This window comes from Flavobacterium esculini (assembly GCF_048284325.1).
Classification (GTDB): domain Bacteria; phylum Bacteroidota; class Bacteroidia; order Flavobacteriales; family Flavobacteriaceae; genus Flavobacterium.
In genome coordinates, this window is sequence record NZ_JBLVPI010000011.1 from 1 (window position 1) to 57,671 (window position 57,671).

Annotated in this window: 50 protein-coding genes and 1 pseudogene (1 of these 51 running past the window's edge); 38 read left to right on the forward strand and 13 right to left on the reverse strand. The window is 33.0% G+C overall.

The genetic code is table 11. The features are described from left to right. The 3 genes and pseudogenes from ACNQGG_RS10550 to ACNQGG_RS10560 form a co-directional block, all read left to right on the forward strand. A pseudogene (locus ACNQGG_RS10550) lies at nt 1-261 on the forward strand (hypothetical protein); the annotation flags it as partial. A 122-nt stretch (nt 262-383) separates the two neighbouring features. Beyond that, a complete protein-coding gene (locus ACNQGG_RS10555) occupies nt 384-2,345 on the forward strand; it encodes a KUP/HAK/KT family potassium transporter (protein ID WP_417963768.1) in 1,962 nt (653 codons plus the stop codon). Between the two features lie 141 nt (nt 2,346-2,486). Then, nucleotides 2,487-3,743: an RsmB/NOP family class I SAM-dependent RNA methyltransferase gene (locus tag ACNQGG_RS10560; protein WP_417963770.1), complete on the forward strand. Its 1,257-nt coding sequence runs from the start codon at nt 2,487-2,489 to the stop codon at nt 3,741-3,743. A gap of 126 nt (nt 3,744-3,869) precedes the next feature. On the opposite strand, the gene rho is transcribed toward ACNQGG_RS10560, so the two are convergent. Then, entirely contained in the window at nt 3,870-5,690 is a 1,821-nt protein-coding gene (rho, locus tag ACNQGG_RS10565) for a transcription termination factor Rho (protein ID WP_417963772.1), read from the reverse strand. A gap of 181 nt (nt 5,691-5,871) precedes the next feature. On the opposite strand from rho, the gene ACNQGG_RS10570 reads away from it, so the two are divergent. From ACNQGG_RS10570 to ACNQGG_RS10580, 3 genes are all read left to right on the forward strand, one after another. Beyond that, the gene (locus ACNQGG_RS10570) at nt 5,872-6,285 is read left to right on the forward strand and encodes a DUF4293 domain-containing protein (RefSeq protein ID WP_417963774.1); all 414 of its coding nucleotides are present in this window, start codon (nt 5,872-5,874) and stop codon (nt 6,283-6,285) included. Nucleotides 6,286-6,419: 134 nt separating this feature from the next. Then, nucleotides 6,420-7,082, forward strand: coding sequence for a response regulator (locus ACNQGG_RS10575; protein WP_417963776.1), 663 nt, complete (start codon nt 6,420-6,422; stop codon nt 7,080-7,082). A gap of 24 nt (nt 7,083-7,106) precedes the next feature. Continuing rightward, nucleotides 7,107-8,801, forward strand: coding sequence for a tetratricopeptide repeat-containing sensor histidine kinase (locus ACNQGG_RS10580; protein WP_417963778.1), 1,695 nt, complete (start codon nt 7,107-7,109; stop codon nt 8,799-8,801). A 3-nt stretch (nt 8,802-8,804) separates the two neighbouring features. Here the strand turns inward: ACNQGG_RS10580 and ACNQGG_RS10585 are convergent, their stop codons facing one another. Further along, nucleotides 8,805-9,302, reverse strand: coding sequence for a metallophosphoesterase family protein (locus tag ACNQGG_RS10585; RefSeq protein WP_417963780.1), 498 nt, complete (start codon nt 9,300-9,302; stop codon nt 8,805-8,807). A gap of 372 nt (nt 9,303-9,674) precedes the next feature. On the opposite strand from ACNQGG_RS10585, the gene truA reads away from it, so the two are divergent. From truA to ACNQGG_RS10625, 8 genes are all read left to right on the forward strand, one after another. After that, nucleotides 9,675-10,415: a tRNA pseudouridine(38-40) synthase TruA gene (truA, locus tag ACNQGG_RS10590; RefSeq protein WP_417963782.1), complete on the forward strand. Its 741-nt coding sequence runs from the start codon at nt 9,675-9,677 to the stop codon at nt 10,413-10,415. A gap of 107 nt (nt 10,416-10,522) precedes the next feature. After that, a complete protein-coding gene (locus ACNQGG_RS10595; protein ID WP_417963784.1) occupies nt 10,523-12,277 on the forward strand; it encodes an ABC transporter ATP-binding protein in 1,755 nt (584 codons plus the stop codon). A gap of 565 nt (nt 12,278-12,842) precedes the next feature. Beyond that, entirely contained in the window at nt 12,843-14,231 is a 1,389-nt protein-coding gene (gene lpdA, locus ACNQGG_RS10600; protein ID WP_417963786.1) for a dihydrolipoyl dehydrogenase, read from the forward strand. A gap of 367 nt (nt 14,232-14,598) precedes the next feature. Further along, entirely contained in the window at nt 14,599-15,384 is a 786-nt protein-coding gene (locus tag ACNQGG_RS10605; RefSeq protein ID WP_417963788.1) for a hypothetical protein, read from the forward strand. Nucleotides 15,385-15,644: 260 nt separating this feature from the next. Next, a complete protein-coding gene (locus ACNQGG_RS10610) occupies nt 15,645-16,130 on the forward strand; it encodes a hypothetical protein (RefSeq protein WP_417963790.1) in 486 nt (161 codons plus the stop codon). Nucleotides 16,131-16,745: 615 nt separating this feature from the next. Then, a complete protein-coding gene (locus tag ACNQGG_RS10615) occupies nt 16,746-17,165 on the forward strand; it encodes a cupin domain-containing protein (RefSeq protein ID WP_417963792.1) in 420 nt (139 codons plus the stop codon). A gap of 717 nt (nt 17,166-17,882) precedes the next feature. Further along, on the forward strand, nt 17,883-19,271 hold the full coding sequence (locus ACNQGG_RS10620; protein ID WP_417963794.1) for a tetratricopeptide repeat protein: 1,389 nt from the start codon (nt 17,883-17,885) through the stop codon (nt 19,269-19,271). A gap of 952 nt (nt 19,272-20,223) precedes the next feature. Further along, complete coding sequence (locus ACNQGG_RS10625; protein WP_417963796.1) at nt 20,224-20,658, forward strand: DUF1801 domain-containing protein; 435 nt, start codon at nt 20,224-20,226, stop codon at nt 20,656-20,658. A gap of 763 nt (nt 20,659-21,421) precedes the next feature. Here the strand turns inward: ACNQGG_RS10625 and ACNQGG_RS10630 are convergent. Then, nucleotides 21,422-22,039, reverse strand: a complete 618-nt coding sequence (locus ACNQGG_RS10630; protein WP_417963798.1) for a hypothetical protein — start codon at nt 22,037-22,039, stop codon at nt 21,422-21,424. Nucleotides 22,040-22,349: 310 nt separating this feature from the next. Between ACNQGG_RS10630 and ACNQGG_RS10635 the strand changes: the two genes are divergently transcribed. After that, the gene (locus ACNQGG_RS10635; RefSeq protein WP_417963800.1) at nt 22,350-22,796 is read left to right on the forward strand and encodes an endo-arabinase; all 447 of its coding nucleotides are present in this window, start codon (nt 22,350-22,352) and stop codon (nt 22,794-22,796) included. 103 nt (nt 22,797-22,899) lie between these two features. Here ACNQGG_RS10635 and ACNQGG_RS10640 read toward each other — a convergent pair whose 3' ends face one another. From ACNQGG_RS10640 to ACNQGG_RS10665, 6 genes are all read right to left on the reverse strand, one after another. Further along, nucleotides 22,900-23,256, reverse strand: a complete 357-nt coding sequence (locus tag ACNQGG_RS10640; protein WP_417963802.1) for a response regulator transcription factor — start codon at nt 23,254-23,256, stop codon at nt 22,900-22,902. 238 nt (nt 23,257-23,494) lie between these two features. Next, the gene (locus ACNQGG_RS10645; RefSeq protein WP_417963804.1) at nt 23,495-25,846 is read right to left on the reverse strand and encodes a response regulator; all 2,352 of its coding nucleotides are present in this window, start codon (nt 25,844-25,846) and stop codon (nt 23,495-23,497) included. Between the two features lie 6 nt (nt 25,847-25,852). After that, nucleotides 25,853-26,278, reverse strand: a complete 426-nt coding sequence (locus ACNQGG_RS10650) for a response regulator (protein ID WP_417963806.1) — start codon at nt 26,276-26,278, stop codon at nt 25,853-25,855. A 22-nt stretch (nt 26,279-26,300) separates the two neighbouring features. Further along, a complete protein-coding gene (locus ACNQGG_RS10655) occupies nt 26,301-26,711 on the reverse strand; it encodes a response regulator (RefSeq protein WP_417963808.1) in 411 nt (136 codons plus the stop codon). 12 nt (nt 26,712-26,723) lie between these two features. Continuing rightward, the gene (locus ACNQGG_RS10660) at nt 26,724-27,443 is read right to left on the reverse strand and encodes a sensor histidine kinase (RefSeq protein ID WP_417963810.1); all 720 of its coding nucleotides are present in this window, start codon (nt 27,441-27,443) and stop codon (nt 26,724-26,726) included. Between the two features lie 6 nt (nt 27,444-27,449). Then, on the reverse strand, nt 27,450-29,771 hold the full coding sequence (locus ACNQGG_RS10665) for a PAS domain S-box protein (RefSeq protein ID WP_417963812.1): 2,322 nt from the start codon (nt 29,769-29,771) through the stop codon (nt 27,450-27,452). A gap of 560 nt (nt 29,772-30,331) precedes the next feature. Between ACNQGG_RS10665 and ppsA the strand changes: the two genes are divergently transcribed. From ppsA to ACNQGG_RS10765, 20 genes are all read left to right on the forward strand, one after another. Continuing rightward, nucleotides 30,332-32,752 (forward strand): phosphoenolpyruvate synthase, encoded by a 2,421-nt coding sequence (gene ppsA / locus ACNQGG_RS10670; RefSeq protein WP_417963814.1) that lies wholly within the window; start codon nt 30,332-30,334, stop codon nt 32,750-32,752. A 10-nt stretch (nt 32,753-32,762) separates the two neighbouring features. Next, nucleotides 32,763-33,515 (forward strand): SDR family oxidoreductase, encoded by a 753-nt coding sequence (locus tag ACNQGG_RS10675; RefSeq protein ID WP_417963816.1) that lies wholly within the window; start codon nt 32,763-32,765, stop codon nt 33,513-33,515. Nucleotides 33,516-33,539: 24 nt separating this feature from the next. Further along, a complete protein-coding gene (locus ACNQGG_RS10680; RefSeq protein WP_417963817.1) occupies nt 33,540-35,045 on the forward strand; it encodes a trypsin-like peptidase domain-containing protein in 1,506 nt (501 codons plus the stop codon). Between the two features lie 360 nt (nt 35,046-35,405). After that, nucleotides 35,406-35,534 carry a zinc ribbon domain-containing protein gene (locus ACNQGG_RS10685; protein WP_417963976.1) on the forward strand — a complete coding sequence of 43 codons (129 nt, stop codon included), beginning with the start codon at nt 35,406-35,408 and terminating at the stop codon, nt 35,532-35,534. A gap of 356 nt (nt 35,535-35,890) precedes the next feature. After that, on the forward strand, nt 35,891-37,255 hold the full coding sequence (locus ACNQGG_RS10690) for a dihydrolipoamide acetyltransferase family protein (protein ID WP_417963818.1): 1,365 nt from the start codon (nt 35,891-35,893) through the stop codon (nt 37,253-37,255). A gap of 97 nt (nt 37,256-37,352) precedes the next feature. After that, nucleotides 37,353-38,342, forward strand: a complete 990-nt coding sequence (locus ACNQGG_RS10695; protein WP_417963819.1) for an NAD(P)-dependent oxidoreductase — start codon at nt 37,353-37,355, stop codon at nt 38,340-38,342. 106 nt (nt 38,343-38,448) lie between these two features. Next, nucleotides 38,449-39,552, forward strand: coding sequence for a site-2 protease family protein (locus ACNQGG_RS10700; RefSeq protein ID WP_417963821.1), 1,104 nt, complete (start codon nt 38,449-38,451; stop codon nt 39,550-39,552). Then, nucleotides 39,539-40,696: a phospholipase D-like domain-containing protein gene (locus tag ACNQGG_RS10705; RefSeq protein WP_417963823.1), complete on the forward strand. Its 1,158-nt coding sequence runs from the start codon at nt 39,539-39,541 to the stop codon at nt 40,694-40,696. Before ACNQGG_RS10700 ends, ACNQGG_RS10705 begins: the two co-directional genes overlap by 14 nt. A gap of 325 nt (nt 40,697-41,021) precedes the next feature. Then, a complete protein-coding gene (locus tag ACNQGG_RS10710) occupies nt 41,022-41,291 on the forward strand; it encodes a hypothetical protein (protein WP_417963825.1) in 270 nt (89 codons plus the stop codon). 135 nt (nt 41,292-41,426) lie between these two features. Then, a complete protein-coding gene (locus ACNQGG_RS10715; RefSeq protein ID WP_417963827.1) occupies nt 41,427-42,356 on the forward strand; it encodes a DUF2167 domain-containing protein in 930 nt (309 codons plus the stop codon). 279 nt (nt 42,357-42,635) lie between these two features. Then, a complete protein-coding gene (locus tag ACNQGG_RS10720; RefSeq protein ID WP_417963829.1) occupies nt 42,636-43,214 on the forward strand; it encodes a YceI family protein in 579 nt (192 codons plus the stop codon). 255 nt (nt 43,215-43,469) lie between these two features. Further along, on the forward strand, nt 43,470-43,898 hold the full coding sequence (locus tag ACNQGG_RS10725) for a universal stress protein (protein WP_417963831.1): 429 nt from the start codon (nt 43,470-43,472) through the stop codon (nt 43,896-43,898). Nucleotides 43,899-44,007: 109 nt separating this feature from the next. Continuing rightward, complete coding sequence (locus tag ACNQGG_RS10730) at nt 44,008-44,910, forward strand: DnaJ C-terminal domain-containing protein (protein ID WP_417963833.1); 903 nt, start codon at nt 44,008-44,010, stop codon at nt 44,908-44,910. Then, nucleotides 44,907-45,200, forward strand: coding sequence for a chaperone modulator CbpM (locus tag ACNQGG_RS10735; RefSeq protein ID WP_417963835.1), 294 nt, complete (start codon nt 44,907-44,909; stop codon nt 45,198-45,200). The genes ACNQGG_RS10730 and ACNQGG_RS10735 overlap by 4 nt, the downstream gene beginning before the upstream one ends. A 382-nt stretch (nt 45,201-45,582) precedes the next feature. Continuing rightward, on the forward strand, nt 45,583-46,365 hold the full coding sequence (locus ACNQGG_RS10740; protein ID WP_417963837.1) for an MlaE family ABC transporter permease: 783 nt from the start codon (nt 45,583-45,585) through the stop codon (nt 46,363-46,365). Nucleotides 46,366-46,371: 6 nt separating this feature from the next. Beyond that, complete coding sequence (locus tag ACNQGG_RS10745; RefSeq protein ID WP_417963839.1) at nt 46,372-47,124, forward strand: ABC transporter ATP-binding protein; 753 nt, start codon at nt 46,372-46,374, stop codon at nt 47,122-47,124. An 8-nt stretch (nt 47,125-47,132) separates the two neighbouring features. Beyond that, nucleotides 47,133-48,110: an MlaD family protein gene (locus tag ACNQGG_RS10750; RefSeq protein WP_417963841.1), complete on the forward strand. Its 978-nt coding sequence runs from the start codon at nt 47,133-47,135 to the stop codon at nt 48,108-48,110. A gap of 41 nt (nt 48,111-48,151) precedes the next feature. Then, entirely contained in the window at nt 48,152-48,769 is a 618-nt protein-coding gene (locus tag ACNQGG_RS10755) for a glycoside hydrolase family 130 protein (protein ID WP_417963843.1), read from the forward strand. A gap of 65 nt (nt 48,770-48,834) precedes the next feature. Continuing rightward, entirely contained in the window at nt 48,835-49,188 is a 354-nt protein-coding gene (locus tag ACNQGG_RS10760; protein WP_417963978.1) for a glycoside hydrolase family 130 protein, read from the forward strand. Between the two features lie 10 nt (nt 49,189-49,198). Further along, a complete protein-coding gene (locus tag ACNQGG_RS10765; RefSeq protein ID WP_417963845.1) occupies nt 49,199-51,421 on the forward strand; it encodes a glycosyltransferase in 2,223 nt (740 codons plus the stop codon). 253 nt (nt 51,422-51,674) lie between these two features. Here ACNQGG_RS10765 and ACNQGG_RS10770 read toward each other — a convergent pair whose 3' ends face one another. Beyond that, nucleotides 51,675-52,799 (reverse strand): cysteine desulfurase family protein, encoded by a 1,125-nt coding sequence (locus ACNQGG_RS10770; RefSeq protein WP_417963847.1) that lies wholly within the window; start codon nt 52,797-52,799, stop codon nt 51,675-51,677. Nucleotides 52,800-52,817: 18 nt separating this feature from the next. After that, on the reverse strand, nt 52,818-53,738 hold the full coding sequence (locus ACNQGG_RS10775) for an EamA family transporter (RefSeq protein ID WP_417963849.1): 921 nt from the start codon (nt 53,736-53,738) through the stop codon (nt 52,818-52,820). 195 nt (nt 53,739-53,933) lie between these two features. Here ACNQGG_RS10775 and ACNQGG_RS10780 point away from each other — a divergent pair, with 195 nt between their 5' ends. Then, nucleotides 53,934-54,890: a hypothetical protein gene (locus tag ACNQGG_RS10780; RefSeq protein ID WP_417963851.1), complete on the forward strand. Its 957-nt coding sequence runs from the start codon at nt 53,934-53,936 to the stop codon at nt 54,888-54,890. A gap of 128 nt (nt 54,891-55,018) precedes the next feature. On the opposite strand, the gene ACNQGG_RS10785 is transcribed toward ACNQGG_RS10780, so the two are convergent. Next, entirely contained in the window at nt 55,019-55,570 is a 552-nt protein-coding gene (locus ACNQGG_RS10785) for a Smr/MutS family protein (protein ID WP_417963853.1), read from the reverse strand. Then, nucleotides 55,563-55,745 (reverse strand): hypothetical protein, encoded by a 183-nt coding sequence (locus ACNQGG_RS10790; protein ID WP_417963855.1) that lies wholly within the window; start codon nt 55,743-55,745, stop codon nt 55,563-55,565. The genes ACNQGG_RS10785 and ACNQGG_RS10790 overlap by 8 nt, the downstream gene beginning before the upstream one ends. Nucleotides 55,746-55,865: 120 nt before the next feature. On the opposite strand from ACNQGG_RS10790, the gene ACNQGG_RS10795 reads away from it, so the two are divergent. Together ACNQGG_RS10795 and ACNQGG_RS10800 are read left to right on the forward strand one after the other, a co-directional pair. Further along, the gene (locus ACNQGG_RS10795; RefSeq protein ID WP_417963857.1) at nt 55,866-56,126 is read left to right on the forward strand and encodes a DUF2752 domain-containing protein; all 261 of its coding nucleotides are present in this window, start codon (nt 55,866-55,868) and stop codon (nt 56,124-56,126) included. A 220-nt stretch (nt 56,127-56,346) separates the two neighbouring features. Further along, nucleotides 56,347-57,671, forward strand: partial view of an ATP-binding protein gene (locus ACNQGG_RS10800; protein ID WP_417963859.1) — the 5' portion only. 70 nt of this gene lie beyond the right edge of the window; 1,325 of the gene's 1,395 nt are visible here — the first part of the coding sequence; the start codon lies at nt 56,347-56,349; its stop codon lies beyond the right edge, outside the window.

Genomic DNA, 57,671 nt, shown 5'->3' on the forward strand with positions numbered 1-57,671 from the left:
CCACAAAGAGCGCAGCAACAAAGGGATTATTCGCAAAACAGAGGTAATTCAGCTGGAGAAGCTGCTCCACAAAGAGCGCAGCAACAAAGGGATTATTCGCAAAACAGAGGTAATTCAGCTGGGCAAGCAGCTCCACAAAGAGCGCAGCAACAAAGGGATTATTCGCAAAACAGAGGTAATTCAGCTGGCCAAGCAGCTCCACAGAGAGCGGAGCAACAAAGAGGAAATTCTTCATCAAGAAACGATAACAGAAAGTCTTAAAACACACTCTAAAATAAAAAAGCACGGTTATAACAACCGTGCTTTTTTTTATCATTTTATTAAATAAACAGCTCTAATATATTTAAAAAGAGTAAATTTGACGAGTTTTTTAAAAATATTACATGAGCGCATCGCACAAAGACCTGCATACTAAATTAACATTAGGCGGGTTATTAGTTTCATTAGGAATAATTTACGGTGATATTGGAACTTCACCTTTATATGTAATGAAAGCCATACTTGGTGATCATATTATTAATGCAGATGTCGTTTTAGGAGGCATATCCGCTGTATTTTGGACACTTACCCTTCAAACCACTATAAAATATGTGCTGATAACCTTAAGTGCTGATAATCATGGCGAAGGTGGGATTTTTGCTTTATATGCCTTAGTCAAAAAAACAAAAATTCAGTGGTTAATAGTCCCAGCAATTATTGGCGGAAGTGCCTTACTCGCTGATGGAATCATAACCCCACCCATATCTGTATCTTCAGCTGTTGAAGGAATCAGAACCTATTACCCTAATATAAATACTATCCCAATAGTAATAGGAATACTATTTGTGTTGTTTGCAATTCAACAATTTGGAACCAAATTAGTCGGTAAATTTTTTGCACCAATGATGCTTGTTTGGTTTGGTATGCTTGCCGTTTTAGGCTCTATACAAATCGCACAACATACCGAGGTTTTCAAAGCTCTGAATCCATACTATGCCTATCATTTATTATCTATTCATCCTGAAGGTTTTTTTGTTTTAGGTTTTGTATTTCTTTGTACAACTGGTGCTGAAGCATTATATTCAGACATGGGTCACTGTGGCCGAAAAAACATTAGAATTAGCTGGATTTTTGTAAAAATAGCTCTGGTCCTTAATTACTTTGGACAAGCGGCTTATTTGATACATCACGAAGGAGAAACATTACAAAGTCTAGGAGGAAAAAATGGAAATCCATTTTATCTTATAATGCCAGACTGGTTTCAACCTATAGGAATTATTATTGCAACCCTTGCGGCAGTAATTGCTTCACAAGCATTGATTAGCGGTTCATTTACATTAATAAATGAAGCCATGCGATTGAACTTTTGGCCTAAAGTAAAAATAAAATATCCTACTGAATTAAAGGGACAATTATATATTCCATCTATAAACTGGTTGTTGTTTTTTGGATGTGTAGGAATTGTATTACACTTTGAAGAATCGAGTAATATGGAGCATGCTTATGGATTAGCTATTATTTTATGCATGATAATGACGACAGTTTTGCTTAATTTTTATTTGATAATGAAAAGAGTAAAATTATATTTTATAATGCCGTTAATTACCATTTATCTAATTATTGAATTTAGCTTTTTAGCAGCCAATATTACAAAATTTTCAGAAGGTGGCTATGTGACCCTTTTTATAGCAATACTTTTAATATCTGTAATGACTATTTGGTATTTAGCTAAGAAAATCAACAAGAGCTACACCAAAATTGTTAAGATTGAAGATTACAAAAAAGTTCTTGTTGAATTAAGTGCCGATTTATCGATACCAAAATATGCAACCCATTTAGTTTACATGACTAATGCAGGCAGAATTGATGAAATAGAAGAAAAAGTAATGTATTCTATTTTACAAAAAAGACCTAAAAGAGCTGATATTTATTGGTTTGTACACGTAAACATACTAACAGAACCTTATAAAACAGAATATAAAGTAACTGAAATTGTCAAAGATGATTTGTATCGTGTTGACTTTAATCTTGGTTTTAGAGAACCAACAAAAATAAACTTGATGTTTAAAGAAGTAATTAAAGACATGGTACAAAAAGGAGAAGTAGATATTACCAGCAGATATGAATCCTTGAATAAAAATAATATTATAGGTGATTTCAAATTTGTATTATCTGAAAAGTTCCTTTCTAATGACAGTGATTTAATTTGGCATGAAAAAATAATCATGAATTCGTATTTCTTTATTAAAAAATTAAGTTTATCAGAAGAAAGAGCCTTTGGTTTGGATAGTAGCTCCGTTAAAATAGAAAAATTCCCAATGGTGCTTCATGCTCCTGAGAATATTGGTTTAACAAGAGTTAAATAAGAATTTTTAAACCTAATAATTTATAAAAACACTGTAACTAAAACAGTGTTTTTTTATGTCAAAAAATTAAAAAATAACATTCATTATTAAAAATATAACATTCGGTCAATTAGTAGTACCTTTGCACCTCAATTATTTAAAATGAGATTACACAGAAATTTAGTTTATACTACTATCGATGCTTTGAACGCCATATTTAATGAAGGCGAATATGCTGATAAAGTGGTAGCAAGATCCCTAAAAAAAGACAAACGTTGGGGAAGCTCTGACAGAAAGTTTGTTGCCGAAACCATCTACGAAATCGTACGTTGGAAAAGATTATACGCAGAAATAGCCGAAGTAAAAGAACCATTTGACAGAGATAATCTTTGGAGAATGTTCTCTGTATGGGCGGTTTTAAGAGGCTATCCTATTCCTGATTGGCGCCAGCTGGAAGGAACTCCGGAACGAAAAATAAAAGGACGTTTTGACGAACTTTCAAAAGTAAGAGCCTTAAAAGAATCTATTCCGGACTGGATGGATGAATTAGGCGTTAATGAATTAGGTGAAAAAGTTTGGGCAACTGAAATTACAGCTCAAAACCAACCTGCTAAAGTAATTCTACGAGTAAACACACTTAAGACAACCAGAGAAGCGCTACGTGCTATTTTAATGGATTTAAACATTGAGACAGAAACGTTGAAAAATCAACCTGATGCTTTAGTCCTAAAAGAAAGAGCTAATGTTTTCTTAACAGATGCATTCAAACAAGGTTTCTTTGAAGTTCAGGATGCCAACTCCCAATTAGTGGCTGCTTTCCTTGATGTAAAACCAGGAATGCGTGTCGTTGACACTTGTGCTGGCGCTGGTGGAAAAACATTACACATTGCTTCTTTAATGGAAAACAAAGGACAGTTGATCGCTATGGATTTGTATGAAAGCAAATTGAAGCAATTAAAAATCAGAGCCAAAAGAGACGGAGCCTTCAATATTGAATACCGCATCATTGACTCTACAAAAATCATCAAAAAATTACACGAAAAAGCAGACCGTGTTTTAATTGACGCACCATGTAGCGGTTTAGGAGTACTGAAAAGAAATCCGGATGCTAAATGGAAATTAAAACCGGAATTTATTGATAACATCCGTAAAGTACAATCAGAAGTTTTAGAAAGTTATTCTAAAATTGTAAAACCTGGTGGAAAATTAGTTTACGCTACTTGTTCTATATTACCATCCGAAAATCAAGAGCAAATTGCTCGTTTCTTAACTACTGACATTGGTAAACAATTCAACTTTATTAAAGACCAAAAAATCTTGGCTTCAGAGTCAGGTTTTGACGGATTCTATATGGCTTTGTTAGAACGTAAAGAAAACTCCGAACAGAAAGAAAAAAGAGTACAAAAAGAAATAGAATAGATTTTAGTCTCTATAATTCACAAAAAAGTCCTCGAAAATCGAGGACTTTTTTTATATCATTATTTTTTCAGCTCAATCTTTTTTCCAATTTTAAACCTTAAACTAAAAAAACTCTACAATTTTTAATTAATCATTCATTGAGATTAAAAACTCTTCATTATTCTTCGTTTTCTTGAAACGATCATTAATGAAATCCATCGCTTCCACTGGATTCATATCCGAAAGGTATTTTCTCATAATCCACATTCTTTGCAATGTTTTTTGATCCAATAACATATCGTCACGTCTTGTACTTGAAGAAGTCAAATCGATAGCCGGGAAAATACGTTTGTTAGCAATTTTTCTATCTAATTGCAATTCCATATTACCAGTTCCTTTAAATTCTTCGAAAATAACTTCGTCCATTTTCGAACCAGTTTCAGTCAATGCAGTAGCGATAATACTTAATGAACCACCATTTTCTACATTACGGGCAGCTCCAAAGAAACGTTTTGGTTTTTGCAATGCATTTGCATCCACACCACCACTTAATACTTTACCTGAAGCAGGCTGAACTGTATTATATGCTCTGGCTAAACGCGTAATGGAATCCAATAGAATCACTACATCGTGACCACATTCTACCAATCGTTTAGCTTTTTCAAGAACGATATTGGCAATTTTCACATGCTCTTGTGGTTCTCTGTCAAAAGTAGAAGCGATTACCTCCCCACGCACACTACGCTGCATATCGGTAACCTCTTCCGGACGTTCATCAATCAATAAAACGATTAAATACACTTCAGGATGATTTGCCGCTATTGCATTGGCAATTTCTTTAAGCAACATCGTTTTACCCGTTTTGGGTTGCGCAACAATCATTCCACGTTGTCCTTTTCCTATCGGTGAAAACAAATCGATAATTCGTGTTGAAATAGTGCTTTGCTTTTCGGCTAATTTAAATTTTTCTGAAGGAAAAACAGGCGTTAAATGTTCGAATGAAACTCTATCACGAACTACTTGAGGATCGTGTCCGTTTATTTTTAAAACGCGTACTAATGGGAAAAATTTCTCTCCTTCTTTTGGTGGACGAACGACCCCTTTTACAGTATCCCCGGTTTTAAGACCGAATAATCTGATTTGAGAAGTTGATAAATAAATATCATCTGGCGAAGCTAAATAATTATAATCTGAAGAACGCAAGAAACCATATCCATCCGGCATCATTTCTAGAACACCTTCACTTTCAATAATTCCATCAAATTCAAAATCGGAAGCAGCGAAATTACTTTTTTTATTTTTAAAATTTGGATTTGGATTCCCGTTTCCATTACCGTTTCCATTACCGTTTCCATTACCGTTTTGATTTGGGTTTTGATTTGGATTCTGATTTGGATTCTGCTTATGTAATTGATTTGGATTTATCTTTTTTACCGGTGCAGCAGGAACTTCTATTTTATCTTCAGTATCTACATCTGTAACCTCTACATTCTCTTTGGTTGCTTCTTTTATTTCTTCCTTATCCTTTTTTAAAGCAATTTTCTTTTCGTAGGCTGTTTTATTAAATTTAATAATTTTGCCTACTTTTTTTCCCCCGTCTTCCTGTTGTTTGGCAATTGGAGCAACATCCTCTTTTCTTGGTACTGGTTCAACTGAAGGAAGATTTTCTTCAACTGGAGTACTTATTTCTGTTGCAGTTTCTTCCTCAAAAAGAGTATTTTTAACCGCTTTTTGTATCGCTACTTTTTTAACAGGAACAATTCGCGCTCTTTTTGGTTTATCGTCTTCAACATTACTTTCCTTTTTAGTGTCTAATGATGAATCAACATTAGAAGCCACTTGATACTCTAAAATCTGACTTATTAAAGTATCTTTTTTTACACCGTTAAACTTTATGGTTTTAGCTGATTTAGCTATTTCTTGAAGCTCAGATAGCTTCATTTCTTTTAATGCAGAAATATCAAACATGAATGTTCTATGAGTTTAATTATTTTGGAAAATTGTAAAGATAGGTAGTAAACTTTTTTATTTTGAATCAACCGCAGTATGAAGTGCTTACGGTATTATGATGCAATAATACGAATAAAATTTTATCATACAATAGCATTTTTAAAAAAGAAAATATATTTTTGTAGAACAAATTCAAACCATGATACAAAGAATTCAAACCATTTATTTATTTCTTGCTTTTGCAGTGACAGGAATTTTACCATTTTTCATTCCATTATGGACAATGAACAATGGTACCGATTATTTGTTCATGCATGATCAAGTCTATGTAATTTTATTTGGTTTAAGCACAACGCTCACTTTATTGAGTATTGTATCGTATAAAAAAAGACAAAATCAATTTGTTATTGGCAGATTGAACATAATATTAAATTTAATTTTATTAGGATTGTTTGTATATCGTTCACTAAACTTATCTGGAGAAACACTAGCTGTTTCAGAGAAAGGTATTGGGATGTTTCTACCTGTAGTTGCTATCGTATTATTAGTCTTAGCTAATAAGGCCATCAAAAAGGATGAAGATCTTGTAAAATCTGTGGATAGATTGAGGTAAACCTATAAACTTAATTTATTAGTGCGAAGAAAACCCGAATGTAACAGTTCGGGTTTTTTTGTTCTTATAAATACTAAAAATCTTACTAAATAATCCATTATATTTTTATAAATTTGAAACGTAGTAATTTCATTATGAAAACAAAAATTAGAATTCATTTAGCAGACGACCATCAAATACTTATTGACGGAATCAGTACTTTATTGCAAACCATCCCTAATTATGAAGTAGTGGGATTTTCTCTAAATGGAACCACTATTTATGATGACGTTACAAAAAACAAATCTGACATTCTTGTTTTAGACATAAATATGCCAGAAAAAGATGGAATTGAGGTTATTAAAGAGTTTGCTGAAAAAGGTTTTCCTTGTAAAGTCATTATTCTTTCCAGTTATGACGATCTAAAACTGATAAAAGAAATCATGAAGCTAGGTGCGAGCGGTTATTTAACCAAACAATGTGCCGGTGAAAATATTGTTGAAGCTATTGAAGCAATTTCGAGAGGAGAAGAATATTTTTGCCAACCGGTTCGAGAAAAAATATTTAATTCTTTAACAAAGAGCAATCCAAAACTAAACAAAAACGAGTTGAATACTAATTCTCTTTTAACAGGACGTGAATTGGAAATTATCACTTTGATTTCACTGGAATATAGTGGTAAGGAAATTAGCGAGCAATTGTTTATCAGCGTCAATACCGTTGAAACACATCGTAAAAACATTATGAAAAAACTGGACGCAAAAAACACAATCAGCTTAGTCAAATATGCACTTAAAAACAATTTGATAAAATCATAAACTAAGCAGTTAAAGTACTTTTTTATGTCTCTATTTCGAATTAATATAGTGCTTTTTTTGCTGCTGGCTTTTTTTAGCGCTCCTTCTTTTGCACAAGAAAAAACACTTTCCAAAAAAGAAATTACCCTATTATCAAAAGAAGCTAATAAATGCATGAAAAAGGGGGATTTTGAAAAATCTCTGGTTAAAGCTCGAATCGCTTTACATTATGCCATCGCGATAAAAGATGACAATCTTATAGCCTCTACTTACAATACGATTGCTGCAAATTTTGATGAATTAGCTGAATTTGACAAGGCCTTTTTCTACTACAACAAAGGCTTACTTTATGCAAAAAAAACTAATAATAATCAATTAAAAAATTGGCTCTATAACAATTTAGGAAACATCTATTGTTTCGATAAAAAACAGTATCAGAAAGGAATCGTTTGTTATAAAAAATCATTAGAATACAGTAAAAAAACAAATGATTTCAGCCAAATTGTCTTTACAAAACTCAATATAACTTGGGCTTATTTTGACATTGGCAATTTTAACGAGGGCTATCCCTATTTAGAATACATCAATAAACACCATAGAAAACACGGTGATGAATCTACATTAGTGGCATTAAATATGCTTAACGGCATGTATTATAGCTATAAAAACGACACTAAAAAAGCCAACTTATTTTTTCAAAATGCCATAAAACTTGGAAATGCGGGAGATGAAAAGTCAGATTTATCCTTTTCACACCAAGAATATTCTAAATATTTATTAAAAAATGGTCAATTTCAAAAAGCGTACGAAAACCTTGCACTTTACAACACCATTACAGCTGAACTTCATACCGAAGAAAAACTCAAAAAAATCAATGTTGCAGGGATTAATCTTGAAATAGACGAGTACAAAAGAGAGATTGACAAAATAGAAACCAAATATAAAACGAAACAGGAATTACTACTGGAAACACAATCTAAAAATAAAAAAATAAGCATTATCGTGATTTCATTATTACTTCTAATCATTATTCTTTTTTATATTTTATTCCAAAATACAAAACTAAAACAGAACAATAAACTGAAAGATTTACAAAGTAAAATCCAGGAAAACATAATCAACGCATCCATAAACGGGCAGGAATTAGAAAGGAAAAAAATCGCTTCCTTTTTACACGATAACATCAGCGCTTTGCTGTCATCGGCAGGATTGCATTTAAATGTTTTTACTTCGCAAAATCAATCTCCTCCTCAAGAGATACTAAAGACTAAAGCTATTTTAGTGGAAGCGCATGATAAAGTTCGTGATTTGTCACATGAATTGATGCCTACACTTTTAGCTCGTTTTGGTTTATTTTATGCACTGGAAGACTTATGTGAAAAAAACTCAAACTCTGTAATTGAATTTAAATATTCTAGTCAGGTAGCCACAAGAACGCGTTATAATGAGGAATTTGAAATGAAAATTTATTTCATTGTCAGTGAATTATTGAATAATATAACCAAACACAGTAAGGCAAGCACGGCAAAAATTACTATTCAGGAAAACAATAAATCACTCCAAATCCATGTATACGACAATGGAAAAGGGTTTAATACCGCACATTTTCATAGCTTAGAAGGTTTTGGACTCAATCAGATTCAGGCGAGAATAAACAATTTAAAAGGTAGCATTTCTATCGATTCCAAACAAAATCATGGAACATCAATTTATATTGTTGTTCCAGTTGTAGAAAAATAATTGTTATCCTTTTTTTTCCATTTCAATAATTTCCAATTCCTTGATTTTATCGCCATCAATCACAAAACGCAACATCGTGCGCACCTGATGAAAACCACTTTTTCCAGCCGCCCCAGGATTCATATGCAAAAGATTATGCTTTTTATCAAATATTACTTTTAGAATGTGGGAATGCCCGCAAATAAATAATTTTGGAGGATTTACATCCATCTCCGCTTTAATATTGGGATTATATTTCCCCGGATAACCGCCAATATGGGTAATCCAAACATCTACTCCCTCACACATAAAACGGTTGTGCAACGGGAATTCCAATCGGGCTTTGGCATCATCAATATTGCCATAAACACAACGCAAAGGTTTTAGTTTTTTTATGGTATCGGTCACGGTCAAATCCCCAATATCACCCGCATGCCAGACTTCATCCGCCTGAGCGACGTATTTTAAAATGGTATCGTCAATGTGGCTGTGCGTATCAGAAAAGAGTAATATTTTTTTCAAAACAGGTTTATTAGGAGCTATTTCCAGCTATTTGCTTGTATCTTTATATCCCCGAAAAGGGGAATAAAAAGGATACCGCTTCTATCTGGGCTAGGATTTTGTGGTAAAATTAGACAATCAAATTCCAAATAAAAAATCCATTTAAAACTTAACAAACTTTTGCGCCAAAGGGAATAAAAATCATACTTTTTATTTAGAATCTGCGTAAATCTCTTAGATCCGCGTGCAAATATTGGCACGCGGATCTAAGAGATTTTATAAAATTTGATCTATTTAAATAAATTATTTTTTTAAGCGTTTGCCCTATTTACGCCATAGCGACTTCGTGACACAAAAATTAATAAGTATCTTTGTCACTTCAAAAAAAATCACTTGAGGTATTTCATAAAATTAGCATACAACGGAACCTATTATCACGGCTGGCAATACCAACCAAATGCTGCATCAGTTCAGGAAACGATGAACAAAGCGTTTTCGGTGCTATTGAATACCGAGATTAATCTTATGGGAGCCGGACGCACGGATACTGGCGTTCACGCTAAAGAAATGTACGCCCATTTTGATTTTGAAAAACCATTTGATATTCAAAATTTAGTTCACAAACTCAACTCCTACTTGCCCAAAGACATTGTCATTTATACTATTATTCCCGTTCACGACGAAGCACACACACGTTTTGACGCGACTAAAAGAACGTATGAATACCATATCAATACCTTTAAAGATGTTTTTTCGCAAGAGCAAAGTTGGTATTTCCATCAAAAATTAGATGTGGATTTAATGAACGAAGCGGCCAAATTATTGTTTAATTTTACTGATTTTCAATGTTTCTCTAAAGTAAATACGGATGTGAATACATTTGACTGCACAATTTTTGAAGCCTATTGGGAACAAGAAAATGGCACCCTTATTTTTACAATTTCAGCCAATCGTTTTTTACGAAACATGGTACGCGCTATTGTGGGAACATTAGTAAACATAGGATTGCACAAGATTACACTGGATGATTTTATTGCCATTGTAGAAAGTAAAAATCGAGATAAAGCTGGTTTTTCGGTTCCGGCGCATGGTTTGTATTTAACCAAAATAGAATACGATTACATTACGCAATAGCCCAGATAGCAGTGGAAATCCTTTTATGTTTTTCTTTAAAAACATAAAAGATTGAAACGAATAGCTGGAAATAGCTCCTGAAAACAATTAGGATAAATCCAAAAAATATGAAAGCAAAAGCATTTGATACCCGATTATTCAAACGAATATTACAATATACCAAACCGTACCAATGGCGTTTTAACGGGGTGATTATTTTTGCCATTTCGTTATCTATATTTGCGGCATTACGTCCGTATTTATTAAAGCAAACGGTTGATGGTTACCTAAAAACCCATGATCAACAAGGATTATTGATGTACGTAATCTTGATGGGAGTTGTACTGTTGATGGAAGTATTTTCGCAGTTTTACTTTGTATATTGGGCAAACTGGTTGGGTCAGGACATCGTGAAAGACATTCGAACTAAACTATTCAAACACTTGTTAAGTTTTAGAATGAAGTATTTTGATCTTGTTCCTGTGGGGCAACTCGTTACCCGTTCTGTATCTGATATTGAGGCAATTGCCCGTATTTTTAGTCAGGGATTATTCATGATTATCAGTGACTTGATGAAAATGGTTGTTGTACTTCTTTTTATGTTCTATATGAACTGGACGCTGACTTGGATTGTAATTGTGGCTATGCCAATTCTGGTTTTTTTCACCCGAATTTTCCAAAAAAAAATGCAAGTGGCTTTTGAGGAAGTGCGTACGCAAATTGCCAATATGAACTCTTTTGTTCAAGAACGTGTGACAGGAATGAAAATTGTCCAACTTTTCAACAGAGAAGACATAGAATTTGAAAAATTCAAAAGCATCAACGACAAACACAACAAAGCTTGGATAAAAACCATTCTTTACAACTCCATCTTCTTCCCTATTGCTGATATTATTTCATCATTAACATTAGGATTTATAGTGCTGTACGGTGGAATTAAAATATTAAATGGCGATCATTTTACCACTTTTGGAGATTTGTTTTCGTACACCATGTTCATCGGAATGTTGTTTAATCCATTGCGCCAAATTGCGGATAAATTCAACGAGATGCAACTCGGAATGATTGCGGCGAATCGTGTTTTTGACATTTTGGATACTCAAGACCAAATACAAGATACCGGAACGATTGAAGCGCCAATTTTCAAGGGAACTATAAAATTCGAAAATGTTCGTTTTGGTTACATTCCTGAAGAAGATGTGATTAAAGGAATTGACCTTGAAGTAAATGCTGGACAAACCATTGCGATTGTAGGTTCTACGGGAGCAGGTAAGTCAACGATTATAAATTTGTTAAACCGTTTTTACGAAATCAACAGCGGTTCTATTTATATTGACAATCACAACATAGAACACTATACTTTAAGTTCATTGCGTACGCAAATTGCTGTGGTTTTACAGGATGTTTTCCTTTTTGCCGATACTATTTTTAACAATATCACTTTGAATAATACAGCCATAAGTAGAGAACAAGTTTTGGCTGCTGCCAAAAAAATTGGCGTTCACGATTTTATTATGAGTTTACCTGATAATTATGATTTTGATGTTAAAGAACGTGGTGTTATGCTTTCGTCAGGACAGCGTCAGTTGATTGCTTTTTTGAGAGCATATGTGAGTAATCCAAGTATTTTAATTTTGGACGAAGCAACTTCATCCATAGACACCTATTCCGAAGAATTAATTCAACGTGCCACTGAAACTATCACTAAAGGCCGCACATCGATTGTAATAGCACATAGACTCGCAACTATTGTCAATGCTGATAAGATTGTGGTAATGGATAAAGGATTAATTGTGGAGCAAGGCACGCATCAGGAATTAATAAACCGCGAAAGTGGGTATTACAAGAACTTGTATGACTCTCAATTTTCAGTGGCTAATTAATTTTTTTGCCGCTAAGACACTACGTTTTTTTTGGAAATCATAACAGAATATTTAAAAAAAAAGGAATTGATTTTGTTAACCATATAAGAAGTGTAAGTTCATTTAAGCTAATCTATTGAAATCAAAACTTAAATGAACTTACACTTCTTATATGGTTTAAATTATATTTTTACTGGTTTAAAGAAAATCAGGAAAACCTTAATCAAACTTTAATTTAAACACATAGCTTAGTAAAAGCAATGATTTATATTGACAATACCATAACCCTTTTTAAAATAACGGTGTTTTTTTGAAATTTTGTTACTTTATTACTTTATTTCATTGAAATTTTCTCAAAACAGAATAAATCATTAAATTCGCCAAATCAATTAATTTAGTAAAAACGTACCTAAAATGAAATGAGCTTTTTGCAAATTCCATTTTTATAACTAAAAAAATAAATACTTAAAAAATAAATGGATATTTACGAATTCATTTTTACAAAAATTTAAATAAAAAGAAAAAAAAATGACACGAGCGTTAGCGACTGCATTTCACCAATAAAAAACAAATAAAAAACTTTGAAATGAAATACGATATTATAGTTTTAGGAAGTGGCCCAGGCGGTTATGTTACAGCCATTAGAGCATCACAATTAGGCTTTAAAGTAGCCGTGATTGAAAAAGAAAACTTAGGCGGAGTATGTTTGAACTGGGGTTGTATCCCTACAAAAGCGTTACTAAAATCAGCTCAAGTTTTTGATTATCTAAAACACGCTTCTGATTACGGATTGACTGTTTCATCATTTGACAAAGACTTCCCTGCAGTTGTACAACGCAGTCGTAGTGTTGCTGACGGAATGAGCAAAGGAGTTCAATTCTTGATGAAAAAAAATAAAATCGATGTGATTGATGGTTTTGGAAAACTAAAACCAGGAAAAAAAATTGATGTTACTGACAAAGACAATAAAGTTACTGAATACAGTGCTGACCATATCATCATTGCAACTGGAGCACGTTCTCGTGAATTGCCAAACTTACCACAAGATGGTATAAAAGTGATTGGTTACAGACAAGCAATGACTTTGCCTACACAACCTAAATCTATGATTATTGTAGGTTCTGGGGCGATTGGAGTAGAATTTGCACATTTTTACAACTCTATGGGAACTGATGTTACCATTGTAGAATTCATGCCAAATATAGTTCCCGTTGAAGACGAAGACATTTCAAAACAAATGGAGCGTTCTTTGAAAAAAGCAGGAATCAAAATCATGACTAACTCATCAGTAGAAAGAATTGATACCACTGGAGCAGGCGTTAAAGCATTTGTAAAAACAGCAAAAGGAGAAGAAGTTCTGGAAGCTGACATCTTACTTTCGGCTGTTGGAATCAAAACTAATATTGAAAACATAGGATTAGAAGAAGTTGGTATTGCTACTGACAGAGATAAAATCTTGGTAAACGCATACAACCAAACTAACATTCCTGGATATTACGCTATTGGTGATGTTACACCTGGGCAAGCATTAGCACACGTAGCTTCTGCTGAAGGAATCAACTGTGTGGAGAAAATCGCAGGACTTCACGTAGAACCTATCGATTACGGAAACGTACCGGGTTGTACGTATGCAACTCCTGAAATTGCTTCAGTAGGTTTGACTGAAAAACAAGCTAAAGAAAAAGGATACGAATTGAAAATTGGAAAATTCCCATTCTCAGCTTCAGGAAAAGCAAAAGCTGCCGGAACACCGGATGGTTTCGTAAAAGTAATTTTTGATGCCAAGTATGGCGAATGGTTGGGTTGTCACATGATTGGAGCCGGAGTTACAGATATGATTGCTGAGGCAGTTGTGGCTCGTAAACTGGAAACTACAGGACACGAAATCTTAAAATCAATTCACCCACACCCAACAATGAGTGAAGCTGTCATGGAAGCCGTTGCTGATGCTTATGGCGAAGTAATACATTTGTAAATAAACAATGCGTAGAGACGCACTGCAGTGCGTCTCTACTATATATAAATCCGATTTGTGAAAGCAAATCGGATTTTTTTTGGGTCTATCCCAGTTGGCAAATCTTACTTTTAAATCTATAAAACAACAATATTAATGTTACTATTTTCACTTCCACCCTACTAAAAAAATAAAATAAATTTAAAAAATAATTTCTTTTTTTAAGCTATAAATAAAATTACATGGCTATTAAACAATGAATTATGAAACATTTTTTAATAATTACACAACAAAAAATCCACACTTAATTATGTACTTTGAGTAGATTAACATAGTTAAAATAAACGGAATCAATTTTCTTTTTTACAATTATTTAAATGTGCGTCTTATGAAAAATATTTACCTAAATACCGGAACAATTAATGAAGTTTTTAATGAACTAAAAACCTCCTTTAATGGGGTTTTAAATTCAAATAATAACGAATTTAATTTAACCCTGAATTCCGATTTAATTAAAGGAAATATTAATGCCATACCATTTATAAATGGTATTACAGCTATTCAAGTTAACATTACCTTTTCTGATGACATAACGCTGAGTATGGAATCATTCAGTAAATCCTCTATTCTTTTTGCCTATTGTAATGAGGGATCTTTAAAACACAGCTTTGGCATATCCGGATACAAATCAACCTTAAGAAAACACTTTTCAGGAGTAGTAACCAGTACCCGAAGTGTAAATACCATACTACATTTCAAAAAGAACATCCCTGTTGCCTTTTCTCTTATAAAAGTTGAGACTGAAGACTCAGTAAATACAATAAATGATTTTATAATTTCAAAATTGAAACATACTTTTTTAAATAAACAACCAAATTTTAGCTACCAAGGCATTCAAAATTTAAAAATTGTAGAAAAATTTATTCAATTTAATACAATTACTGAACAAGGAATGATTGGACATATAATAAAAAAAGAAATAATACAATCAATAGTAACTATGGAGATTGATGACAATACTGATAATCTGATTAAAATGTCTCGTGCAATAAGACGTTTGGCTTTAAATCAAATTAATGAATTAAAAAAGATACCCCATTTTATCAGACACTATGCTGTTGAAGCAATTTATAGTAAAATTGCTACTTCAAAAAACAGAATCATTATCAAGTAACCTATAGAAATTAATTAATATTACAACTAGCTTAAGATTAGACAAATAAAAATAATTTAAATTTAATTTAAAATTTATAAATTCTTATTGTGAAAGCAAACCTTGTTTTTTTTGTGCTTTTAAAGTCTACAAAAATATTTACATTACTGAAATTATTTTAATATTTTAACAAATAAACTAATATAAATTCGTAAATTTGATTGTATTGTATATTTTTTATGTAGTAAAGTGTTAAAATTTAATCATTTAATTTATTTGCTATGAAAACACTAAGACAATTCAGTTTAAAGCCGGTATTGATAATAATTAAAATAAATTCTGCTTACTCTCCAAGCATGCATAATTTAAAATCCGGCTATCTCCCAAATGGTGTAACTCCTATAGATAACCAAAATACGGTTACTATTATTGTTACTGACGGAACTTTGAAAATAGATCTTTATTGTGACTCCAGTTCCAATGAAACAATTGATTTCAAAGTGGTTAATTTTAGTTTTGAGGAAAACAACCTACTAACTGCTTCAGACGGAATTAATACTTATAAAGGGAATTGGTCAATATCAGATAACAATGGTTATATCGATACTTTATCCAATTTAAAATTCGATATCTCTTTTAAATGCCCACTAAATTTTATCGAAACAATAGATCATTGGGAAATTATTGACAAATCCTCCGGTACGGTTCAAAATGATGTTATTTATGGCGTCGGTGAAAAGGACTTCCCAACATTTTGCAAAAACTAGAAACCTGCTGAACTAAAAAATAAGCACAGCACTAAATACCTGTTTTCAAAAAATGACATTACTAACTTTAAACTAACATTTGAATGCTTACTAATTACTATTCAATTTTATTTCTCGGCTTCAATCCTGACAAATAACAAGGTCAATCCACTATTTTTTGAGTACAATCAGTTACGAATTGAAAAACTAAATCCGTTTTTACCATATTCTCTGGAACAAGGCAAAAACGGATTTTTGGTGTGTTCGTTTTTTTTAAAATAAACCATCAAAACACTTAAAATCAATACATTAAATTTCAAAAAATAAACTTTATTTTAACATTAAGTTCATTTTTTTTGTAAATTAGTAACCTCAAAAAAATGGCACATCCATTGTGTCTCACTATTCAAAAAAAACGAATGAATTCGTACGCCCAAGCTTAAAGTGGTAAAAAACTACTAGCGCTTACGGACAAACAAGAATATAGACAATTCAGCTGAATATTTCTTGTCAATGCCGACTCACAACAAAGATGAAATACAAAAACCATCGACTACTTATAAAACAGGCGAAACTAAAAAGTCAAATAAGTAGAAAAATTAAATTAAAATAATTAAACATTTAAATTTAAAAAAGATGAAAACAATCAAGTTAATTTTAATGACGCTACTCTTTGGACTATTCCTACTACAAGGAGCGAGTTTGTATGCGCAAGACCCCATGAAAGCATCACCAAATATATATAAAAAAGTACTGCTTGAAAACGACAAGACAAGAGTGATGGAAGTTGAGTTCAAGCCAGGAATGGCAGTTGCATGGCACAGTCATCCAAACCATGTCATCTATGCTTTAACAAGCGGAAAAATAGAAATCACTGAAAAAGGCAAAACAGCAACTACTATGGAAATCAAAGCAGGTACTGCCATTTATATGCCTGCGGTAACTCACATGGGCAAAAATGTCGGGAACACCACAATCAAATTAATTGTGACCGAGATGAAACCAATGATGCACAAAAAGATGAATCACATGATGCCAGCGGCTAAGAAAAAATAATAGACCATCCTTTTTGAGCAAAACAATACATTTGATTTAATTTTTGAATATTGATTTAAAAATACCAAAATCCGTCTCGTTGAAACGAGGGCAATGAAAAACTACCTGAAAAACGGAAAATAAAAACACCTAAAAAGGAGGGAAAACACTATGATTTCACTCCTTTTAGTTGTTATAAACACCTTGTAGTCACTTAAAATTAAATTTCGCAAAAAAACGAGATTAAATAAGGCTTTGATCTTATTTAATCTCGTTTTTTTAAAAGTCTTTTAAAAAAAGGGATTTTTTCAGTGCCCTAGTTTCAACAAGGCGGCTTTTTTTATGGGCATGTCCCTGTTACGGAGCTATAGCATAAAAGACATTGTTTTTTTATGCAACACGGTCAGGCTGTACGCTTCAATCTCCCGAAGAAAAATCGGGAGGATTTCCACTGCCATCCTTCATGCGAATCAACGGTGACAACAACTAAAATTGTCACTATGTAAATTCAAAAAATGTATCCAACTGATAAACAGCCCCACTGATGATTTGTAAGAAAATTTTAAATATATTTGAGAGTAAATAAATATTGACCCTTATCAGACAAAACGACCCAATCTAGGGACGGATATTGGCAGACCTACAAGTTGTGCTTCGTTTTATACGAGCAAAGACAAATTCGATAACCTAAAAGTATCTACTTGAAAAAAAGTTTTCAAAAAAGTAAATTTAATACCTATGAGAAATATTCTAAGCCTATTATTCTTTATTTTCATAGGAACAGTTTCCGGACAATCCTTAAAAATAAAAAATCTTGAACGAAGTCTTTATCAAGCAAGGTCAGATACTGGTAAGTTAGCGCTATTGGTGAAAATTTCTTCAGCCTATGCCGACCATAATCCGATAAAGTCAGTCCATTTTGCAGAAGAAGCTTTGATACTTTCCAAAAAAAAACACTACAAAGAAGCTGAAATGCGTAGTCTGAATAGTTTAGCCTTCTCATTATTTGTTATTGGTAATTACTCAAGAGCATTGAAAACCTCCTTAGAAGCACTAAAATTAGCTCAAAAACTAAAAAATAAAGGAGGCCAAGTTATGGCTTACAATAACATAGGAAATATTTACAGAAGACAAGGTGCCTATAAAAGCGCTGTTATAAATCTTTTGCTTGCCAAAGACATTTGTAACGCCGATAAAAACATTCCATGCAATCCTATTATATCTACGTTAGGAATATGTTATTTAGAGACCGGAAAAACCGATTTAGCTATGGATTTCCTGCAAAGGGTATATCAACAAAATATTAAATCAAAAAGCGAAGGCATATCCATTACCTATAATCGTCTGGGAGATTTACAATATAAATTGAATAATATTCCGCTTGCCTTGGAATATTACCGCATGGGTATTAAGAGTGCCAACGAGTATGATAAACCCAGATGGTTATGCTTTAATTATGTTTCGTTGGCAGAACTTTATTTCAAAGAGCATCAAACAGATTCAAGCATTGTATATGGTAAAAAAGCCCTTGTACTGGGAGAAAATAAATTTCTGCATCAATCGCAAAAGGCTGCAGTAATCATTTCTGATAATTATTACCGGCTAAAACAATCGGACAGCTGCCTCAAATATTTAAGACTAGCCATCGTTATCAAAGACACTATTCAAAGCAACAAGGAAGAATCCCAAATTCAGAATCTTGTATTTGAAGAACGCATGCAAAAAATGGAAACTGCTGAAAATGAAGTCAAACTTAAGGAAGAACGGTCGCATAATCTGCAGTATTCTGCTATTTCTGCCACTTTAATTCTTTTCATCATTATATTTCTGTTATTGAGTCATTCGATATTGGTCAATGAGTCGATTATCCGATTTTTAGGGATATTGTCTTTATTAATCGTTTTTGAATTTATCAATTTGTTGCTGCATCCGTACTTGGGGGAATTTGTACATCACTCACCAATACTAATGTTATGCCTGATGGTATTCATTGCAGCTCTTTTAATTCCTTTACATCACAAATTAGAGCATTGGATAACAAGTAAACTAGTAGATAAAAATACTCAAATAAGATTGACTGCTGCAAAAAGAACAATAGAAGCAGTAGAAAAAAATAATCCAACATAAAAATACAAACAAAACGAAAGCACAACATCGATTTAGCAGGATTTGGGTTTTCAGCTTAATTTGAAGTTAGTTTTGTATTTGAATTAAAAGTGAGTAACCCCGACCGTGCTGACATGACACAATCGTTAGCGCAGTTTTTTAAACTGTGCCCACAACAGCGAGTAAATAATAATTGATTTTTCAGCCTACTACCTACACACGATTTTTAAATTGATTGACCAAAATCTGTTAAAATAATATCTAAAGGTAGTGGCTCTCTATTTTTGTATCTAAGAACACTTTTAAAGCTTTTTATCACTTCGTTTTTGAAAAGCTAAATCAAACTTCTTTTTTCAAAAAAAGAAATAATTATAGTTTAAATCACATGTTTCTACATTCAATTTAACAAAAATTAGTTCGTTTAGAAGTTTTTAGACGTACTAGTGGCTAGCTGCCGAAAAAAAACGTAAATAATGTGATGAAAATAATAAAATATCTATTCAATTTTGTTGGCATATGTTGGATGATTTCGTTTGCATTTTTATCATATACTCTAATTGTTATATTTCCTGATTGTAAAAGTGCAATGAATTTAATTTGGAATAAAATTGCAGAACTCATTCCTGTTTATGCAATTTTTTCAATAGTCATAACTGGGATAAATTTTGCTTTTGAAAGGAAAATCTAAAAAAGACAGAATTCAAAAGAGTTTATATTTGGAATAATATATACTCAAATGATTTTTACAAACACTGTGGAGAAATAAGCTAAAAAAATGTTGTTTGAGAATTGTGTCTGAATAATTAAAGCCAGCCACTAACAGCGCTTTGGCTTAATAGCTCGTTTAGTTTTTCTTAGCCGGAAATTACTAAGTTGAAATTTTGTTTATCTTTAGAACTGATTAGTAAAAATCCTGCTACTTCGCCAAGCAGCGAAACGTCAACCAAGGAAAATTAATATAAACAATACGATTATGAACATGTTTGCAAAAAATGAGGCAAAATCTGTAGCAGAATATCTTTTGAGCGTACCTGAAGATCGCAAGAAAGAAATTGATTTTCTCCACGATTTTATTCAAAAAGCAGTTCCGAACCTAAAACCTTATTTTGCTTCTAATATGATTGGTTACGGTTCGTTTTACTATTTGGATTCGAAAAAACAAAAAAAAGATTGGCCCATAATTGCTCTGGCAAATCAAAAGAATTATATCAGCATTTATATATGTGCAGTTGTTGAGGATACGTGTGCAGCAGAAAAACATAAAAAGGAGCTTGGCAAGCTTAGCAAGGGATTAGGTTGCATTAGATTGAAGAAAATTGACGATATTAATCTTGAAACTCTTAAGATTGTATTAAAGCTCGCTGAGAAAAAACCTGGGGTTGTAGGTGCCACTTTAGTAGATAAATAGTTTCGCTTTGTAATTTTCGTCTATATTTTTGATTGCCCGTGACAATTTCACCACTGACACATTAAGACCCAGACAAACAAATTATTTTTAAAAAACAGAAAATTCATAAGTATGAAAAACAAAAGACTTATTAGTATTGTGATCACTATATTGATTTTATTGCTCATTCCATTAATCGCAATGCAGTTCACAGATGAAGTAAACTGGACGCTGTTCGATTTTATTGTCGCAGCTGTTCTATTGCTCGGCACCGGTCTCATGTGTGAACTTGTAATGAGGAAAGTAAACAAAATCGAGCACCGCATTGTAATCTGTGTAGTTCTTCTAGTCCTGTTCGTCCTCATTTGGCTTGAACTTGCGGTCGGAATCTTTGGGACACCATTCGCCGGATCGTAAACAGCTTAAGCATAAAAATTGATAGGATATTAAACCCGAATATCACTAATTTACACAAATTAATTCGTGTAAATTAGTGAAATTTGTATTTAACTTTTTAATATCAACTAAAAATAAGTGTAAATCTGCTTAATCAGTGTTATCGGTGCCTTATTTTAAAATTGTGTTCACAAGGTAGCTTTTAAGAGTGCTTTTTAATGGGCTAAACGAGACAATTGCTTTTTGCCTAAAGAGTTATAATTTAAATCCAATATATTTACTTTTTTTTTCGATACTTCGTTAGAACTGAAGCTAATGCGACATGGTATACAACCAATTGCAATTCAACCAATCAAAAATAACACAATATCACAATGGGAAATTAAAACTAGGTCTCCCTAGCAATATTTATAATACTTCTAATAACTTCATCGAGTTCATTTGAACTTTCCAATATCATATCACAAATATTACTCGTATTACTGTCTAATAATGTAGTATCCAAAATGCTAGTAAGTCCAATTATATTACTCAACGGAGCCCGAATAAGATGTGATTGCTGAAAAACAATTTTTTCAATAATATCCGTGTTTTTCTCAATCTGTCCTTGTGCAATTTGGAGTTCTAATTCTTCGGCAACATACTTGGTTATGTTGTATCCCAAACAGAATATTCCCATCGGATTTTTTTGATCATCAAACATTGCTTTATATTCCCACTGAGTATAAACATAACCTCCTTTCCCATCATGTTTCCTTATTGTAGCAGGAAATAATTTATCGGGATTCTCGAAGCATTTCATAGAAACTTCTACACAAGTATTCCTATCATCAGGATGCATTGTAATATAATATGGCTCTCCAACAAAATTACTTTTGATATGTGAAAATTCCTTGGCATAATGTCCATTTATATAAGAATAATTGCCATCCATTCCAGTAGTTATTAAATAAAATAATACGGAGTTTTCCAGTAATTTTTTACTTTCTTCAAAATAATTCATCATTGATTTTTTAAGGTTAAGCTAATATACCTTTAAATTATTCAATACAGTAATGTTTTCAGCTTTAAATACAACTAACTTACTATAAACCAATATTATGCGATTTAGATAGTCGAACACTTCTTATTAAATAAACTTTTTTTTGTCAAAACAATTTTGCTGTTTTAACCTAAAAATACTTATAAAAAAAACAAAAACTACCTGCTGATTTTTGCTTTAAAATTAAAATTTTAGTTCTAAGATTATCATTAAATGAGAATTACATTATCTTTAGTGAATAAATCAATTAGTATAACTACAAAACACAATTTACATGAAATGGAAATTATCTTTTTTTTTAATTTTAAGTATAAGTATATTGGGGTACAGTCAAAAGATTGATGAATCTGAATCAATAAAGCGACTACTGGAAAAAGAATCGGCCACATGGAGAGCTTCTGATAGTAAAGGCCATACGGAATGCTGGCACATTCAACCGTACAGCAGGATTTTAGTTTCGACCCCAGAAGGTGCCACTATAGATGTCCCTCCTACTGCGATGATTAACACAAACCCTAGTGCAATGGGTAATGGTGGCTTTTCAGTGAATACCAACTACAAAATGAGCATCCATAAAAATAATGCCTGGGTAAGCCATAATGAAGAATCAACGGCAAAAGATGGTAAAAAAACATTCTCTTATGAAATCCGGTTATTAGAGAAAATAAAGGGAAAATGGAAATTAGTGGGACAATCCATCCATATTTATAACCCAAAATAAAATGTAGTTGACTGGCAATTGAACAAAGTAAGCCCTAAACCAACGTGGCATTATTTAAAAACTCCATCTTGGTTTAAATAACAAGTAAGGAGTTTTTAAATAATCATTTTAAAAATCGTCTGATTCTAACGATTAACTCATTAGGGCTAAAGGGTTTTGTAATAAAATCATCAGCACCTAATTCAAAAGCCTTTAAGACGGTTTTTTCTAAACCTAAAGAGGATAATATAATTATTGGAATATTTAGTTTTAACTCCACTTTTACTTTATTGACGATATCTAATCCAGAAGCAAAAGGCATTTCTATATCTGATAATATAAGGTCAGGCTTCTCTGAAACTATTTTATCTAATGCAACGTTACCATCCGGACATGCAACAACCTCATATCCCTCACGAATGAGCTTAAACTCCATAGTTTTTAGCATCATCTCATCATCTTCGGCAATTAGTATTTTCATTTATTGTAAATTAATTATTGATACACCAATTAAAACATTGAAAATATTACGTTTTACAGTACTTAATAAACACAAGGAGGCTTTTCAAAAATAGGCTTTTTAAACCGTTTAAAGTATTAATATATTGAAAATTTACTGTGAAATTATGCTTTAAGACAAAACCCGTATTATGTAAAAAACTGTTCCTATTTATAATAGCATTTACGTTTTTTTTTACCTATTGGGTTCTGCTGACTTACTATATTTTAGAAAAACCATGTATTGTTTCTAATTCATTGAAGACAAGCTGACAAATTTCATAAAAATTTTCAACTTCCTCTTTCCGTATTTGTCCCAGAGGATTTATTTCAATTTCGCTTTCAATAATATCAATACATTTTGATGCACTTGTTATTCCTAACAAACTGATAGAGGATTTTAATTTATGCACTTCCGCTTTCAAAACTATTATATTATCAATTTCATTTGCTTCAATTATAGCTTCTAAAGCCAGTGGAGCATTATGTAAAAACAAGGACACCATTTTTTCGATAAAAACGGTATCTCCGTCGGCAAATTCATTTAAATATTTAAAATTGATTAATTTTTCGACCTCTTCTTCTTCTGACAAATCAAAAGATTTATTATTATTTACATTCATTAAATTGTGGTGTAATTTTTCAAGCAATACATTAAAATCAAAAGGTTTAGACAGATAATCATTCATACCGCTTTCTAAACTCCTTTTTTCTTCACCTAATGTAGCATGCGCAGTTAACGCTATTATTGGGATATTTGATTTAGATCCCATATTGGTTCGTATGTGTTTTGTAACTTCATTTCCGTCCATTTCCGGCATTTGAATATCCATCAGAATAATATCATAATCATTCTTTTCTATTTTGTCGATGGCAATTTTACCATTATCGGCTATGTCAATTTCTTTCTCCCATTTTTCAAACACTTTAATTGCCAGCAGTTGGTTTAGCTCATTATCCTCGACCAAAAGTATTTTTATGTTTTTTAGGAAATTAGAGGATAATTGTTCTTTTACTATTTTTACAGCTTCAATAGTTCCTTCCTGAGCCTTTTTATATTGTAATGAAAATGAAAACTCACTCCCTTTTGAGACCTCACTTTCTACAGTCAACATTCCACCTTGCAATTCAATGAGTTTGCGGGTAATGGTGAGTCCTAAGCCGGTTCCTCCAAATTTTCGTGTCGTTTCATTTGATGCCTGATTAAAACTTTCAAAAATGGAATCTATCTTATTTTCAGGAATACCAATACCTGTGTCTATAATAGTAAATCGGATAAAAGTATCAAATTCAGATTCCTTCTCTTGCGAAACGATTAACTCCACATACCCTTTCTCCGTAAATTTTAAAGCATTTCCAACCAGATTAATCAATATTTGCGATAACCGTGTTGGGTCTCCAATCAAAAAATTATTTATTTCGGGATCTATTTCACATAATAATTTTACTTTCTTCTCTTTTGAAATCGGAGAAAGCAATTCAATTACTGAATTGATGTTTTTTGACAAGGAGAAATTTACATCTTCAAATGTCATTTTATCAGCATCTATTTTAGAAAAGTCCAAGATGTCGTTAATAATAACCAATAAGTTTTTACTGGCTCTTTTTATGGCTTCTACACTTTGCTTCTGATCGCTGTCTAAATTTGTGCCTTCTAGAATTCTTGCAAATCCTATAATTCCATTCATTGGAGTACGAATTTCATGGCTCATGTTCGTCAAAAACTGTTCTTTAATCTTAACGGATTGCTCTGCAATATCTTTAGCATTTATTAATTCTTTTTCAATGCGTTTTTGCTCGCTAATATCCTGAATGGTACTCAAAATCCTGAATGGCACATTGTGTTCATCATTCAAACATTTTATAAACTCATTAATGTACTTAATTGTTCCATTTTCACATAATATACTATGGCTAAACTGCACTTCTGAATTACTGTTTTTTACGTAATTGAGGTTACTTTCAAAAAGTTCTATATCGTCTGAATTAATTAAACACGATTTAATGAGCGCTACGGAAGGAATACTATTCTTGTCAATTTCAAAAATATTGAAAACTTCCTCTGAGAAAAAAACGCCCCCATCATTTAGGTTTATTTCCCAACTCCCAATCTTGGCTAATTTTTGGGCTTCATAAAGTCTGTTGGCATTAATAGTTAAAGCCAATTCAGTTTTTTTACGCAGTTCAAGGCTATCATGAAGTTTAATTGCATTTCTGATACTTTGCGAAATACCATCAGGAGTCAGTAATGTTTTTGGAATATAATCCGAAGCCCCACCTAAAATAGCCTGGCTGGCAATTTTTTCATCACCTTGTGAAGTGACAAAAATAACTGGTGTTTCAATTCCTATATCTCTCAATTTTTTTAAAAAAGAGATACCATCACTATCCGGCATCATGTAGTCTAAAAAAATCAGGTCATAAGGAAATGACTTGATTTTTTCGATACCTTCTTTAGCTGAAAAAGCAGTTTCAACATCAGCAATAATTCCAGAATGAGATATCGAACGAATTATAGTAATTGAATCGACTTTATCATCATCAATTATTAGTATTTTTAAAGCAATAGCCATATAATTTTATTTTTTTTCACTTGAAAATTCAATGATATTCCAATAGTCATTAAGTATTGAAAAAAAATCGGTGGTATTTTTACTTTCAAATGGTTTATGCATGTATCCTGCTATGTTTAAATTTAAAGCTGCCGCTTTATTTACATCATTGTCAGTCCTTGTTATCACAAAAACTAAAATTGATTTTAAATCAGGATGAATTCTCATCTTACTTAACAGCTTTATTCCATTTACACTTTCCTCATTAATATCTATCAGTACAATTTTTGGAATGGGTGATATTTTATTATCTCCCTGTAACATTAGCCAAGCTTCAGCATCGTTTTGAGCCAAATACAAAGTAGATTTAATACCGATTTCAGAAAATGCATTTTTTACATTTTCAACATCTGCACTACAACTGTCTACTAATAAGATATTTGAACTCGTCATAACGTAAATTTAAGAAAAAAACTTACATTTCGCACAATTGCCAAAAATTATTAAGTGTAGAAACTGAAGCTACAAATTTTTCAAAAGACAATGGTTTTAAAATATATCCGGCAACGTTCAAATTATAGGCTTTAATTTTGTCACTGTCCTCATTTGAAGTAGTCATGACAAAGACAGAAATATTTTTAAGTTTTTCATTTTCCCTTAAAACTTTCAAGAATTCTATTCCATTCATCTTAGGCATGTTAATGTCCAAAATAATAATTTTAGGTAAAGGAATAATCTTGTCATCAAGCATTTCTAAGGCTTCAACTCCATTCCCAGCTACAAAAAGCGGGTTTTTAATATTATTTTTAGAGAATGCTCTTTTAACATTCATCACATCAACCTCATCGTCTTCTACCAATAAAATATTTACCAATCTTTGTGTCATAATTTTAATTTTTTATTCTTGTTGTTTAGGCCAGTTAAATTTAAAAACTGAGCCGTTATTTACAGCTGGAGTATATTGGAAGATGCCTCCTGCTAATTTAATTATTTTACTTGTGATTGCTAATCCTGCACCTGTCGAATCTACAACATCTTTCGAATTTACGGTATAGAAAATCGAGAAAATTTTATCTTTTACTTCTTCTGGAATCCCAGGACCATCATCGCTTACTTTTATGTCATAATCTGTTTCATTTTCGATAATTTCAACAAAAACATTCTTTTTCTCCTTATCATGAAATCGAACGGCATTATCAAGTAAATTAAATAGTATTTTTTGCAATTTCTTACCCAAAGTGACTGTATTTTCGTTTTTTAAATTATATGTAACATGAAATTCAACATTTGATTTATCGGTTAACATTTCAATACAATCGGAAACTAATTTAGGGATATTCACTTCATACAACTCCATTTCGTTGCTATTAACTCGAGAAAGTTCCAGTAAAGCATTCATCATTTTTTCAAGTCGTTCCACTCTGTTTTTCAGTAACCTAAAGTTGTCTAAAACATCTTTGTCTGCATTCGTTCCTAAATCTTCTTCAATCCAAGTTGTCAGGTTTGAAATAGCTCGCATTGGTGTTTTTATATCATGCGAAACAATATAAACGAACTCTTCAAATTCCTTTTTAAGGGCAACTAACTCCTCTTGACATTTTTTTTCTGATGCTGTCATATACATTTATTTAGGAAGTGTAAAAATAAAACTTGTTCCATTATCATTCGCAGATTCTATATAAATAACGCCTCCTTTTTCTTCAATTATTTTTTTAACAATAGATAAACCAATACCTGTACTTTCTTTTTTATCACGTGCTTCAATGGTTTGAAAAACTTCAAATACTTTTTTATGGTATTCTTCTGCTATACCGGGTCCATTATCTTTTATGGTAAATTGATGAAAATCAGGCAATATTTCATACAAACATTCTATTTTACCTATAGATTTATCATTATACTTGACTGAATTACTTATAAGATTGCTAAAAACCTGTTGTAAAAGTATTCTTTCTGTCTCAATCACCGGGATAGTATCTACCATAAAAACTTCGAATCCTTCAAGAGGAACAACAGAATCAATAATCTGATGCAACATCTTTTTTAAATCAGTTGTTTCCTTTTCAATTTTTGTTCTGCCAATGCGGGAATATTCCAAAACGCCATTAATCAAGTTTTCCATCCGCTGTATACGTCCACGCAATAATTCAAAATTAGCACGCACAGTTTCGGGCATTTCAGGCATATCTTCAACAATCCACTCCGAAAGATTATTAATCGCTCTTAAGGGTGCTTTAAGATCATGAGAAACAATATAAGCATACTGATCCAGCTCTTTATTCTTTTTTTCGAGATCAACCAAGGCATTATTTAAATTCTCTTTTGCTAGTTTTTCTTGAGTGATATCCGTACTAATCGCGATATATTGATAAGGCTTTCCTTTTTCGTTCAAAAAAGGAACAATAGTGGTGTTTTCCCAATAAAAAGAGCCGTCTTTTGCTCTATTCATTACTTCTCCTTTCCAAACATTTCCATTAGCAATTGTTCCAAATACATCTCTCCTAAATTCTATCGAATGATACCCCGTACTAATTATTTGCTGATCATGCCCTAGTAGTTCTTCTTTAGAGTATTTAGAAATTGCACAAAAATTTTCATTGACATAAGAAAAAATACCTCTTTGATCTGTAATTGCAACGATTGCCGCTTCGTCTAATGCTGATTTAATATCGTTTATTTCTTTTGCTTTTTCTTCTATTTTTTGTTCCGCTAAGGTTTTGTCCGTGATATCCTGAATGGTACCTTGAATCCCTACTACCTCACCTTTTTCATTTTTATATGGCTTCCCAACACCTACAATATATTTTAAATGTCCGTTAGAAAATAAAATTCGGTGATTGTAATGTAAATCGGATCCAGTAGTTAATGTTTTTTCAAGTGCATTGTCAAGATTCGATAAATCATCAGGATGAATTTTACTTCGGTATGCCTTAAAAAGCTCATCAGAAGGCAATTCTTCTAAATCAAAAATCTGATAATGTCCTTTAGACCAGATAAGCTCGTTTGTTACTGAATCAAATTTCCAACTTCCTATTTTAGCGATACTTTGTGATTCATCTAATAATTTATTACTATTTATTATATTTAACTCTGCTTCTTTCTCCTTTGTAACATCTCTTGCAATACAATATAAATTCCCTGTATCAGGATCTGGAGATGTATTCCAACTCAATAAAATATACTTGCCATTTTTACAGCGATACCGGTTTTCAAAACTGATAGTCTTATGCCCATTTGATAACTTTTCAACTTCTTTATATGTTTTAAATAAATCCTCCGAATGAATAAAATCTATAAATGGCTTACCCTCTAATTCCGCTTTAGAATAACCCAATACATCAGTAAAGGCCGGGTTCACTTTATAGAATAAACCGTCCACGTTCGCAATACAAACCAAATCCTTTGAAAGTCCAATAAAATTCTGGAATTCCTTTTGAGATTTAATAAAATCCGTATTCTTTTTTCGTAAACTCAATAATAAAACCACTTGGTGGGCAAGTAATTTTAAAGCATTTTTTTGTTCATTAGTCAATATTCTCGGTTCTGTATCTATAACACATAGAGACCCTAAATTAAAGCCATTTTCATCCTTAAGCGGTGCTCCTGCATAAAATCTAATATTAGGATTCCCGGTCACTAAAGGATTGTCAGCAAATGTCTCATTTTCCATTGCATTATTGACTTCATATACTTCATCGCTCATAATTGCATGTTGGCAAAAAGATACGTTTCTTGGAGTTTCAGTAACCCCTAATCCAACACTGGATTTAAACCATTGTCTTTCCTCATCTAATAAAGTTATTAAGGCTACAGGAACTCCACAAATATAAGAGGCGAGTTGGGTTATTGAATCATATTCCTTTTCCGGCAAAGAATCCATAATTGAATACTCTTTCAGTGCTTTAAGTCTTTCTATTTCATTTTCCGGTATCGGATTTTTTTTCATCAATTTGGGGCTTTTTATTTAATAACAATACTAGAAAATTTATTGATACAAACTAAAAATATTTTTATAGATAAACTTACTCTATTTCTATAAACTTACCAACCCGTTGCAGTACAAAATTTATTTTTTGCAATCAACATATATAAACTTAATATTTTAAATAATTACAATTATTTTTCTCACATAATATTAATCTTTTTTATCTTTCAGCGTTACTAATACTTTTTTAATTTTATTGAAAAAAAGTTCATTTCCGTTCCTGTATATTTCAATAAAACAAAAAACACAAACTACTGTATCTTAATTACTTAATTTAAAAAACAATAAAAAAAATATCTTTTTTATACCAATAAAAATAATTAATTGATTAAATTTACAGTATGGGTTTCAACAAGAAGAATACCTACTTTCTTCTTTTTTAACCTCAAAAATTATGTGAATTTCAAACCTACTTTTGAAGCAAATTTACTGTCGGATTAACCAAAAAAGTGCGCCTCAACTATTTTTTTTGCTACTATTTTAACAGACTAATGGTCAGTTTCTATTAAAAAACATACGAAATGGCAAAGTACGAACACATTCTGTTTTTTAGCCAAATTGGTATTAATGCTATTGATAAAGTTGGCGGTAAAAATGCCTCTCTTGGCGAAATGTACAATCAGCTCAATCCAAAAGGCATTAACATTCCTAATGGTTTTACCATTACGGCTGCTGGATATCGTCTTTTCAGAAAAATAAATAATCTGGAAAAACCATTGAAAGAGTTACTGTTAGCATTAGATACCAAAGAATATTCAAATCTTTCTTCCATTGGAGAAAAAGCACGAAATCTTATTTTATCGGCAACAATTCCAAATGAAATTCGGGATGAAATCGATACTGCTTATCAATCCCTTAGTCAACAATGTGGTAGTAATAATCTTGACGTGGCAGTACGAAGCAGCGCAACTTCAGAGGATTTACCCACAGCAAGTTTTGCGGGACAAATGCAATCTTTTTTAAATATCAACGGTACAGCACAGTTAATCGCTGCAGTACACCGTTGTTATGTGTCCTTATTCACGGACCGCGCCATAAAATACCGTCATGATATGGGTTTTGCTAAACTGGACATTTCAATTTCTGTAGGTATTCAACAAATGGTTCGAAGTGACAAAGCAGCTTCTGGCGTAGCATTCACTATTGATCCGGATAGCGGTTTTGAAAATACCATTATCATAAATAGCATTTGGGGATTGGGAGAAAACATTGTTCAAGGTACTGTTACGCCTGACGAATGGATGGTCTTTAAACCTACTTTAGAAAACACCGATTTAGATCCTATTCTAAAAAGACAATGCGGTAGAAAAGAATTTACGATGATTTATGCCGATAAATCTAACGGTTCATCCGCAGAAAACACAATTAGTAATACAGATACTTCCTTAGAGAAACAAAACCAGTTCTCCTTAAGCGACAAAGAAGTTATTCAACTTGCCCAATGGTGTTATAAAATTGAAAAACACTATAAAAAACCAATGGATATTGAATGGGCAAAAGATGGTTTGAACAACCAACTTTATATTGTTCAGGCGCGACCGGAAACCGTTCATGGAAAAGCAAATAAGCGTGTTAGAGAAATCTATAAACTCAAAGAAAAAAGTAGCCTTTTAACGCAAGGAATTGCTCTTGGAGATAAGATTTCTTCGGGAAAAGCCCGAATTCTAAACAGTCCGCAAGATGGCAATTTACTGCAAGATGGAGAAATCATCGTTACGGATTTGACTAATCCTGATTGGGATCCCATCATGAAAAGAGCTTCGGCAATTATTACTAACAAAGGCGGACGCACCAGTCATGCCGCAATAGTAGCGAGAGAACTGGGAACTGTTGCAGTAGTGGGTTGTGGCAATGCTACTTCTGTAATAAAAAATGGACAGGAAATTACTGTTTCCTGTGCCGAAGGGAAAGCAGGAAACATATACGAAGGATTGCTGGAATGGGAAATAACCGAACAGGATTTCAGCAAACTTGAAATGCCAAAAACGGATCCCATGCTTATTCTTGCTGACCCCGAAAGAGCGTTTGAATTAAGTCATTATCCCAACCAAGGTGTAGGATTAATGCGAATGGAATTTGCCATTTCAAATACCATAAAAATCCATCCGTTGGCGTTGTGCGAACCCGAAAAAATAACCGACGAGAACATTGCTGCCGAAATCGCTGCGTTAACTAAAGGCTATGAAGATCCTAAAACTTATTTCGTTGATAAACTAGCCGAAGCTGTAGCAATTGTTGCCGCCGCTTTTTATCCAAAAGATGTAATTGTACGCATGAGTGATTTTAAAAGTAATGAATATGCCAACCTCATTGGCGGAAAATATTATGAGCCTCAGGAAGAAAATCCTATGATAGGATTTCGTGGGGCTTCCCGTTATTACAGTGATTTTTATCGAAAAGGTTTTGCATTGGAATGCGAAGCCATGAAAAAAGTACGTAATAAAATGGGACTCCAGAACGTAAAACTGATGATTCCTTTTTGCAGAACATTCGAAGAAGGAGAAAATGTTCTTAATGAAATGGTTAAAAATGGATTAGTGCAAGGCATCAACGGACTGGAAGTATATGTAATGATTGAAATTCCCAGTAACGTATTAATGGCAGATGAATTTGCAAAACTCTTTGACGGATTTTCGATTGGTTCCAATGATTTAACCCAACTCACATTAGGTTTGGATCGCGACTCCGCATTAGTGAGCTATTTATTTGATGAGGAAAATCCAGCCATAAAATATTTGATTAAAGAAACGATTCGGGTAGCGAAACGTTTTGAAATAAAAGTAGGATTGTGTGGACAGGCGCCAAGCGACATCCCACAATTTGCTAAATTTTTAGTGAACGAAGGCATTGACAGCATTTCATTTAATCCTGATGCTTTGATAAAAGGAATTGAAAATATTTTGGAAGCAGAAAAGAAACCAAAAAGAAAAATTCTAATGTAATACTTCTATTATGAAAACAACATTCAAAAATAAAGTAGCAATTGTAACCGGCGGTTCATCAGGAATTGGTAAAGCTACTGCGCTTGTTTTTGCAAAAAAAAAGGCTAAAGTAGTTGTAGTGGATTGGATAGAAAATAATGAAACAGTAAACCTCATGAAAGAAATGGGAGGAGAAACCATTTTTATCAAATGTGATGTATCAAAATCCGATGGTGGAAAAGCGATGGTGGAACAAACCATTACTGCTTTTGGCCGATTGGATTATGCCTATAACAGCGTCGGTATTGAAGGAACGTCTACTTTCACTGCCGATTGTACCGAGGAAAACTGGGATAAAACCATCAGTATAAACCTAAAAGGAATTTGGCTTTGTATGAAATACGAAATTCTCGAAATACTGAAACAGGGAAAAAGCGTGATTGTCAATTGCTCCTCTGTTGCTGGCCTAGTTGGATTCTCTGGTTTACCTGCCTATGTAGCGTCCAAACATGGCATTATCGGATTAACAAAAACTGCTGTATTAGCTTGTTCTAAACTCGGAATTCGGGTCAATGCTGTATGTGCAGGCGTAATACAAACCATGATTGACAGACTTACCGGAAACAGTAAAGAAACTATAGAACAGTTCACAGGTTTAGAACCTGTTGGTCGTTTTGATCAACCCGACGAAATTACCAATGCGGTAGTTTGGATGTGCTCGGATGAAACCTCTTTTGTAACGGGACATGCCATGGCTGTTGCCGGTGGTTTTGTAGCGCAATAAATTTTACTAAAATCAATTTCTACTATGATACCATTAAAAAAAAGGAATTGGAAAAGCCAAGGAATTTATTGGTTGATTATCCTTCTGTCATTTCAAGGGTGCCAATCTCAGGATAAGAAAAATGAGAAAGATATTGAAGATCTCCAGAAAAATATCGATTCCAGTCCTAAGAAAACTTCCTATACAGGCCTTGTAGATTTCAAATTAGCCGCCAAAATAGCCACGCCTGGAGTAGTTCATATCAAATGTCTTTTTAAATCCCAAATACAACGCGATAGAAATGGGGATGAATTTTATAATTTACCTGACCAATTAAAAGAATTCTTTAAAGAAGAGCCTTTTTTAAGACAATTTAAATTCCAACAACAATATTCCCCAGAACCGTTAATAGGTAGTGGATCTGGCGTAATACTGACACCTGACGGATACATCATCACTAATAACCACTTAGTGAAAGATGCTGATGAAATTAACATAACGCTGTTTGACAGACGTTCCTATCCAGCCAAAATTATAGGTACCGATCCTCAGACAGATCTCGCACTCCTTAAAATTGATGAAAAGAACCTTTCCTTTATTAAGTATGGTGATATTGACACTATTGAAGTGGGGGAATGGGTGGTAGCCGTGGGAAATCCGTTTAATCTCGCATCAACTGTTACAGCAGGAATTGTAAGTGCCAAAGCCCGCAATATAAATATTTTAAATGATCAGGGCGCCATTGAATCATTCATACAAACTGACGCGGCAGTTAATTCAGGCAATAGTGGTGGTGCCTTAGTGACATTAGACGGAAAACTGATTGGAATTAATACTGCAATTGCCACACCTACGGGAGTTTATGCGGGTTATGCTTTTGCAATTCCGGTAGACATTGTAAAAAAAGTCGCTAATGACCTGATGAATTTTGGATCGGTTAAAAGAGGTGTTTTAGGAATAAGCATCCGTGATTTGAATAGCACTCTTGCCAAAGAAATAAATATTGGTCGTGCCAATGGCGTTTATGTTGACAGCGTGATGGTAAACGGAGCCGCAAAACAAGCCGGAATCAATGTGAAAGATGTAATCATCAGCATTGATGATATTGAAACTTTTTCTGCAGCAAAATTACAGGAGATCATTATGCGAAAACACCCTGGAGAAAAAGTAAAAATTGCGCTAATCCGAAACGGTAAAGAAAAAAAAGAATTTATTGTAACACTGCAAAAACAAGAAGCAATCCCAAAAATCATAAAAACCACAGGGAAAGATTTGTTCAAAAATTTAGGGGTCGAACTTGTTCAAATCAATAAAGAAGATCAAAAAAAATACAACGTCAGAAACGGACTAAAAGTCACAAAATTGTATGAAGGAAAACTGAAAAGAGATACCAATATAAGAGAAGGATTTGTAATCACATCCGTTAACAATAAAGCGATGTCAACAATTAATTCTTTTATGGAAGCTGTTGAAGCACAAAAAGGGGGCATCATACTGGAAGGAAAATATGCCGGTGATTCTACGTACTATTATTATGCTTTTGGTATGTAAAATAAAACTAGAGAAGAATTAATACTCCCAATATTTAGATTGTTCAATCAATTCTAATAAAACATAAAAAAGAAGAGGAACAAGCAGTTGGATTACAGAAAATGAAATTGCCGAATGAAAGCTAAATTGAAACGAAATTAAGATTACAGTACTTTTGCGGAAGCGAGAGCTTGGGAGCTTTAGACCAATTAACAAAATCTGTTTAAAACGAAATTTGAAATTCATAAAGAAAACTAATACTGATTTCAATCCTTATTATGTAACTTTTAAAAAATTAAAAATTATGAAAAAATACTACTTTTTACCAAAGTTACGGAAAGCCACTTCGCTCTGAGGAATTAAAAGGTATTAAAAAACGGTATTAAAAACAATGATTATTGCAAATATTGCTATGAGAATGGTCACTTTAAGCAACCAGAAATTGATTTGAAAGAAATGAAAAAAGCCGTAAAAACGCATATGGAAAAAGGAAACTTCCTGCTTATATGACTCAAAAGGCTTTAAACATTTTACCGACATTAAAACGTTGGAAAAACAAATAGTTTATCATCTAAGATAATTGATTTAATACATGGAAAACAGTAACCGTAAAATAAAAATCACCTGTCGAGAGGATTTGAAACAAAGTCTTCGGAAAGCATTGGATGAGAAAATGCTCTTAACTTGGATTGCTAAAACGCATCGGGTAATCGGTGTGGGAAGGCGTAGAGAAAAGGATTTTATGATTTGGAGCTCCAATACAGCGGTGAGGTGTTGAAGTGTCTATTCCCTAAGCTGCTCAATGAAAGGAGCTACAATTCGGCAGAAAAATGATAGTGTTAATACAGTCAAAAAAATAATACGCCATGATTGAATTTTTAATGCCCAGTTTGGGCGCGGATATGGAAGAAGCTACGTTGATCGAATGGAAAAAAAAACCAGGAGATACAGTGAAGCGTGGGGATATTATCGCCGAAGTTGAAACACAGAAAGAACTGATTGATATTGAAATATTTGAAGAAGGAACCATTGGAGAATTGCTTATTAAAGAAGGGGATAAAGTCCCAGTGGGAACTGTAATGGCATTAATAAATCCTAGCGAAGTTACATCAGAACCAAAAAAAGAAGAAAAAATCCCAGAATCAATACCAATACAATCGACAGAAGAAAGAATAGAATCGATTGATGCTCCGAAAGTGGAAGACCTTTCTATCAAAACAGCTCCATTAGCGCAAAGAATTTCTGAGGATAATGACCCTCCGAAAATAACGGAAACCGATAAAGCCATTACCAAAGATGATGCGAATAATCTAATTAAAAAAACTGAAGCTGATGATAATCATATTGACATTTCGAAAATAACGGAAACTGACGAAGCCATTACCAAAGATGACGTGGACAATCCGATTGAAAAAATTAAAGCTGATGATAATCATAATGATCTTTCGAAAATAACTGCAACTGCAACTGATGAAGCCATTACCAAAGACGATGTAGACAATCCGATTGAAAAAATTGATATTGAAAACACGGAGGAAATACCAATTGAAACAGAAAAACAGAGCAGTATTGCTGAAGCAATTCGTTCTGAAGTTGTGGCTACTATGAGTCAGTCTAACAGGGAAATTCCACATTATTATCTGGAAAAAAGAATTGATATGACAAATGCATTGGCATGGTTACAAGTAGCAAATAATAAACGTCTCCAGAAACAACGGTTGCTTCCTGTTGCTTTATTGATAAAAGCAACAGCGAAATCGCTACTTGAATTTCCGGATTTGAATGCTATTTGGGATAATGGTTTACAGCTGAAAAAAGATATTAATATTGGTTTTGTAGTATCGTTACGCACTGGTGGTATTATCGTTCCAGCCCTTCATCAGGCCAATTTAAAAAGTATTGATGAAATCATGGATGCCTTAAATGATATTATCCCAAGAGCTCGAGCATTGCGGTTACTAAGTTCAGAATTGAGTGATTCTACCATAACCCTAACGAGTATAGGCGACGGCGGAGCTGATACCGTTTTTGGTGTAATTTATCCTCCGCAAGTAGCCATTATCGGTTTTGGAAGTATTTCGGAACAGCCATTTGCCGAAAACGAAATGATAGGCATCAGGTCTTGTGTTTCTGTAACATTGGCTGGTGATCATCGCGCAACAGACGGATTAACAGGCAGTCGGTTTTTAGTTACTTTAAACAAATATTTACAAATTCCTGAAGCATTATAGTTGCGAAAAAATTAGAAATTAAATCCACGAAACAAACAACTAAAAACCAAAACTTTAACAACATCAATATCTTATATTAGAAATAAAAACGATAAAAATGAAAGTATTAGTATATAGCATATTTGGTTTTGATAAACCTTTCCTAAAAAAAGCAGCACATGGAAATCACGAATTAGTTTTCACGGGTAAGTCTTTGAGTAAAAATACGGTAAACTTTGCCAAAGGCTTTGATGCTGTTTCGCTTTTCACCTCTGATGATGCCTCAGAAGCAATATTAGAAAAATTATACATCCATGGTGTTAAATATATTGCCTTACGCACAACAGCTTCTGATTATATTGATTTAGCAAGAGCAAAATCTTTGGCGATAAAAGTGGCAAACATCCCTGCTTATTCCCCTTATTCGATTGCGGAACTTGCCGTCTCCTTATTATTGGCAGTAAACAGAAAACTGGTTTTAGGTCAAACGTTAATGCAAATTGGCGACTATCGGTTGGATCATTTAATGGGCTTTGATTTGCATGGAAAAACAATAGGCATTATAGGAACCGGAACAATTGGTGCCGCTTTTGCAAGAATTATGCATGGTTTTGGGTGCAATCTTTTGGCTTTTGACAAGGAAGAAAACAAGGAATTGATGGATGAAATCCCAATTACTTATGCTTCATTAGAAGCCGTTTGCAAAAATTCAGATGTAATTTCCGTGCATTGTCAATGGGATGAAACAACCAACCATTTGTTTAATAAAACCACTTTTTCGAAAATGAAAAAAGGAATGATTTTTATTAATACAGCGCATGGAAGGATTGTAAATACGGAAAATTTAGTAGAAGCAATCGAAAATAAAATAGTGTCAGCTGTTGGTTTAGATGTTTATGAAAAGGAAAAGCCGATTTTTTTTCAGAATCATAGTGATTCTCCAGTAAATGATCCTTTGTTTCTAAAGCTTCGTTCTTTACCAAATGTTATGATAACCGGACATCAGGGTTTTTTGACAAATGAGGTATTAGAGGGAATTGCACATGCTACTATTACCAATTTAAACTCTTGGGCCTATACCGGTATTTCTGAAAATGAAATAAACTGATTGCGGTTTAGCACTGATTGCTAAACGAATACGAACTATTTATTTTTATTATTTGTCTGTTTTTTTTCTAATCATACTATGATTGATAGTATTAAAAATTCAAAAAATGAAAGGATCCTTTAAACTCGGAAAAGTAGCAGGTATCGGAATATTTATCCATTGGACTTTCTCTTTACTTATTCTGTTTATCATTTTCATTAACTACAAAGCAGGTCAGAATACGGTCCAAATAATATGGTCCGTTGCCTTTATTCTATGCATTTTTGTTACTGTTTTATTACACGAACTGGGACATGCTTTGGCGGCAAAAAACTATAATATAGTAACCAAAGACATCACACTTTTGCCTATTGGGGGTTTAGCCCGATTAGAGCGGATACCTGAAAAACCATTGGAAGAATTAATAGTTGCTTTAGCAGGGCCTTTGGTAAATATCACTTTGGCATTTATCACCGGATTTTTTATTACGCTTCCTGATACATCCGAAAAATTGATGGCTGAATTAGCCAATGGTGTAAATGCACATAATTTTTTACTCAATTTCTTTTTAGTCAATTTTTGGCTGGCACTTTTCAATTTAATTCCAGCATTTCCTATGGATGGTGGCAGAGTCTTACGGGCTCTGTTATCTTTTAAATTACAACGTCATGTTGCAACAAAAATCTCAGCGCGAATAGGTCAAATAGTAGCAGTGGCTTTTATTCTTTTGGGATTTATTACCTCCCCTTTTTTGATTTTTATAGGTATATTTGTTATTATAGGAGCTCAAATTGAAGCCGATTATACCGAATCGAAATTCATGCTGAAAGGTTTTAAGGTCCATGATATTCTAATGAAAGATTACCAAAGGATTGATGCGAATGAAAAAGTAAAAAAAGCAGTAGAATTACTTCTAGACAGCCAAAACAAGAATTTTTTGATCACTGAAAATGATATTGCTGTTGGAACACTAAATCGCGACCAAATTATAATGGCACTTTCTACAAAAGGAGATAACGAGTTTATTTACAATGTCATGGATCGAAATTTAATATTTCTTGACAGTAATTCTCTTTTAGAAAACGTTTTTGAATTAATACAACAGAATAAATCAACATTAATGCTGGTTATGGAAAACAATCAACTGGCAGGAACTTTGGATATCGAAAATCTTATCGAATTCATTTTAATTAACGAGGTTAAAATAAATAAAGCCCATGACGAAAAGTAATAATACCTTTACTGCTCCTAATAGCATCGAGCTTGTTTATAGTGGCGAAGATTATTTTTCTCGATTAGAAACTATTATCCGAAACTCTCAATTTGAAATCCACATCCAAATGTATCTTTTTGAAGATGATACAACGGGACGAAGAATTATTACGGTATTAAAAGAAGCGGCATCACGCCATGTTAAAATTTATATACTTTTGGATGGATTGGGCTCTTTAACATTTCCTTCCGAAACCATAAACGAAATGAGACAAAGCGGTATTAATATTCGCTTTTTTGCACCTTTATTTTCAACATTCACCTTTTATCTTGGTAGAAGATTACATCGAAAAGTAGTGGTTGCCGATGCGAAAATCGTCCTAATAGGTGGCATTAATATAGCCAATAAATATTGTGGAACGGCAATAGAAACTCCTTGGCTTGACTATGCAGTTCAATTAAATGGTTCAATAGCCGAACCAATTCAGAAACAATGTATTGCCGTTTATTTTAAGAAAAGACGTTTTCAAAACAAAGAAATAAAATCCTCTTTCCATGTTCAGGAAGATGCTTTGGTACGAATCATTCAGAATGACTGGTTAAAAAGAAAAAATGAAATTTGTGATGCCTATATAAAATCCATTCGGAATGCAGAAAAAGAAATAATTATAGTGGGAAGTTATTTTCTTCCTGGCATACGAATCATTCAGGCCTTGAAAAAAGCTTCCAAAAACAAGGTGAAAATCAAATTAATTCTATCCGGAATTTCGGATCTTCCATTGACCAGACGCGCTACTTGCTTTCTCTATGGCAAACTGCTTAATTATAACATTGAATTATACGAATGGAAAAACTCTATTTTACATGGAAAAACGGCAGTTATTGATGAATCCTGGACTACTATAGGCTCTTTTAACCTGAATAATTTAAGCTCATACGGAAGTCTCGAAATGAATGTTGAAATAAATTCTGCTGCATTTTCTAAAATGTATCAAACGCAGCTCGAGGAGATTATTGGACAGTGCCAGAGAATAACTCCGGAATCTCTGAAAATGAAAACCAATGTGTTTACGAAATTCATCAACGTGCTAGCGTATGGTATTACCCGAATAATAGAGCTCATTGTTACTTATACACCCTACAAACGTTTTTATAATTCATAAATACAATACTAATTTTAAGTAAAATAAAAATAGTTTTAAAAAAATTATCAGCATCAAAATTATGCATTCGTGACGGAAGTTTGCCACAAGGTGCGCCAACGAGTCCGTATCTTTCGAATTTGATTTTTAAAAAAGCCGATGCGGTGATTTCTGATTATTGTATCCAACACAAAATTAAGATACACCCCTTATGCAGACGATTTGAGTTTTTCCGGAGATTTTGACGAAAATAAGTTACTCCACAAAGTAACTGAAACCGTTGAAAAATTAAACCTTCAAATCAATAAAACCAAAACCAAACTCATGCCAAACCGTTACAGGAATTGTGGTTAATGAAAAACCACAGGTCGTATTTCATAAGCGTAATGATTTGAGACAGGCCATGTATTACATCAATAAATTTGGTTTTCAAGAACACCGAGAATACAAAGAAGTTGAACAAAAGAATTATCTGGAACATTTGTTAGGGAAAATAAATTTCGTACTGCAAATAAATCCAAGGGACACTGAATTTATAGGCTACAAATCCATACTGATTGACTTAAAAAAGAAACAAGATTTAAAAACGATGCAAGATGAATTATTGCCGATATAATAATCGAAAAAATCAATATTAAAAAAAATATTTTTAATACTAAGAAAATAATTACATTTGAAATACACTTGTAATTCTTATTCAAAGAGTTACAAATAACACCCGGTAATCATAACAAAACTAACCCAATTAATTATGACAAAAACTACATTGACAATTATGCTGAGCTTATTAACGCTGTGTGTATTTTCCCAAGAACAAAATCAAAAAGTAAGAATTGATTCTATCGAAAAAACTTTCAATTATGAACATGGAATAATTAACTTAAAAAATGGAGTTGGGAAAATTAGCGTTCCAAAAGGGTTTAAATATTTAAATGCAATACAAGCCGAAAGAGTTTTAATAGATTTATGGGGAAATCCAAAAATTGATAATATTACACTTGGACTACTTCTACCTGAAAACCAAGGAATTTTAAGTGAGAATGGCTATGTTTTCAATATACAATATGATGAAATTGGATTTGTCAAAGATGATGATGCTGACGATATTGATTATGATGATTTATTAACTAAAATACAAGAAGAAACAATTGAGGAAAACAAAACTCGCAAAAAAGAAGGTTATGAAACTATCACTATTGTAGGTTGGGCCGCAAAACCATTTTATGATAAAGACCGAAAAATTCTTCATTGGGCCAAAGAAATTAAATTTGGCAACAATCAAATAAATACACTTAATTACAATATAAGAATCTTAGGTAGAAAAGGTGTTGTTGTTTTAAATGCTATCGCTACTGAGAAAGAATTACCGCTTGTGCAAAAAGACATCAGTAAAGTTTTGGATATTGTAAAATTCAATGATGGATATGAATACAAGGACTTCGATTCTTCAATAGACGAAGTTGCGGCTTGGACAATTGGAGGTCTTGTTGCAGGAAAGGTTTTGACAAAAGTTGGATTATTTGCAATTATTGCAAAATTTGGAAAGCTAATAATTCTTGGGCTTTTAGGCTTTTTTGGTGCTTTTAAGACTAAAATAAAAAAATTATTTTCTAAAAATAAAAAAAATGAAACGGAAACAGAATCGATAACAGAGCATCTTGACGAAACATCAACCGAATAAATAAAATACATTTTTTAGTTAAAATTACTGTTCAAAATAGTTTCACTGAATATGATTCCATCATCCGAAAAGTCCTTAATTGGGCTTTTTTTTATTTTATAAACATTTAAAATAAAACAACTTACCTCCTTTCAGCATTAAATAATTGATTAAATTTGATATGCGAAATAGCTAAAATTGTAGTCCGGATTTAGATATCTCTGAATACCAGAAAATAATTGATCAAAGTCCAATTTCAAACTTCTAAAAATCATTATCAAATACTTAAAACAAAAGTCCATGAAAAAAATAACAGTGATTATTGTAACCTTATTTTTCTCTACTTTCCTATTGGCACAAACAACATGGAAAGCAGATCCTATGCATTCAAAACTAACTTTTAGCACCATGCATCATGGCATTTCTGATATTGCCGGATTATTCAAAATATTTGAGATAACCGCTACAGCCAACAAAGCTGATTTTAGTGACGCCTCTTTTGAACTTTCAACTGAAGTAGCCTCAATCAATACCGAAGTGGAAATGCGGGATAATCATTTACGAAGTGCTGAATTCTTTGAAGTGGAAAAATATCCTAAAATGACTTTCAAAAGCTCCTCCATAAAAAAAATTGGAAAAGAAAAAGGGAAATACAAACTAATGGGCAACCTTACACTACACGGAATCACCAAGCCTGTAACCCTGAATATGTGGTATAGAGGAACTATAGTAAATCCGCAATCAAAAGCAATCACGGCAGGTTTTCAGTTTAGTGGCATTCTAAAACGATCCGATTTTGATATTGGTCCAAAATTTCCTGCACCGATGATTAGTAATGAAGTAAAAATTAAAGTTGACAGTGAATTCATCAAGCAATAATTTTTTTATAGTGAATTGTAAAAAACTTGTCAATAGCATCCGTTACTAATTATAAAACCATTTTCTTTTCTTAAACATCCCTGAAGTCGGTAATCATTTCATTGCTAATTCGCTCATAATAAACACCTAATTCTTATTTTAACAACAAAAAATTGATTAAATTTGATAGTACAAATAATCTATTGGTTGGATGTTTTTTTGTAATTCTGGATGTTTAGATTAAAGTAAAAAACTAATCAGGATGATATGGATAACATGAAAAAAATAGTAATCGCAGTTGACAATGACCCCACTTCAGAAAAAATTGCTTTAAAGGGTTTTCAACTTGGCCTTCAACTACATGCTGAAATTGCATTACTAAGCGTTGTTGACTTGACAATGCTTGCAACTGAAGGCGCTGTGACTCCTATGGAATTTACTGATATTACCATAAACGACTACAAAAAAAATCTGCAAATGCTTGTTGACACTGTATTTAAGGATTCTAAAGTTACGACTTTTGTAGAAGAAGGAATTCCTTATGAAGTAATTTTAAGAGTTGCCAAAGAATGGGATGCTGATATGATTGTTTTAGGCACACATGGCAGAACCGGATTTTCACATTTAATTATGGGCAGTGTTGCTGAAAAAGTAATCCGGCATTCAGAAATATCCCTATTCATAATACCTAACAAGTCCCGATAGAAAAACTTCTTTCTATCAGAACGCATAAGGAAGAAACAATTCGTAGATAACTGTAAAAACTGTTAGTTACCCATTTGATAATTCAAAATAATTATAAAAATAATATAGGATGGCATTTATAGACTATTACAAAATCCTAGAAGTGGATAAAAAAGCAACGGAAGCCGATATTAAAAAGGCATATCGAAAAATGGCCCGAAAATACCATCCCGACTTAAATCCAAACGATAAAGAAGCTGAAAGAAAATTCAAAGAAATCAATGAGGCCAACGAAGTTTTGAGCCATGCTGAAAATCGTAAAAAATATGATGAATACGGTGAAAACTGGCAACATGCTGAGCAATATGAACAAGCAAAACAGCAAGGGAACTATTCGAGAGCCGGACAACAAGATGGTTTTGGAGGATTTAGTGGTGGTGGCGATTTTTCAGATTTTTTTGAATCTATGTTTGGCGGTCGTGCATCAGGAGGTGGCGGTCGTGGTCGTAGTGCCCAATTTAAAGGACAAGATTTCAGTACTGAATTGCATCTGGACCTAAAAGAGGTTTATACCACCCACAAACGAACCTTAACAATCAATGGCAAAAACATTCGAATCACTATTCCTGCCGGAGTTGAGAATGGACAACAAATAAAAATCAGCGGACTTGGAGGAGAAGGTGCCGGTGGTGGGCCAAAAGGAGATTTGTATATCACTTTCACAGTTGAAAACCACACTAATTTTAAGTTGGATAAACACAATTTACATTCCACAGTAGATCTAGATTTATACACCTCCATATTAGGTGGAGAAATCACCGCAGATACATTTGACGGTAAAGTAAAACTTACGGTAAAACCAGGAACCCAAAACGGAACTAAAGTAAAACTGAAAGGAAAAGGATTTCCTATTTATAAAAAAGAAGGCGAATTTGGTGACTTATACTTTACGTATCAAATACAAATCCCTACAAATCTTACTGAAAAAGAAAAAGAATTATTTACGGAACTTGCTAAGTTAAGAACGTCATGAACACAGAAAACCTCATCCCCTTACCTACACTAAGCATCCATTACAAAGTGGAAATGGCATTCTTTAATAATCTCAGTGAAATGGGTTTAATCGAAATAAAAACAATCGAAAAAACACAATACATTCATCCTGACGCCATCTTTGAAATTGAAAAAATAATTCGGATGCATCAGGAATTAGACGTTAATATCGAAGGAATTGATGTTGTGTTCAATCTTTTACAAAAAATAGAAGATTTGCAAAATGAATTAATCACTATTAAAAACAGATTGCGGTTGTACGAAAGTTGATTTTTATAAACATATAATTATCTTAAAATAATATTTTGCTTTTAAATACAGCGTCATTGATGTAATTTTTAATTTTTTAAACGACATCATTTCAAGACAGATCTAAATAATAAGAATATTTCTAAAATCACCTTTTTTGGAATTTAGTACTATTCACTCATGCCTCATTTTTCAAATCCCCATATATTTCTGTTCCTAAAATTCCAATTATAAAAGAACCACTTGATAAATTGGCTAAATTTTACCTTACTTTTTTTAAAATCTATTTTTCCAGACAAAACCATCAAAAAAACAGACGAACAATACCAAAAAGCACTGTAAATCAGTGAAATAATCGTATATTTGGATAGCCATTTTCTATTGAAAATTAATTCATTCGCTTATGGATAATTTTTCTAAAATAATCGAAATATTCAAAGGTCTTTTACTTGAAATTGGTGAACTCTCTTATTTTGCCGGTCGTTTTTTTAAAGAAGTTTTTAAGCACCCTTCAGAATTCAAGGAGTTTATTCGCCAATGCTATTATATGGGAAACCGTTCCCTACTTCTTGTTGCCGTTACGGGATTCATCATCGGTCTGGTTTTTACATTGCAATCACGTCCTACATTACAAGAGTTTGGTGCCGTCTCCTGGATGCCATCTATGGTAAGTATTTCGCTTATTAGAGAAATTGGGCCTATAATTACCGCTTTGATTTGTGCGGGACGTATCGGTTCCGGTATTGGTGCCGAATTAGGCTCGATGAGGGTTACGGAACAAATTGATGCTATGGAAGTTTCAGGAACGAATCCTTTTAAATATTTAGTGGTTACTCGCATATTAGCAACCACTTTTATGCTTCCTATTTTGGTTTTTTTTGGAGATGCAATCGCAATTTTTGGTTCCTTTTTGGTGGAAAACATCAAAGGAAATGTGTCTTTTTTATTGTATTACAATCAGGTTTTTGATGCGTTAGAATTTGGTGATTTAATCCCTGCAACGATTAAAACTTTCTTTTTTGGATTTGCCATAGGATTAGTGGGCTGTTTTAAGGGGTACTATTGTAAAAAAGGAACTGCTGGTGTGGGCTTAGCTGCAAACTCTGCAGTGGTTTTTACCTCCATGTTACTTTTTATTATTGACTTTATTGCTGTTTTTGTGACTGATATTTTTTATGATCTATAACTGATTATGAGTACGACAATACAAAATAAAAACCCTATTATAGAAATCAAAGACTTACAAAAAAGCTATGGTGATAATCATGTTTTGGATGGTTTTCATATGGTTTTGTACGAGGGTGAAAATCTGGTTATCATGGGTAAATCCGGTTCTGGGAAATCAGTAATGATAAAATGCTTAATTGGACTAGAAGAGCATGACAGCGGCTCTATTGTAGTGATGGGAAAAGAGATTAGTGAACTAGATCATGAGGAATTAGATGAACTTCGAACAGAAGTTGGCTTTCTTTTTCAAGGAAGTGCACTTTATGATTCCATGACAGTTAGGGAAAATCTGGAATTTCCATTGCGCCGTCACAAAAAAAAATTTGGTAAAATAAAAGATACCACACCATTAGTGATGGAGGCTTTGGAAAACGTAGGTTTAGCTCATACTATTAATTTAATGCCTGAAGAACTTTCGGGAGGAATGAAACGAAGAATTGCCTTGGCACGAACTTTAATTCTCCAACCTAAAATTATTCTTTATGACGAACCAACTACTGGGTTAGACCCTATAACTGCCAAAGAAATTTTGTTGTTAATGATGTCTATCCAAAAAAAATACAACACTTCGGCAATTATCATCACACATGATGTGGATTGCGCTCGAATGATTTCGAACAGGATGATTTTATTGGTCGATGGCATCAATTATATCGAAGGCACTTTTAAAGAGTTATCGACCTCAACTGATCCTAAAGTACAAGCTTTTTTTAAATAAGAATAAAAATGGAAAAAACGACATCACAAAAAATACGCCTTGGGATTTTTGTAATAATCGGGTTAATATTTTTTATACTAGCCGTTTATTTCATTGGTGACAAGCAACAAATGTTTGGAAAAACTTACCGTTTAAAAGCTGTTTTCAATAACGTAAACGGCCTGCAAATAGGCAATAATGTACGCTATTCAGGGATAAACGTAGGAACCGTTAAAGGAATTGAAATGAATCATGATACTATCATTCGCGTGGATATGCTAATCGACAAAGCTATTTTTCCCCATATCAAAAAAGATGCAGTTGCTATTATAGGCTCTGATGGTCTGGTAGGAAATATGATTATAAACATACTGCCGGGAAAAGGCAAATTTCCGCCCGTTAACCCGGGAGATGAGATTAAATCCTTAAATCGCATTCGTACGGATGACATGCTTAATACGCTTGGGGTGACCAGTAAAAACGCAGCACTTCTTACGGCTGATTTACTTAAAATAACAAAAGAAATCAATGAGGGAAAAGGAGCTGTGGGGTTATTGATTAAAGATTCTATTTTATCAAAAGACCTGAGAGAAACCATGCATTATTTAAAAATCACAGGAAAAGGAACCTCGGAATCCGTTGCAAGATTAAACGGAATCATTTATTCATTGGATAATAAAGACAATGTGATAGGTGTTTTGAAAGATACGGCTGTAGCCAATAATATTAAAACAATAGTCCATAATTTAGATCAATCAAGCACTAAAATTGATGAAGTGGTAACTAATCTCAATTCGACAATTGGAAATATTAAAAACGGAAAAGGAGCCATAAACTACCTTTCAAATGACCCTAAATTAGTACAAAAAATAGATTCTACAATGATTAATATTAACCAGGCAAGTTCCCGTCTAAATGAAAACATGGAAGCTTTAAAACACAATTTCCTATTTCGTGGTTATTTTAAAAAACAGGCAAAAGCAAAATTGAAAGAGCAGAAAAAATAGATTGATGAGATTAACATTGAATTAGAAAACAAAATCAAATCATGGTTACAATAGAAAAACTTGGAATAATTCTAAGTCCCACTGAAAATGAATTTGAAAACAACGGCGTATTTAATCCTGGAATTTACCAGGAAGGCAATATAATCCATATTTTATACAGAGCAGTGCAACATGGAAATTACTCAACAATTGGTTATGCCAAAATGGAGGGTCCCCTAAAAGTAACAGAAAGAAAACAGCAACCATTAATTAGCCGTGATTTCGATTACGAGAAACATGGTATGGAAGATGCCAGAATTGTAAAAATTGAAGATACCTATTATATAACCTATACTGCTTATGATGGAATTAATGCAATGGCTGCACTCGCGACTTCAAAAGATCTAATTCATTTTGAGAAACACGGAATAATAACTCCACGCATAAATTACCATGAGTATGAAAATTTTGTAGCTTGTTGCAATCAAGACAACCTGAATCCTAAATACCATCAATACTACAACTTATTCGCACAAATAGGATTGGCTGATGATAAGTTTCGATTGCTTCGAGATAAAGACGTGGTATTGTTTCCAAGAAAAATTAACGGAAAGTTTGTTTTATTGCACCCATTTGGCCGGGAATTCAAATTGTACAATTTGATGATTGGAAAGAATTAACGAAATCCTTTTGGGAAGAGTATCTAAAAAATATTGTCAAACATATTGTACTTGACCCCAAAGATATTTTTGAAGTGGACTACATAGGAGCAGGAGCCCCTCCTATTGAAACTGAGTTTGGCTGGTTAATAATATATCATGGTGTTCAGGAAGCAATAACAGGAAAAATATATCACGCCAAAGCTGCTTTATTGCAATTAGACAAACCAGAAATCGAAATATCAAGATTGCCTTACCCCCTCTTCTCTCCCACTAAACAATGGGAAATAAAAGGCGAAGTTAATAATGTTGTATTCCCGACAGGTTATTCCCTGTTTGGTGATGACCTGTACATTTATTATGGAGCAGCTGATAAACATATAGCTGTTGCAAAAATGAGTCTGAAAGAATTACTTCTTGAATTAAGAAAGCAACCTTAAAACAAGTGCCATGAAATTTGAAAAAGGAATAAAAATGCTGATTGTAAGTTCTTATCCGCCCAGAGAATGCGGAATAGCTACTTTTTCAAATGACATTGTCAATGCAGTAAAAACTGTTTTTGGGGATACACTTCCCATAGAAGTATGTGCTTTGCAAAATAGTGAGCAACAATTTAAGTATAATGATGAAGTAACATATGTTTTACCTGTTAATTCTTTAGATGATTATAGGCTCGTTGCCGAGAAAATAAATGAACGAAATGATATTGGATTGGTTTGCATACAACATGAGTTTGGCCTTTTTTGCGGAGAATATGGCGAATATATTCTCTCTTTAATCTTGGCGTTAAACAAACCAATTGTCACCGTTTTCCATACTGTGCTCCCAAATCCAGATGAAAAAAGAAAGAAAATAGTTCGTGCTATAGCCGATTTATCAGATCGCATCATTGTACTTACCAAAAAATCTAAGGCTATTTTGACCAATGATTATGATGTTCATGAGACAAAAACAATAGTAATTCCTCATGGCAATCATAGTGTACTCTGGGAACAAAAGGAAAATTTAAAAACCAAATATAATTTCGCTGATAAAATAGTAATGTCCACATTTGGTTTAATCAGTAAAAACAAAGGCATCGAAACCGTATTACGCGCTTTACCTGAAATTGTCAAGAGACATTCCGAAGTCATTTATTTAGTGATTGGCAAAACGCATCCTGAAATAATTTGTTGCGAAGGAGAAAAATATCGGGATAGCCTTATTGATATTGTCCATGAACTCGGTCTAGAAAGCAATGTTATTTTTATCAATGAATATCTTGATTTATGCCAACTCCTTGAATATCTAACAGTTTCTGACATTTATTTATTTTCTTCTAAAGATCCTAATCAGGCCGTAAGTGGTACTTTTGCTTATGCCATGAGCTGTGGTTGTGCCGTCATTTCCAATCCTATTCCACATGCAGTTGAATCGCTTGTAGATGGTAACGGAATACTATTGAATGAATTTGATAAACCGGAAGAATTTAAAAAAGCAATTCTATACCTCATCGAAAATAAAGAAGAACGGATTATCATGGGTAAAAATGCATTTTCATTGGCGCATGCCACAACATGGGAAAATATTGCTATTCAATATCGCTTATTATTTGACCTGCTAACGAATCGGGAAGAAGATTTAAAATTTAATTTTCCCCCAATAAAATTAGATCATATTGAGAAACTCACCACTGATTTTGGAATTCTTCAATTTTCAAAATTCAGCCAGCCAGATCCTGAATCAGGTTATACATTAGACGATAATGCCCGAGCATTAATCAATATGGTATTATACAACAAAGCATTCCCAAATAAACATGTCTTGAAACTTGCAACAACCTATTTAAATTTTGTAGAAGGCATTCAGCAAAACAATGGTTGGTTTGATAATTACAAAGATTTTGAAAATCAATTAACAAAACAAAACGGAGAAGTAAATCTTGACGATGCAAACGGTAGGGCGTTATGGAGCCTAGGAACTGTAATTGCCCATAGGGATTCCTTACCTTTAGACATGATTTGTCAGGCTGTAAAATGCTGGGATAAAGCCATAAAAAGAATTGACGACATTAAATCCCCACGAGCCATCGCTTATGCGCTTAAGGGACTTTATTTCTATTATACTTTTTACAAAGACGAGGAAGTAAAGTCCTATATTGAGAAGCTTGCCAATGAACTTTTACGTCATTATAACATCAATTCAGCAGAAAATTGGTGTTGGTATGAAGATTATATGACTTATGCGAATAACGTTTTGCCGGAAGCCATGATGTACAGTTATTTAGTTACTGGAAAACCGAAATATAAAAAAATTGCGGCCATCACATTTGATTTTCTCCTTTCTCAATATTTCATGAAAGGACAGTTAAAAGTAATCTCAAACAGAGGTTGGTTCAAAAAAGAAAATGAAAGAGTTTTCTATGGAGAGCAGCCTATCGAAGTATCCACTACAATTATTGCCTTAGATTTATTTTATGAGGTTACCAAAAACAAAAAGTACAAAGACCAATTAAAACTCGCTTTTATCTGGTTTTTAGGAAATAATCATCTGAAACAAATCATGTATAATCCTGAAAATGGTGCTTCCTATGATGGATTGGAGGACAAACACATCAACATCAATCAAGGTGCGGAGTCTACCTTATGTTATTTCAAAGCGAGATTAATTATGGAAAAATATTCTGAAAATTAACGAATTTGATTCAGGAATTTCTATTTTAAAACCAGCAATAGCATATTAATTTGGGCGTGCCCCTGCAGATTGCTTCGTCGTTCCTCCTAGCAACTTCGGGTCGTGCTGTACGTTCCCGCTTTTTTATAGAGGCAAAAAAGCCTCTATAAAAAGAGCTCCTCTACCATCACTCACGCAAAAAAGCGGTTATCTATAACATTAAGCCTTTCAAATAAACCAATTCAGCAAGTATCTAAATATTTATAAGTACTTTTTAAATACTTTTCAATGCTTCAATTAGCAAATCAATATCTTCTTTTGAGTTATAATGACTTAAAGAAATGCGTAAACTTGGTTTTTTCAAATCTTCATTCGAAAGCATTTCCGCTAATACATGTGAGGGTTTTATACTTCCGCTTTGGCAGGCGCTTCCGCGGGAAACTGCAATTCCTTTCATGTCCAAATGAAATAAAATCATAGCTGTTTTATCTTCTGAAAAAGGCAATAAAACATTCAATATATTATAAAACCCATCGACACTTCCATTGATTACAAAAGCTGGAAATTCAATTTCAAGTTGCGTAATCAAATAGTTTTTCAATTCAGAAATATGATTCCTTTCTGTTTCTAAATTAGCATAGGAAAGCTCCAGTGCTTTTGCCATTCCCGCAATTTGGTGCAAAGCTTCCGTTCCTGCCCGCAATCCTTTTTCTTGTTCGCCACCAAAAAACAAGGGTTGTAAACCGGAATTTTTTCGAATAAAAGCAAACCCAATACCTTTAGGACCGTGAAATTTATGAGCGCTTGCTACTATAAAATTAATAGGTAGCGTTTGTAAATCAATCGCTATTTTTCCAACGGACTGCACGGTATCCGAATGAAACAGTGCACTATTTTCTTGACAAATAATACCTATTCTATTTAAGTCTAAAACGGTTCCAGTTTCATTATTCACATGCATCAAGCTTACTAACGTTTTCTTTTCCTGAGAAAGCAGTTCTACTAAATCAGTGATATCAATTTCGCCATTTGGTTTAACAGCCACATAATCAACCTGAATACCGTATTCGCTTTGTAAAACTAAAATTGCATATAAAACGGCGTGATGCTCGATTTTACTGGTAATGATTCGCTCTACTTTTAGGTCTTTAACGGCAGAACGAAGAATCCAATTATTGGCTTCGGTACCACAGGAAGTGAAGATTATTTCTTGTGCAGTACCATTCAACTGTTTTGCAATTGATTTTCTGGAAAGCTCCAAAATACTTTTGGCATTACGGCCAAAACTATGCGTTGACGATGGATTTCCATAATCTTCGGTCATAACTTTGGTCATTTCTTGAATAACTTCCGGACGAATTGCTGTTGTAGAAGCGTTATCGAGATATACTTTTTTCATTTTTTGACATTATAAAAATTATTTTGAAACCTCCAGTTCTGATGGTGTGGCTTTCAATTTTCTGGAAAAAATCAATTTTTCATTAAAAACAACTATCGAAACCAAAATCAAAAAATAGGAAAACAATTGAAGAGTAGTTACCTGTTCGTGGTAATAAAATATGGCCAATAAAAATCCAATTATTGGATTTATATAGATCATAATCCCTACTGCTGATGAATTAATTCCTTTTAGTGCATACAAATTTAAAAATAGAGGAATAATCGTAAAAAAGACTACAATTACAAGTAAACAACTATAAAACAATGATTCTGTGGGCAAAGTTCCACTATAATTCGGATAAAAAGGCAAGAGAATTAGAGCCGTAAAAACCAATTGAATAGTCAAAACAAGGAATTTATCCAATTCACTATTTTTTCGTTGGCTCACTAAATACATCGCATAAGTTGCTGCAGTAATAAGGCTGTAAAAAATATCCTCAAAATGATTGAAAGACAATAAAACACAACTAAAAGCACTTATCATGACTGCGAACCATTGCCATTTGCTCAGCTTTTCTTTCAATATAAAAAAAGCCAATATCGTGGTTAAAATGGGACATATTAAATAGGCTAACGAAGCTGCTTTCACACTAACATGATTCATCACGTAAATAAAAACAAACCAGTTTGAAGATAAAAATACCCCACCTCCCAGTGTCAACACAATAACACTTCGCTTCTGTTTACCAGTCATACTTTTAAACTGATTCCAATTCTTTATTAAAACTTTTCTTCGAAACGAAAGATTAATCAATAACATGGTAACGACACTAAAAAAAACGCGGTAAAATAAAATATCCAAAGACGGGTAATTATGCAACGGTTTTAATGCTAAACTAAAAAATCCCCACACAAAAAAGGCAGAAAATGCAGCTAAATAATATTTGTTAAGTCTCATATTTACTATAAAATTGAAACAAAGGTAATGATTTCTATTCGCTTTGAATTGTCGCAATCTTCCATTTTTAATAAAGCTTCAATAACCATTATTAGAAATTTAAAAGCCTAATATGCTGTTAAATTCCATGTTTTTGAATAGGAATGTAATTGGAACAAATTAAAAATTCTATTTTTGTTTCAAATAGTATAAAAAATGAAAAGAGTTGTAAGTTTATTAGCCTTAGTAATGGCCCTAAATAGTTGTGATGACGGTAATTTAACCCAAGAAGACATTAATTTTGAAGATCTTACTACACAAAGCTGCGCTATCAATAATATCCTCTATAAACTGAAAGACAAGGAATCATTACTTCTGGAAATTCCTCAAACATCCTTTACAAATGAGCCCAGTACAGTTGGCGTACCAACCATATTAAACATTAGTAGCGTCAATAGAGTAGTGTATCGCTTTTATAGCGGGACAGTAACAACAGCAAACATTTGCGAAACTATTCCACCGGCAACTCCTATTGTAACGGATCAATGGACGGCCACTGATGGTAAAATACAAATATTTACTACAGCAGTAAAAACTACAAATGCTACGGATAACAGTACCCGAATTACGGGCTATAATCACAATATCGTTTTCAAGAATGTTACTTTTGCAAAAAGTAGCGGTACTCAGGTTTATGAAACATTTCCTTTTGGAGACTATGTTACAACAGCAACTGCATTGCCATTTCAGTTTGATCAAACTGTAGAACAATGCAGCACTTCGAAACAAATTTATAATTATACCAGTAGCGAAGCACTGATATTAGACATAGATCCTACTCTAATAGTCAGCTCAGCCACACCTCTAAATACGCCAAGAACCGGACTTATAGGTGCCACAGTTAACAAACTTACCTATCGATTATTTTCAGGTTTACTTACTTCAAGCTATTTCTGTGTAACTCCAGTTCCTACAACTCCAGTTGTAAGCGAAGAGTGGATTGCAGCCTCAGGAGTGTCAAATGTAAGCGGAATTATTGAAGTAACCACCACCACTTTGGGTGCGGGATTTAAACATGTCATCGTGCTTAAAAATGTTACAATGAAGAAAGGAACTAACGATTTCAAGCTTGGAGACAGCTTCATCTATGGAGAACTTTTAACTACAAATTAAACGCAATTACAAGCCTGAAACAGGGCTTCTTTTTACCTTTCAAAAAGCGTCGATTCTCAAGATAATTTTCAACTGAAAATAGCTTAGAATCGACGCTTTTTTATGCTTAAAAAAATCTAAAACAGGAATTATTTAGTGCTTTGTTTTATAAAAACTTCAGTTGCACCTTGACCGTATTTTTGATAATTCCCTTCTTGAAAAGCAATATTTTCATACCGTCCTAATAAAAAATCCAGCTCTGCTTTTAGGATTCCTTCGCCCACACCATGAATAAAAACAATCTTTGGAATCCGATTGCGAATGGCAAATTCTATGTGCCTTTTTGCGGTATCGGTTTGCAAGGTCAGAATATCATAATTAGACATTCCACGTTTATTGGGAACTAATTTTTCGATGTGTAAATCAAACTCCGGAGCTGAAATTTCATGTTTGTCTTTTCGTTCTTTGACAAAACTACGTGGTTTTGGGATCTCTTTCTCCTTTGAAATTTCATCTACATTAATTCTTCTGATAGAATCCATTAAATTACTGGTATTGTTTACCTTAATTAATTCATTGACAAAAAATGTCATCACAAAACCATCTTCTGTTTCTATCGTAACCTGACTCTCTTTGACGGACAACACTACTCCGTTCATGGCTTCATCAAGCACTGAAACTTTATCTCCTTTATTAAACATTTTCGTTTTCTTTATCTTGATTTTTACTCGGCGTTTTAGCACTCAATTGCATCATTCCAAACATGAAAACAACAATTGCCACTACTATTACATATACATTTTTCTCTGCATTTACTTGCTCGTACAAAGCTACAATGATTGCAATAATCATTATGGGAATTAAAAAATTTTTCATCTCTTTAGGTATCAGTTTCCAAAAGTAATGAATTTAAAATTGCATCAATTTATTATCTCAATCGTTTCTTATTTTTTCGTAAAATTGTAAAAACAAAAACCATTGGATTTAGAAAAATACATGCTCCCCTGTTTAAGTAAAACGCTCTTTGGAATGGAGTGTTTGGGTTGCGGTTTTCAGAGAGGTTTTTTGCTTCTTTTACAAGGCAATTTTGAAGCAGCTTTTAAGATGTATCCAGCCATTTATACAACGGTATTATTCCTGGCAATTGTTGGCTTGAATTTTATTGACAAACGAAATAATTATCAAAGACACATTATTGGAATGGCAATCATCAATGGATTATTTATGATTGCTGGTTATATTTACAAACACTATTAAGCAATGATTATTTTTCTAAATTAGAGATAACGAATCAAAAAAATCGGTTTTAGATTCTTTAAAAAAAGATTCCATAAATTAAAAATTTTTAAATTCTCTCCAAGTCATAAAAATCATTATTTTTGAGATATGACTACTCCAATTTATTTTGCTATAAATTACTTTGAAGTTATCTATCAAAAACAAAAATGTACTCGCCTCTATTTTGATTTCAGCCTTTATGAAAAAAATCAACCTCAAAAAAATACCACTCCAAAAAACTGTCTTTTTTATAATTCTCCTTTTAGGCATCATTTATCTTTATTTTACCTGGATGCGTTTTAAAGACAACAGGACTGAAAGTGTATTGCAAATTGCAAAATCAATTGAAGTTTCCTTACCAAAAGAAGCTATAAAAGCACTTGAAATAAAACCATCCGATAGTGACAAACCCGAGTATATTGCTTTAAAAAACAGCCTGAAATCAATAGTCAGTGTGAATCCCAAAGCAAGTTTTGCCTATTTATACACCCAAAAAAATGGTAAAATATACTTCATGGTCGATTCAGAACCTGAAAATTCTGAAGATTATTCTCCTCCCGGACAAGAATATACAGAAGCGGACGGACCTACTTTTAAAGCCATCAATGACGGGAATGATATAATCACAGAACCTTCTACTGACAGATGGGGAACTTGGGTTAGTGCTTATATACCCATAAAGGATGAAGCTACCGGTAAAACTATTGCCGTATATGGAATGGATTTTGATGCGAAATCATGGGATAACGCTTTACTATATGAAGTAATAGAATCTGGTCTGTTAGTCCTGCTATTTCTAATAATTGCCTTATTTTTATTTAAAATAATGGACAAGAATAAAATCCTTAACTATGATATTATTAATCGAAAATTAGAGGAAAATAAATTACATGCTGCATTATCAATCCTTAAAAAGAAAAATGACGAACTAGATCAGTTTGCTTACATCGTTTCTCATGACCTGAAGGCTCCATTAAGGGCAATCTACAGTCTTTCGGAATGGATTATTGAAGATTTAAATGATGTTTCTGACGAGACAAATTCAAAATTCAAATTATTACAGGGTAGAATTCTAAGAATGGAAAACTTAATTAATGGCATTCTGGAATATTCCCGCATTGGAACAATGAATATTGAACTCGAAAAGGTCGATTTACATAAAATGTTGGAAGAAATAATTGAAACTATTGTGCCCAATGAAGGATATGAAATAAGTGTTGACAACAATTTTCCAATTATTAGTACCGAAAAAATATTAATGCATCAGGTTTTCAGCAACTTGATAGGCAATGCGGTGAAATATAACGACAAGCCTATTGGAAAAATCGAATGTACTTATACTTCATTACTTGATTTTCATCAATTTACCATAAAAGACAATGGCCCTGGAATACCTAAAAAATACCAAGAAAAGGTATTTGGTGTTTTTCAAACCATTTTAGCCCGAGATATTAAAGAAAGTACTGGTATAGGTTTGTCTATTGTAAAAAAAATCATCGAAGAAAAATCGGGAAGTATTCATAT

Bases quoted from the DNA above. Each gene is read 5' to 3' on its own strand.
- ACNQGG_RS10555 (WP_417963768.1), top strand. From the start codon at position 384: ATGAGCGCATCGCACAAAGACCTGCATACTAAATTAACATTAGGCGGG.
- ACNQGG_RS10560 (WP_417963770.1), top strand. From the start codon at position 2,487: ATGAGATTACACAGAAATTTAGTTTATACTACTATCGATGCTTTGAAC.
- rho (WP_417963772.1), bottom strand. From the start codon at position 5,690: ATGTTTGATATTTCTGCATTAAAAGAAATGAAGCTATCTGAGCTTCAA.
- ACNQGG_RS10570 (WP_417963774.1), top strand. From the start codon at position 5,872: ATGATACAAAGAATTCAAACCATTTATTTATTTCTTGCTTTTGCAGTG.
- ACNQGG_RS10575 (WP_417963776.1), top strand. From the start codon at position 6,420: ATGAAAACAAAAATTAGAATTCATTTAGCAGACGACCATCAAATACTT.
- ACNQGG_RS10580 (WP_417963778.1), top strand. From the start codon at position 7,107: ATGTCTCTATTTCGAATTAATATAGTGCTTTTTTTGCTGCTGGCTTTT.
- ACNQGG_RS10595 (WP_417963784.1), top strand. From the start codon at position 10,523: ATGAAAGCAAAAGCATTTGATACCCGATTATTCAAACGAATATTACAA.
- lpdA (WP_417963786.1), top strand. From the start codon at position 12,843: ATGAAATACGATATTATAGTTTTAGGAAGTGGCCCAGGCGGTTATGTT.
- ACNQGG_RS10605 (WP_417963788.1), top strand. From the start codon at position 14,599: ATGAAAAATATTTACCTAAATACCGGAACAATTAATGAAGTTTTTAAT.
- ACNQGG_RS10610 (WP_417963790.1), top strand. From the start codon at position 15,645: ATGAAAACACTAAGACAATTCAGTTTAAAGCCGGTATTGATAATAATT.
- ACNQGG_RS10615 (WP_417963792.1), top strand. From the start codon at position 16,746: ATGAAAACAATCAAGTTAATTTTAATGACGCTACTCTTTGGACTATTC.
- ACNQGG_RS10620 (WP_417963794.1), top strand. From the start codon at position 17,883: ATGAGAAATATTCTAAGCCTATTATTCTTTATTTTCATAGGAACAGTT.
- ACNQGG_RS10625 (WP_417963796.1), top strand. From the start codon at position 20,224: ATGAACATGTTTGCAAAAAATGAGGCAAAATCTGTAGCAGAATATCTT.
- ACNQGG_RS10630 (WP_417963798.1), bottom strand. From the start codon at position 22,039: ATGATGAATTATTTTGAAGAAAGTAAAAAATTACTGGAAAACTCCGTA.
- ACNQGG_RS10635 (WP_417963800.1), top strand. From the start codon at position 22,350: ATGAAATGGAAATTATCTTTTTTTTTAATTTTAAGTATAAGTATATTG.
- ACNQGG_RS10640 (WP_417963802.1), bottom strand. From the start codon at position 23,256: ATGAAAATACTAATTGCCGAAGATGATGAGATGATGCTAAAAACTATG.
- ACNQGG_RS10645 (WP_417963804.1), bottom strand. From the start codon at position 25,846: ATGGCTATTGCTTTAAAAATACTAATAATTGATGATGATAAAGTCGAT.
- ACNQGG_RS10650 (WP_417963806.1), bottom strand. From the start codon at position 26,278: ATGACGAGTTCAAATATCTTATTAGTAGACAGTTGTAGTGCAGATGTT.
- ACNQGG_RS10655 (WP_417963808.1), bottom strand. From the start codon at position 26,711: ATGACACAAAGATTGGTAAATATTTTATTGGTAGAAGACGATGAGGTT.
- ACNQGG_RS10660 (WP_417963810.1), bottom strand. From the start codon at position 27,443: ATGACAGCATCAGAAAAAAAATGTCAAGAGGAGTTAGTTGCCCTTAAA.
- ACNQGG_RS10665 (WP_417963812.1), bottom strand. From the start codon at position 29,771: ATGAAAAAAAATCCGATACCGGAAAATGAAATAGAAAGACTTAAAGCA.
- ppsA (WP_417963814.1), top strand. From the start codon at position 30,332: ATGGCAAAGTACGAACACATTCTGTTTTTTAGCCAAATTGGTATTAAT.
- ACNQGG_RS10675 (WP_417963816.1), top strand. From the start codon at position 32,763: ATGAAAACAACATTCAAAAATAAAGTAGCAATTGTAACCGGCGGTTCA.
- ACNQGG_RS10680 (WP_417963817.1), top strand. From the start codon at position 33,540: ATGATACCATTAAAAAAAAGGAATTGGAAAAGCCAAGGAATTTATTGG.
- ACNQGG_RS10690 (WP_417963818.1), top strand. From the start codon at position 35,891: ATGATTGAATTTTTAATGCCCAGTTTGGGCGCGGATATGGAAGAAGCT.
- ACNQGG_RS10695 (WP_417963819.1), top strand. From the start codon at position 37,353: ATGAAAGTATTAGTATATAGCATATTTGGTTTTGATAAACCTTTCCTA.
- ACNQGG_RS10700 (WP_417963821.1), top strand. From the start codon at position 38,449: ATGAAAGGATCCTTTAAACTCGGAAAAGTAGCAGGTATCGGAATATTT.
- ACNQGG_RS10705 (WP_417963823.1), top strand. From the start codon at position 39,539: ATGACGAAAAGTAATAATACCTTTACTGCTCCTAATAGCATCGAGCTT.
- ACNQGG_RS10715 (WP_417963827.1), top strand. From the start codon at position 41,427: ATGACAAAAACTACATTGACAATTATGCTGAGCTTATTAACGCTGTGT.
- ACNQGG_RS10720 (WP_417963829.1), top strand. From the start codon at position 42,636: ATGAAAAAAATAACAGTGATTATTGTAACCTTATTTTTCTCTACTTTC.
- ACNQGG_RS10725 (WP_417963831.1), top strand. From the start codon at position 43,470: ATGAAAAAAATAGTAATCGCAGTTGACAATGACCCCACTTCAGAAAAA.
- ACNQGG_RS10730 (WP_417963833.1), top strand. From the start codon at position 44,008: ATGGCATTTATAGACTATTACAAAATCCTAGAAGTGGATAAAAAAGCA.
- ACNQGG_RS10735 (WP_417963835.1), top strand. From the start codon at position 44,907: ATGAACACAGAAAACCTCATCCCCTTACCTACACTAAGCATCCATTAC.
- ACNQGG_RS10740 (WP_417963837.1), top strand. From the start codon at position 45,583: ATGGATAATTTTTCTAAAATAATCGAAATATTCAAAGGTCTTTTACTT.
- ACNQGG_RS10745 (WP_417963839.1), top strand. From the start codon at position 46,372: ATGAGTACGACAATACAAAATAAAAACCCTATTATAGAAATCAAAGAC.
- ACNQGG_RS10750 (WP_417963841.1), top strand. From the start codon at position 47,133: ATGGAAAAAACGACATCACAAAAAATACGCCTTGGGATTTTTGTAATA.
- ACNQGG_RS10755 (WP_417963843.1), top strand. From the start codon at position 48,152: ATGGTTACAATAGAAAAACTTGGAATAATTCTAAGTCCCACTGAAAAT.
- ACNQGG_RS10765 (WP_417963845.1), top strand. From the start codon at position 49,199: ATGAAATTTGAAAAAGGAATAAAAATGCTGATTGTAAGTTCTTATCCG.
- ACNQGG_RS10770 (WP_417963847.1), bottom strand. From the start codon at position 52,799: ATGAAAAAAGTATATCTCGATAACGCTTCTACAACAGCAATTCGTCCG.
- ACNQGG_RS10775 (WP_417963849.1), bottom strand. From the start codon at position 53,738: ATGAGACTTAACAAATATTATTTAGCTGCATTTTCTGCCTTTTTTGTG.
- ACNQGG_RS10780 (WP_417963851.1), top strand. From the start codon at position 53,934: ATGAAAAGAGTTGTAAGTTTATTAGCCTTAGTAATGGCCCTAAATAGT.
- ACNQGG_RS10785 (WP_417963853.1), bottom strand. From the start codon at position 55,570: ATGTTTAATAAAGGAGATAAAGTTTCAGTGCTTGATGAAGCCATGAAC.
- ACNQGG_RS10790 (WP_417963855.1), bottom strand. From the start codon at position 55,745: ATGAAAAATTTTTTAATTCCCATAATGATTATTGCAATCATTGTAGCT.
- ACNQGG_RS10795 (WP_417963857.1), top strand. From the start codon at position 55,866: ATGCTCCCCTGTTTAAGTAAAACGCTCTTTGGAATGGAGTGTTTGGGT.